Source organism: Pseudomonas sp. Z4-7 (assembly GCF_051131965.1).
Lineage (GTDB): Bacteria > Pseudomonadota > Gammaproteobacteria > Pseudomonadales > Pseudomonadaceae > Aquipseudomonas.
The window spans coordinates 2,594,556-2,650,920 of sequence record NZ_CP071642.1; the positions used below are offsets into that span (position 1 = coordinate 2,594,556).

Genomic DNA, 56,365 nt, shown 5'->3' on the forward strand with positions numbered 1-56,365 from the left:
CGCGTTGCAGATCCTCGGCCACGCTGAACTCGCCGATACGGGCGATGCCAGCGCCTAACCGTGCGAACTGTGCCAGCGCCTCACCACTGCTACATTCGATGTTGCCGCTGACCTTCAGGGAAAACTCTTTGCCGTCGCGGGTGAAGGGCCAGTTGGGTTCGGCGCGACGGAAGTTGAAGCGCAGGCAGTTGTGCCGCAGCAGGTCTTCCGGTACCTCGGGGGTGCCGTGTCGTTGCAGATACTCGGGAGAAGCCACCACCACCTGGCCGGTGTCGCCGATCCTGCGCGCGGTCAGCGGGCTGTCGGGCAGGTGGCCAAACCGCACCGCCACATCGGCCTGGCCGCCGAGAATGTCGACCACTTCGTCGCCAAGGGTGAGGTCGACGACGATGTTCGGGTAGCGGGCGCTGAATGCGGCCACCAGCGGAACGATGGTCTGCCGCCCATGGCCGAGGGCGGCACTGACCCGCAAACGGCCCTTGGGCACGCCCTGGTCAGCGATGGCCTCTTCGACCTCGGCCATATCCGCCAGGATACGCCGGGCTGCGCGCAGGTAAGCCTCGCCTTCGGCGGTGAAGGTGATCGAGCGGGTGGTGCGCAACAGCAGGCGGGTGCCGAGCCGTTGTTCGGTTCGCGCGATGATCCGACTGACTGCCGAGGGCGTCAGCCCCAGTGCACGAGCGGCAGCGGACAAGCTGCCTTCCTGCGCCACCGTGGCGAACATAGCCATTTCACCTGATCTGCCGTTGAAGTCCATTGTGCTCCGTACGCAAAGGTGCTTGCCAGAAATGCTATCTACCGCTTGCAAAGGCCGAATCGTAGCATTTGCGGCATAGATAAGGAGGCTTCCCATGCGTATCAATCCACCGCTTGTCGCACTCGCCATTGGTGCCTTTGGCATCGGCGTTACCGAGTTCGCCCCCATGGGCATGTTGCCGGGCATCGCCGCGGATCTCGGCGTTTCCATTCCCGCCGCGGGTCTGTTGGTCAGTGCCTACGCCCTGGGCGTGCTGCTCGGCGCGCCGTTGATGACCTTGACCACCGGCAGAATTCCCCGACGCTATCTGCTGATCGGACTCATGGCGATTTTCACCCTGGGTAACCTGATGTCAGCCCTGGCGACCGATTATTACAGCCTGATGGTTGCCAGGGTGGTGACCTCACTGAACCACGGTGCGTTTTTTGGCGTCGGCTCCATCGTCGCCGCCAGCGTGGTCGCCCCGGAAAAACGTGCCGGGGCGGTCGCGGCCATGTTCATGGGCCTGACCCTGGCGACCATCGGCGGTGTGCCGTTGGCGGCCTGGTTTGGCGATTTGTTTGGCTGGCGCACCGCGTTCTGGGGAATTACCGGATTGGGCGTAATGGCAATGGCTGCGTTGTGGTTCGCGCTGCCCAACCTGCCGGCGCCGCAAAGCAGCGGGGTGCTGGCGGAAATTCGGGTGCTGGGCCGTGGCCCGGTGCTCGGGGCGTTGGCCCTGACGGTAGTCGGCTCGGGCGCAATGTTCACCGTCTTCACCTACATCGCTCCGATCCTGACCAGCGAGACCCATGCCTCCAGTGCCTTTATCACGGCCATGTTGGTGCTGTTCGGCGTGGGGCTGACGCTGGGCAATATGTGGGGCGGCAAGGCCGCGGATCGTTCGATAGACCGGACCCTGATCGTTTCCCTTAGCGTGCTGATTCTCGTCCTGCTGGCGTTCACGGTACTGATGCGCTGGCCGCTGCCGGCCGCGGTTGCCATCCTCATCTGGGGTGTCGCCAGTTTTGCCTTGGTACCGCCATTGCAGATGCGCGTGATGGAAGCCGCCAAGGACGCGCCCAACCTGGCCTCGGCAGTGAATATCGGCGCCTTCAACTTCGGCAACGCGATTGGTGCGGCGCTGGGCGGCGCGGTGATCAACGCGGGGTTGGGTTACCCGGCGATTTCCCTGGCCGGCGCGGCAATGGCGGGTCTGGGGCTGCTGATGGTGCTGGCTTTTGCCTGGCGTGCCCGAGGGGTTGCGGCTGCGGCGTTGTGAAGGTGGCGCGATTAGCGGGCTCGGCTGGCTGAAATCCTCCGTGGCCGCGCGAAGCAGGCACGTTGGGACTATGCTCATTGCCACTACCGTCGTTGCACGGGTTTCAGTCGCCGCCAAGGAAAGGAGTCTGTACGTGTCTGATACTTCATGCCCGGTTCCATTATTGAAATGGCCCTTGATCCACAGCGTCCTTTGGCGCCTCGCCGGTTGCGTGACCGGGCTGGCGATGCTTGCCGCCCATCCAGCCCAGGCGGCCGACGGCGGTGTCACCGGCGGCTCTACCGCAAGCTATAGCATTGCCTTCAGCAATTCATACGCAGGCAGCGATTTTCGCAAGGTGATGGTGCGCAACTGGCAGGAAATTGCGTCCCAGGCGCAAAAGGACGGCTTGATCCGCGAGGCTCCGGTGGTCAGCGCCAACAACTCGGCGTCGGAACAAGCGGCCCATATCCAGGACATGATCGTCAATGGCGTGAACGCCATCGTCATCCTGGCCGCGTCCGACACGGCGCTGAACGGGGTGATCCGCGATGCGTGCAATGCCGGCATCGTGGTGGTGGTCATGGCCAGCCTGGTCAGCGAAAGTTGCGTCTATACCGTGGACTACAACTGGTCCGCCATGGGCCGCGTGGAGATGGATTACATCGCCGAGCGCCTCAAGGGGAACGGAACGCTGCTGGAGATCCGCGGCATTGCCGGCGATGCCACCGATAAAAGCATCAGCGACGGCATTCGCAAGGCCGCCAGCGACTATCCGGGCCTGAAGTTCGCCAAGACCGTGTATGGGAACTGGACGGCTTCCGTCGCTCGCAAGGAAGTGGCGCTGGCGCTGCCGTCGCTGCCGAGCATTGATGCCGTGGCGACTCAAGGGGGCGACGGTTATGGCGCGGCCATGGCGTTCAAGGCGGCGGGACGGCCTTTGCCGATCATCGTGATGGGCAATCGTCAGGACGAACTCGCCCTGTGGAAACAGGAGCGCGATGCCAACGGCTACGAGACCGTCTCTGTTTCTGCCTCCCCCAGCGTTTCCCAGGTAGGTTTCTGGGTGGCCCAGCAGATTCTGGCGGGCAAGCAGGTGCCGAAGTTCGTCGAAGTGCCGCTGGTGCGTATCGATGCGAAAGACCTGGACGCCTGGCTCGCGACCATGCCGGTGGGCGGCGCCGCCAATCCTTTTTACAGCCAGGCTTCCGTGGCCGCGATGATCGACGCGGCCAACAACAATACGGCGCCGCCGGCGACGCCTTTGCCGGAGGTTACGAAGCAGTAGTGGCGGGGGAGTGGGGAGGCGCAGCGCCATGGTGACATTCAAGCCCGTCACCGACAGGCCCATTGCCGTCAGGATCGGGCTGGCGGTCGCCGCGCTGGTGTTCCTGATGCTGGCGGTGTCGCTGGTGAACCTCTATGGCTTGCGAGGCATGGTCCGCGCGGTGGATTCCGCCAGCCATTCGGCGGAGATCCTGGCCTCGGTCAACGGCGCCACCGGGCGTGTGGAAAACTTCATCGCCACTCGCGATCCTGAGAGCCTGTCCCAGGCCGAAGGCATGGTGGCGACGGCGATCGCCGGCCTCAGCGCCATTCCGGCGGCCGAGGCGCAATCGCTCAAGGGCAGCCTGGAACGGCTCGCCGCGGCGATCACCGCCTTGCGCGCGGCGACCCTGACCATGGATGGCGAAACGGAGAACATGACCGCCCATTACGGGCGGATGCGCGAGGCGACGATTCTCGTCGAACAGGGCATCGCCGATGGCCTGAAGGGGCTCGATGCCCGCACCGCCGGGCACGAGGCGCGGGTGAGCGACATCGAAAGCGCCCACCGCATCCTGGATGTCCTGCGCAACGGCGAACGGATCATCACCGCCCATGTGGCCAAGATGTTGGTGACCGAGGATGCGGCGGCTGCCATCGCGGCGCGCAACGCCTGCGCGGCGCTCCTGCCGGTGATCGAGCAACTGCGCGAGGTGATGGGGGCGCCGCAGGAAACGGAGATCCTTGATCAGTTGGCGGCGGCGGTCGCTGCTGCCAGCGTCGCGGTAGAGCACCTTGGCGAGGCCCCCAGACGCCAGGGAGACGAAGCTTTGCGGCAGCTCGCCGCCGTCGGGGATGCGGCCGCGCGCCTCGAGGCGATGCTGGCTGACGCGGATGGGCTCGTCGGCCACGACGCAAGCGATATTCAGGCAGCGACCGGCTTGCTGCACAACGCCGCCGCGTTATCCAAGCGTTTCGCCGAGCGTGTCGCCACGCTGGAAGCGCAGACCTTGTCGTTTCGCCTGTCACCGTCGGCCGAAACCGCCCGCTCTGTCGGCCTGATTCTCGACGAGCTCTCCCGTCTCGCTCGGGTTCTGCCTTCGTCCGTCGGACTGCAAGCCAAGGCGACGCCCCTGACGGTCAGTGATCAGATTGCCGGCTACCGGGCGGCCTTCGCCAGGTTCCATCAGGCGAGCAATGCCTTGAGCGCGGCGCGCGACGAGGTTCGCAACGAGGCACGGAGCGCCGGCCTGTTGGTTGCGCGCTTTGCGGGTGAAGCGCGCTCCGACGCCTTGGTCCACAACGATCGCGGCATGCTTGCGACGATAGTTGCGGGCACCGTCGCCGTCCTGCTGGCCGGTGCCATCGCCTGGAGCACGTCACGATTTGTCGCGCAGCCCATCGTGGCCCTGGCCTCGGTCATGCGCCGGCTTGCGGCCGGCGACCTGGACGCCGAGATTGCCAGCGCCGCACGCGGGGACGAGATTGGAATCATGACCCGCGCCGTACGGGTGTTCCAGGAGAATGCCCTGCGCATCCGGGTGCTGGAGGCCGAGGCCGAGGCCGAGCGACAGCAGGTCCAGGCCTCTTTGGAGCGAATGGTCGCCGAACGGACCGACACGTTGCACCAACAGACCGACATACTGGAGGCGCAGGCCGTCGAACTCATTCAGGCGCGCAACCAGGCCGAGACGGCCAACCAGGCAAAGAGCGATTTTGTCGCCACGGTCAGCCACGAACTGCGCACTCCCCTGACCCTCATCCTCGCTCCCCTGGAACAGCTCTCGGCGGCGGATACACCGCCAGCGGACTGGCGTGTGCAGGTCGAACGTGCCCAACGCAACGCATTGCGCTTGATGAACCGGGTAAACGACATCCTCGACTTTTCCAAGGCCGAAGCTGGCAAGTTCGAGCTGTGTCCCTCGCCGGTTGATTTGAACACGGCGGTGGGGGTGCTGGCCGAGGACGCCGCCATGGTCGCCGAGGGCAAAGGCTGCACCTTGACTTGCAGCATCGATCCTGCGCTCGGCACGGTGTTTCTGGACCCCCGGCACTTCGAGAAAATCCTCCTTAACCTGGTGAGCAATGCCATCAAGTTCACGCCCGGCGGTGGCACCGTACACCTGGCAGTGAAGCCGATCGAAGGCGAGCGATTTGAGTTAGCGGTGCAAGACTCGGGAATCGGCATAGAGCCGGACAAACTGCCGCTGTTGTTCCAGCGTTTTTCCCAGATCGACAACTCCGCCACGCGCCATTACAGCGGCACCGGCATCGGTCTCGCCCTGGTCAAGGACCTGGCCGAACTGATGGGCGGCGAAGTTGGCGTCAACAGCGAGCCTGGACGGGGTTCGCGCTTCTTTGTCCGGCTTCCGCTGGGGGCTGAGCAGAACACCCTGCCGACCGAAGCCAGCCATATGTTTGAGCGATTATCGGCGGGCACAACCAGTACGATGGAGCAGCGCCACCTGCGTTTTGACGATGGCCGCCAGGGCAGTCGCAACGACCTCGCTTCGACGCAAGGCGCAGACGACGAGCCGCATCCGGAACATGCCCTGCGATCCAGAGTGCTGGTGGTGGACGACAGCCCGGAAATGCTCAGTTATCTCAGCGAGCTTCTGCAGAACGACTACATCGTCGCCACCGCAACGGATGGAGAGCAGGCCTGGGCACTGCTGCAGCTTCGACCCATCGACGTGATCGTCTCGGATGTGATGATGCCCAAGCTCGACGGTTTCGGCCTGACCGCCAGGATCAAAGCCAGCGCCGGTTTTGCCCATCTGCCGGTAATCCTGGTGACCGCCCGCGGCGGTAGCGAGGCCTGCATCTCCGGGCTGGAAAGCGGCGCCGACGACTATATCGCCAAACCCTTCTCGCCGCTGGAACTCAAGGCTCGCGTACGCGCGGCGCTGCGCATGAGCCAGGTGCAAAGCGAACTGCAGGCAAAATCCCGCCAGGCGGGCATGGCCGAAATCGCCACGACTGTGCTGCACAACGTCGGTAACGTCCTCAACAGCGTGAACGTATCGGCAGAACTGGTCAGCAGCCAGATGCGCACCTCCAAGGCCCAGGGGCTGGGCAAAGTGGCGCGGCTGATGAACGAACACGTCCACGACCTGAGCGATTTTCTGACCACGGACAACAAGGGAAGGATGCTGCCCGATTACCTGCTCAAGCTGGCGCAAGTGGTGACGGAAGAGCAGCAGGGCATCATCGAAGAGCTCGGGCAACTCATCAAAGGCATCGACCACATCAAAACCATCGTCGCTGCCCAGCAGTCCTATGCCGTTGCTGTCAGCGTCGTCGAGACAGTACCGGTCTCGGAGCTGATCGATGATGCCTTGCGCATGAGTGCCGGATCACTGGCACGCAAGGAGGTGACGGTGGTCAAGGACATTGCCGACTTGCCTCTGCTGTCGCTGGACCGGCACCGGGTGCTGCTGATTCTGGTGAACCTGATCCGCAACGCCAGGCAGGCGCTGGATGGCGTGAACGATCGCAGCTCCTGTATCACGTTCTGCGCGTCCCTTGTCGACGGATCAGCATTGCGTATCACGGTGGCCGACAACGGCAACGGGATTGCGCCAGAGCACCTGGCGCGGATCTTTTCCCATGGCTTCACCACTCGCAAGGACGGCCACGGTTTCGGCCTGCACAGCTGCGCGCTCGCCGCGCAGGAAATGGGCGGCAGCTTGACCGTGCACAGCGACGGGGCAGGGCAGGGCGCGACCTTTATCCTTGATATTCCCGTTGATGCTGCGCTGAGCAAACGCTAGGCATCCCCCTTGGCCTCCAGCCCACGGTAATAATCAATCTTGGCTTGCGGTGCAAAATCTATTGTCGCCAGAGTGGTTGCGGCCGGAAGTGATCCTGGAGGAAGCGCAGAAATTTGAGCGTTCTTGCGGGCAGCCCTTCGCGTTGATGCGTCAGCGCAACAATATTGGCCTCTGGAAGTTTCCAACCCGGCAGTAGTCGTATCAACGTCCCCTCCGCCAGCGCATCGGCAACATCCCATTCAGAACGCATGATGATGCCGTTCCCTTCGCAAGCCCATTGCCGAATAACACTTCCATCGTTGCAGCTCAACGCTGGGCGGATTCGCACGTTGTGTGTTTTACCCGCGCGCGTGAAATGCCAGAGCGTGACGTCTTCGTTGTTTTCCCGCAGCGCGATGCAGGGCAAGGTAGCGAGCTGGTCGGGATGTTCCGGCAGCCCGTGCTGTTCAATAAAGTCCGGCGAGGCGCATACGTAGCGACGGTTGGGGGCAATGGGATGGCCCACCAGGTTGGAGGTGCGCAGTTCCCCAATATGGATAACCACATCAAATCGGTCAGTCGCTTCGACCATAGGCTGTTCCGACAGACTCAATGCTATCTCTACATCTGGATGCAGGCGCTGGAAAGCTGCCACGACGGGTGCCACGTGCAGTCGCCCAAATCCGAACGGTGCGTTGATTTTCAACTTGCCGACGAAGCCACTGCGCCGCTCTTGCAAATCCGCCAATAGGGAATCGAACTGCTCGACCAGCTCGGCTCCACGCAGGCACAAGAACTCGCCCTCATCGGTAAAGCGCAGCTGCCGGGCTGACCGATCCAGCAATCGAATCGACAGTTTTTTCTCCATTTGCTGAAGTCGCTGGGTCACCGCCGAAGGCGTCAGACCCAGCTTGCGTGACGCGGCCAACAAGCTCTCGCTTTCCCGGACGACCAAGAGAAAGCGGAGATCAACTGTCTCGTTCATTAAAAATCACTGAATATTAGAATTAGAAGGTTTAAATTTTAATCTGAAACTGGAGGCTTAGAATAGCGCTATTCCAGGAGACCAGACATGTCAGCATTCACTCATATCGAAACCCCCGCCTTATTGCTGGAGCGCGATCAACTCGATGCGAACATCCAGCGGATGCGCCAAAAGCTGGCAGCATTCAACGTGGTCTTACGGCCACACGTGAAGACCAATAAATCGTTGGAAGTCACCGAGCGATTGTTTGCAGGCGGGCGCGGCCCGATCACCGTTTCAACCCTGCGGGAGGCCGATTTCTTTTTCGAGGCCGGGTTCACCGACATCTTGTATGGCGTCGGCATTGCGCCTAACAAGTTCGCTCATGCCGCTGCATTGATCGGTAAAGGCGCACAGCTCAAGCTGGTACTCGACAATCTGGACACCGCCAGGTTACTGGCCGAATTCGCCGAAACGTCGGGTCATGTTTTTGATGTTTTGCTGGAAATCGATTGCGACGGTCACCGTTCCGGTCTTGGCCCGCAGTCACCGCTGCTGGTGGAAATCGCGCGGCTGCTGAGCACCAATGGCGTCAGGGTCAGCGGCCTGATGACACATGCCGGCAAGTCTTACGACAGTCAGTCAATCGCTGAAATCGAAGCCAGCGCCCGGCATGAACGCGCGGCGATTATCGATGCCAGCCAAATGCTGACGAATGCAGGCTTCGACCTGTCGATCATCAGTGTCGGCTCGACACCCACGGCACTTTTTACCGAGGATCTATCCGGGGTGACAGAAGTACGCGCGGGTGTATTCGCCTTTTTCGATCTGGTCATGGCGGGCTTGGGCGTTTGTCAGGTGCAGGATATCGCCGTCTCGGTTCTGACGACTGTAATCGGTCATCAAATTGAAAAAGGCTGGATCATTACGGATGCGGGATGGATGGCACTTTCCCGTGATCGTGGTACCGCCAGACAGGCGGTCGATCAGGGCTATGGCATCGTCTGTGACGCCAGCGGCCAGCCCATCGGCGACCTGATCGTCAGCGCCACCAATCAGGAGCACGGGATCATTTCATCGCGGGCCGGGAAGCTTGAAGCCTCAAGCTTGCTGCCCTTGGGCACGCTGCTGCGGATCCTGCCGAACCACGCCTGTGCCACCTCAGCGCAGCACGCGGGTTATCACGTTTTCAGCGAGGGGCGCAGTGTGGGGTACTGGCCACGCATCGCGGGTTGGTAATTCATTCAGCTGAACACAAACTTTGATCAATCAAGGAGAGGCCAATGAAGTTGATTACAGCAGAGAAGCTGCCTGTACCCGGTGGGCATTACTCACATGGGGTCATGGCAGGAAAACTTCTTTTCATTTCTGGCCAGTTGCCGTTTCCGCCTGATGCACAAGAGTTCCCCGATGGCGTAGAAGCCCAGGCTATTCAGGCAATGGCAAATGTAGAAGCGGTGCTTCAGGCAGCGGGTGCTTCGCTTAGTCACTTGGTCAACGTGCAAATATACATCGTTGATGTTGCTGACTGGCCGACCGTGAATCTTGCGTATTCAACGCTGATGGGGCCGCATCGTCCCGCAAGAGCGATCATTCCGTGTGGTCCACTCCATCACGGGGCTTTGGTGGAAATTTCAGCAGTGGCTGAAGTTTAAATACTTTTCAAGAAGGGCAGTTGTTATGAATTCGATTGAAAACAATCTTCAGCAAACTCCGGTGAAACTCGTTCTGTTCGATTTGCTCACCGCTCTGCTGGACTCATGGACGCTATGGAATTGCGTGGCAGGCTCCGATGAAATGGGCCGCACCTGGCGTATGGCTTATTTGAAGGCGACTTACGGCTGTGGTGCTTACCGGCCTTATGAAACGTTAGTCGAAGAGGCTGCGATCAGTGTCGGACTAGGCAAGGAGGCCGCGCAGAATCTGGAGGCACGCTGGACGCAGTTACAACCTTGGCCTGAGGCCAAACGCGTGCTCACCGAGTTGGCGCCTCACTACAAGCTCGGTGTGGTGACCAACTGTTCGGAGCGGTTGGGGCGCATCGCAGCGGATCTTCTGGGAGTGCCATTTGACGTCATTGTCACTTCTGAACAGGCCGGCTTCTACAAACCCGATGCGGAACCCTACAGGCTCGCCCTGCAAATAGCAGGGGTGGAGCCCGCTCACGCCATAGTCGTGGCGGGCTCTGCTTACGATCTGTTTGGCACGCAGAAAGTTGGCTTGCCAACCTTTTGGCATAACAGAATAGGACTCGATGCGCCCGCAGGTGCGCCTGATCCATTAATCATGCGTCCGACATTGGATAGCCTGGTTGAGGATATTAAAAATCTGAGCGGCAAATAAACGTGATGCTGCTCATCGCCGTCATTCTCTGCAGTCCCGATAGAGGGGCCGCTTACAGTGGCGTCTCCACAGGACAGCACGTTGAACCTGCCGCGAACACACGCGACCCATAAGTTCAGTTATTCCTCTTCTTACTTAAAACAAATTCTTCCATCAAAGGAAGGTGTATGTAACGGGTGCTGTGGTCCGAGGACCTCGCACGTGTCCAAAACGAGGTTCCGCCATGTCTGCTGAAACCCAAATCCGCAAACCGTTCTACAAGATTCTGTATCTCCAAGTCCTGTTCGCGATCGCAATCGGTATCCTGATTGGCCACTTCTATCCGGAAACCGGTACCACGTTAAAACCGCTCGGTGATGGTTTTATCAAGCTGATCAAAATGATCATTGCCCCCATCATCTTTTGTACCGTAGTCACCGGCATCGCAGGCATGCAAAACATGAAAGCGGTGGGAAAGACCGGTGGCTATGCGCTTCTATACTTCGAGATTGTTTCGACAATCGCCCTGTTGATCGGGCTGGCTGTGGTGAACTTCGTGCAACCGGGCGCTGGAATGCATATCGATCCGTCCACGCTCGATGCGTCGGGTATTGCTGCGTACGCTGCCGCAGGCAAAGAGCAGAGCACCATTCAGTTCATCCTGCATATTATCCCCAACACGATTGTTGGCGCGTTTGCTGAGGGTGAGATTCTGCAGGTGCTGTTCTTCTCTGTACTGTTTGGCTACGCGCTGCATCGCATCGGTGATTATGGGCGTCGGGTGTTCGAGTTCATCGAGAGCATCTCCCAGGTGTTGTTCAGCATCATGGGTGTGGTCATGAAAGTCGCGCCCATCGGTGCGCTGGGTGCGATGGCTTTCACTATCGGTAAGTACGGTGTCGGTTCTTTAGTCCAGTTGGGCTATCTGATGCTGTGTTTTTACTTCACCTGCGTGGTCTTCGTACTGGGGATATTGGGATCGATAGCGCGCCTGCATGGGTTCAGCATTTTCAGGTTCATCAAGTACATCCGCGAAGAGCTCCTGATCGTCCTGGGCACTTCGTCGTCCGAGACCGCGTTACCACTCATGATCGTCAAGATGCAGAAGCTCGGCGCGCATAAGTCCGTCGTGGGCCTGGTCGTCCCGACCGGTTATTCCTTCAACCTTGATGGCACTTCCATCTACCTCACCATGGCGGCGATTTTCCTCGCCCAAGCCACCGATACGCCCATGGACATTACGCACCAGATTACGTTGTTGCTGGTCTTGCTAGTCACATCAAAGGGGGCGGCGGGTGTAACGGGCAGTGGCTTCATCGTCTTGGCGGCGACGCTGTCGTCAGTAGGGCATGTGCCCGTTGCTGCGTTGGCCTTGATTCTGGGGATAGACCGTTTCATGTCTGAAGCGCGGGCATTGACCAATCTGATCGGTAATGGGGTGGCGACAATCGTGGTTGCCAAGTGGTGTGGGCAGTTGGACGAAAAGGTGCTTCAAAAGAGGCTGGAAGAGGGCCCTGGGGCGGCGGCTGTCGGTTCGTCGGCATCCCATAACGTCAGAATTTGATTCGGAAACAGGTATTCATAGGGTGAGAAATCATGCGGGCAGGAATTGTCCGATGCAGCCATCAGTGAAAACACGTCGATGGCAGAGTGGTGAAACTGCAAAAGCAGGCTTTTTTTGGGCTCCGCAGAGCAAGGCTAGCCAACAACTGCGAAGTAAAAGAGGAAAGATGTTTCCAGCAAATAAATCTGTTCCCTTTTCTGCGTAACAGCATCGTCCTTCAGCCCGGGCGTGATTTCAATGAGTAGGCTATGGTTCAAGCGGGCGCGTGTCTTGACGTGCGTGAATAGCAAATCAAAATAAGGATAGGTTATGCACTCATCCGCTATTTTTGGTGTGGCTGCGGCTGGTCGCCGGGTGCTTCTCTCGCTCGGTCTGCTCGCTGCGGGGGGCACCGCGGGCGCATGGGCTGAGGATTATCCCCACGCCCAGGAACCGATTGGCACCGTGGAGCAGATCTATGACGGCGCCATGCTCCCCGATCTGGCGGTCAGTACCTACCGCAACATCGACCGGCTGTTCCCTACCCACAGGATCAAAGCCGGCGATCACCCGTATGCGCTGCCGAAATCAGACAAACAGTTGCCCAACGTTCGCTTCACTGTCGGGGACAAAAAGTACGACCTGTATGACTTCGTCGCGCTGGACAGCATTACGGCGATGCTTGTGCTCAAGGACGGCAAGATCGTGTTCGAGACCTACCAGCGAGGCAACACCGAGAAAACCCGATGGATGTCGATGTCGATAGCCAAGTCCATCACCTCTACGCTGGCGGCTGCAGCGATCAAGGACGGCCTTATTAAGAGCCTTGATGCGCAAGTGGTGGATTACGTTCCCGAGCTCAAGGGCAGCGCCTACGAAGGCGTGACCGTGCGCAACGTGCTGATGATGTCTTCGGGCGTGAAGTGGAACGAGACCTACACCGATCCGGCGTCCGATCGTCGCGCGCTACTCAAAGCGCAGATCTCGCAGAAACCGCGTTCGGCCATGGCCTTGATGGCAAGTTTGCCGCGAGCAGCCGAGCCCGGCACGGCCAACACTTACAGCACTGGCGAAACGCAGGTACTCGGCGAGATCGTCCGTGGCGCTGTGAAGATGCCGCTGGCCGATTATCTATCGCAGAAGATCTGGCAGCCGTTCGGTATGGAGAGTGATGCCCGGTGGTGGCTCGATTCGCCTGACGGCGTGGAAATCGGTGGCAGTGGTATCAGTGCCACGCTGCGCGATTATGGACGCTTCGGGCTGTTTTTCATGAACGGCGGCAAGATCAATGGCACCTCGATTCTGCCCGAAGGCTGGGTCAAGGAGGCGACGCTGCCGACCACCCTCAAAGGCGGCAAGTCCCTGGACTACGGTTATATGTGGTGGACGGCGTGGACCGAGCCGTCGGTGAAAGACGGCGCCTATTCGGCGGTCGGAATCCAGGGCCAGAACATCTACGTCAACCCTGCCAATAACGTCGTGATTGTCACCTTCGGTGCCCAGCCCAAGCCGGTGGACAAAGAGCCGATCGACCCGATGGTATTCTTCGATGCCGTGGTGGCTGCGTTGAAGTAAATTCGCGCATCGAATGACGTTAAGCTTCGCGGCGCGGAAGAACAACTGCGGGGAGTAACGAAGAGCGGCCTGTTCCGTTGGATGACATCCCCGCGTCGAGTGCTAACTGCCTAAGACAAAACTATCCAGGCCTGCGTTTCACACTAGGGCGTCAGCCACTCCGATCAACTGAAAGAGGTCCTCCTCCAAGGGCTCGGCGAAGATGATGTTCAAGTCACGGTAACCGGAGTGATCCCCTGCCAGGCTCAACTCGAATCTGGCCCCGGACGCGTCGGCTTCGTAGTTCTTCAAGTAAGTCAGGTTCTTGGCCTCATTAAAAACCACGTCCAACGTGCCGTTGTAACCATTTCCCAATCGAGTAAAGCCCAAGGCGGACAAGTCGATCGTGTCTTCACCCGCGGTATAGTCAATCAGGCGATCAGTGTGGTTTTCGGTGGCGGTACGGTAGCTGTCGCTCAATGCGTCGAAGCGGAACACATCGTTGTTGCCGCCACCCGCCAATAGGTCCCGACCATTTCCGCCGGCCAATACATCATTCCCCAGTGCGCCATTAAGGCGATCATCGCCTGCGAATCCTTCGATGATTTCGCCGCGAGCGTTGCCTTGTAAACGATCAGCCCCTTCGGTGCCCACCAGTCTGGCTTGTTGAAACAGGACGTTGGTTTCATTCAGCGTCTGGCCCAGGTTACCGTCGAAGACCACTTCGAAGCGTTCCCCATCCGCGTTGGCTTCGAAACTCTTGAGATAGGTCCGGGTCCCGCTTTCATTGACGCGTATCGCCAGCGTTCCGTCATATCCATTGCCCAGCCCGAGGAAGCCGAGGGAGGAGAGGTCGATCGTATCGGTGCTGGGGTCGAAGTCGGTGATTCGGTCGCTATGGGCCGTGGTTGCGGTTCGGTAGCTGTCTGCGGCTGACTGGTAACGGAACGTATCGGCCCCGGCGTCGCCCGTCAGCAGGTCACGACCTTGCTGGCCATCGAGCAGATCGTCACCGGCCCCGCCAGAGATCGCATCGTCGAACGAGGCGGTACCGAGCAGGAAGTCATCCTCGCGGCCACCGTCAAGGTGGTGATAGCCATCGTCGGGATTGCCAAAGCCGAGGTCCAGGCGACCGTCGGGGTTCAACTGAACCAAGGCGGCCAGATAACCGTCCGCGCTCGTCCCTTGGCTTCCGCCAATCAATAGCTTGCCGTTGGCCAGCAGGATCATGTCGGCGACTGCGAAAGGAGCGCTTTGCGAGCCCCAACTCACCTTACCCTGATCACCGAAACCGGTGTCGAGCGAGCCGTCGGCATTGAGGCGCATGACGCTCGCCACGCCGCCCGAGGCGCCCGCCAGCAGGATTTTGCCGTCATCCTGAATGACAAGGGCGTCTGGGTGAACATCCAGGGCGAGGCTGCCCCCGTTCGCGAAACTGCTATCCAGAGTACCGTCCGGATTGAGGCGGGTCAGGGTATCTTGCCCAGTGACCAATACCTTCCCGTCTCCCTGCAGCGAAACGTCGGTCGCGCTGCCGGGGTGAATGCCCACGGACGCTGGCAGGTGCAGGACCCCAGCCTCGCCGAAAGACGAGACCAAAATCCCCGTCGCGTCGAAGCGAGCGATATGGATCTCCCCAGAGGGATACCCGGCGCTTGCGAAAAAGCTGCCGTCGCGTTGTACGGAGAACGACGCTTGCTGGCCTAGATCTTCATTCCAGTAGAAAGGCACCGTCGCGGTGCCGCCATTCCCGAAACTGGTATCGAGGCTGCCGTCAGCCAAGGTACGGCTCACACCCGAAACCCAGGCATCGCCTACTTTCACGTAGAGCGCCGCCAGGTAGCCCCCTCCCGGCTGCACCGCAGCGTTACCACCGTCCTCGATATCGAGCGACACGGGGAGGAGGGACTTACCGTCTCCACTGAAGTTGCGATCCAGGCTACCGTCGGCATTGAACCGAACCAGGCTTGCGGTGAAGCCTGAATCTTCTTCGCCTCCTAATCCCAGGCGACTATAAGCGCCAAGCCAGATGGCACCGTCCGGATCGACCGTAATACCTGCGACGGTGTCCGAGCCCCATAAAGTCGTGATTACCATGCCGGTGTTCCGCGCAGCTGAAGCGGCGGGCGAAATGCTCTGACTCATGTCCATGCCTCCGGTAGCTATCTGGCGCCGAAAACTATAGACAGGGCTCAACCAGGTTGCCAGGTGAGCTGCGCAATTGGACGTACCCCGAAGCGGATCACCGGATGACGGCCAGCCTGTCCGTCAACCCGTCTTCATGACTGCATCTTCTCCTTGCGATTTTCAGGGGGCGGGCAACTTCTATCATCCCCAGTCTGCCCAACCGCTTTGCTGAGATTCACTACGAGCAGGCCGACAATAGTCAGGCTTGCGCCCAGCAGAAATCCGAAGCTCGTTTGCTCTCCGAGCCACAGATAACCCATCAGTACGCCAAACAGCGGACTCATGAAGGCCAGCACTCCAAGGCGAGCTGCGAAGTAGCGGCGAAGCATCCAGAACCAGATCAAGTAGCTTGCCACTGACACGATTAATGTCTGGAAAACCAGGCTGGCCACTGCGCCGGCAGAGAAAGTCATCGAGCTTTGGCCTGCTACCAGGCTTAAAGGCAGCAGAAAGAGAAAGGCTCCTGCCAGTTGATAAAACAGGGTCTGGGTTGCCGGAGCTTCACTAAGGCGACTGGTACGCACCGCTACTGTCGTAAATCCCCAAATAGCGCCCGCGCACAAGCCCAACAGGTCACCCAGAAGACTGTTTGAGTTGGTGATTTGAAGGGCTGTCCCGTCCCGTGGCATGAGGAAGGTGACGGCAATCCCTGCGAACGCCAGAGACATACCAGACCATTGAATCGCGCTAAGGCGCTCCTCCGGCAAGCGTAGATGCAGACCAATGGCGGCGAATAAGGGCGCTGTATAAAGGAAAACCGCCATATGTGAAGCACTTGTCCAGCGTAACCCTTGCGCGATAAACAGAAATTCGCTGGCGAACAGAACGGCCACGACCAACCCGGAGCGGCACCAGACACGTGGCAACCACATCTCCCGCATGATGCATTTTCCGATCAGCCAGACCAAGGCTGCAGCGACTCCGGAGCGAACGGCGACCTGCATGATAGGGGCCATGTCACCAGCAACCGCCTTCATTGCCACTTGCTGGGCACCCCAAATGAGGCACAGCACCACCATCACTGCCGTGGCAGCCCCGTCTACAGACTTCCTCACTTATTGGCACCTTTTATCGCTGATGATCTGGACAGCCATTTATTCCTCACTCGGTTGGGGCACGGCCGGCCATCTGCCGGACGATCGGCATTGGTTTTTCCTACGGAAATCGGAATTCGTTCTGCGCTGTGGCGAAATTCGATTGTGGGAAAGTACGCAAGCCGCTACAAATCATGTGTTTTCGATCTATAGAAGAGAAAAACTACGTCATGAGAGCTGACACGCCCCTCAGGGCTATCGCTTGCTTCGACGCGGTCATGCGCACTGGCAGCGTCAGCGTCGCTGCAAGCCAGTTGTTCGTGACGCCGGGAGCAGTCGGGCAACAGATTCGAAAACTGGAAGGTTGGCTAGGAACGCCACTGTTCGTACGCAGTGTGCGCAGGCTGCAACCAACGGCGGAAGCTCTGAGCTACTGGGAGCAGGTGAAGCCGGCTCTTCGCCAGCTGGAGACAGCCAACCTGGCTGTCCGGGGCCTTAGAGACAGGCAGGTACGGTTGAGTCTGCCGCCGGCGTTCGCCAAGTCCTGGTTCGCAAAACGGATGCCGTTGTTCACCGAGCGCTATCCAGAAGTGCAACTGCACCTGAGTGCATCTACCGATACCGTGGATTTTAACGACGCCGCCTGCGACCTGGCAGTGCGCCATTTCGATGGATATGCCAGTGACGTGCACGCAGAACTGCTCTTGCCGGACGAGGTAAGGGTCTACTGCAGCCCGGCCTACCGCGAACGGCTCCAGTTGCATGACCTTGATTGTTTGCCGGGAGCCACCTTGCTTTATACGACTTCTCATGCCCACTGGTCTCAATGGCTATCATCGGTCGGCATGTCCCCCGATAGCTTCTCCAGCAGCCTCAAATTCGATCAGTCCGAGTTGGCAATCGACGCGGCGCGGCGCGATCAAGGTTTGGTGCTCACCAGCCCTTGGCTGGTTGAGGACGACATGGAGCAAGGCCTTCTAGTACCTGTCGTTGACGCTGTACTGAAGACTGGCAAGGCCTATTATTTAGTGCAGGCCAAAGATGTGGTGCTGGGCGAGGCAGCCCAACTGTTGCGCCAGTGGCTATGTGAAGTAGCGCGACGAGTTCAACAACATTGATAACTTGAGGGGCCATTACAGGGTTTTTCTTCAAGCGTTCTCTTCAATCCTGCGCACATCACCCAAGGAATCGCGCTGCATCGACTGCAGGTTCTTTTCGATGGTTTCGCACAGCGCATCCATCTGGATCTGATGTTCGCTGTGGCGGAACGGGCTTTGCAGATCGGTGCCGATGCGCTCGATGGCCAGCAGCATGAACCCAACCACGGTCGAAGCCAGCGGCGTGAACCAGCCCAGGGATTCCACCAGTCCAACCGGCACAATCAGGCAGAACAGCGAAATAAACAACCGTGGAAAATACACATAAGGGTAGGGCAGCGGCGTATTCGCGATCCGCTCCATGCCGCCCTGACTGTTGGACAGGTCCACCAGCGTCGACTCAAGACGCGCCAGGCGAATACTGTCCAAGTGTCCGGCTTTGTATTCCCGCGCCAGCAACGTCGCCGAGCCGGTGAGGATATCGTTGGCAAAGTTATTGGTCGTGCCACTGCGGGCAAACTCTTCGTCCGGAATAAACGCCCGCACCTCCTCGGGACAAGGCTGGCCTTGCAGATGCGCGGCGAGGCAATTCACATAAGCGACGTGGCGACGCAACAAAGTCGACTTGACCGGATTCACCTCGCTGCCGGGGTCGTCCAGCAGCGTCAGCACCTGACGGGCGAAGCTGCGTGAATTGTTGATCATCGTTCCCCACAGCGTCCGTGCTTCCCACCAGCGGTTGTAAGCACTGCTGTTGCGGAAACTGATCAACACCACCAACGCCGAGCCGAGCAAGGTCAGCGGCATCAGCGGCAGGTTCAACTTGGCGTTGAGAAACAGCATGAAGTCCACCGTGACGGCGATGTCCCAGAGCAACAACCAGAACAAAGCCCAGCCCACGTAGCCCATGGTCTTGACGATCAGACGGTAATTTTTGACGATGGCAGCTTTCAAACGGAAACCTCGTGGCGAGCAGTTAGCTTAAACGCTTAAGCTCGGACGATGCTTGGGGGCAAAGGTTCGGTTGGCGCAGGAAGCATGACATTTTGGTCGATGAGATCTGCAAGGGTGCCACCCGAAAAGATGCATGAGCCTTGGGCCACCATGGTGCCCTGATATCTCACCGGATGGAGCAAGCGAAGAGACACGGCAGTTTTGTGATCGCCGCGTCTGCGCTGGGAGTTGGTAAGGGTCAATGGCATATCTGACATGGCAAGAAATCACTGGTCAGTCCTTGGAAGGGGTCAGGCCAACATTTTACACTCCAACGGTGCAACGCGGAGCGGACCGCTTTTTGCCAATGCTGTCGAAAAAATTCGGCGTTCGGATTCGCCATTAGCATCTATGAGTCGATCCATGACGGCCGTTACTATCAGGCGGTTGGGCACCATAACGACGTTTAAAAACAGAACCTCAAATATGAATCATGAACTTTGGCAGGAACCTGATGGCTGTCAGACCTTTTGTCTGGCTGGTGCTCAGGGTGATGGTGCCCGTGCGCTTATGCATTCGGAAGCGAAGCTTGTTTGGGAGGTCGAGGCTGAAAGTCATTTCGAAGCAATGACTAAATATTATGCGCATATGCAGTGGGGCGAATACCTGACGGACTTTCCCGAACAAGACAAAACTTGCTACAAAAAACTGGGCTGGGAATGACCAGTTAAGCGTCGGACAAAACTGCGGAACCCTCTCTAGCTGATCACTCTTACAAAAGGGGGCAGATTTATTTCCAGCCAACAAATCTGTCCCCCTTTTCAGCGCTTTTCACCGCTTTTCACCGCTTTCGCTGCAGAACAGTGGTCGGTAATCGGTGTCGTTGCCCGGGGAGGGCGCTATCCGCCCGTAATGGTATCCAACTCGCAACGGATGCCGTGCGGTGTCCCTATTCTTTAACGAATTTCAGGCATGCGAACCCAGTCTTGATTTGCAGCTGTTGAATGGGTTCGACGCTTTCCTGGTCGCCGACTTTCTTGACGACGCCTACGCCGCAAAAATATTCGTCGCGATTGAAGATAGGAAGAATGCCTGTCCTGGGCTTGCTCCAAGAGCCTTGGACCAAGGTGTACGTGGCGCCGCTCTGTGGAGTGAAAGAGAACGGTATCTGGCAAACGCTGCCTCCTGCCACCCGCCCATAGGTCAGGATCAGCTCCTTATTCACGGCGACCCGAGATTCGATATGGTCGCCGTTAGAGGGCAGGATGGTGTAGCCCGCATAGCATCCATTGTCGCTGAACGTCATGGCATCCAGTCTCGCACCATTTCCAGCCTTGAGGCGAACCGTTGCGGAGGGTTCACCGGGGGCGGGAACGACATACTGCTTGCCCTGCAAAAACGAAGTGCAACCGCTAATGACCAACACGCCGGCCAGCAAGATACATTGGCTGGGCTTTTGATTGAGGTGCATCCATCTCTCCTTGATTCTATTGGGTGCCCTAGCCATCCCGGGGCCTGGGACTGCCGAATAGCGGGCTGATATTTCGGTCCTTAAGCTTTGCTTAAAGAGCAGCAATACGTCTGCTTCTGGCCGAAAGTCACCGGTTGCGAAGGGCACCAACCGGCCAAAAGCGGCGTTCGATCCACTACCTTCAGCCGAAGAGCTGAAAACCTCTCGATCAGTGAAAGCTAGTCTCTAAGGGTACGCATTATTTCCTCGACCACCGGCTTCGTGTATTTCTCACCGGGGTCAGTTTCCGGTGGGTCGTTACTGCGGAACCATTCACCCTGATCGAATGCTTGGTAAAGCGAGAAAGCGGGCTGAGGCATGTCGTTAGTCATGCCTACTTCAACCACAGCATTTATGATCCCGTTCATAACGCCGTTGCAAAAATCATAGAGCAGAGATCCTTGTAGATAGCCTTCCGCAACCGCGACGGACAGCTCGTTCAGCACATCATGCGGTGCAACGGCGAACCTTTCGCAAATGGGGACAAGATCACTCAGCGTTAAACCGTCTGCTTCCGCTTTCACCGACAGTTCCTTGAGTTCGATCTTCGGTAACACCATGATCATGAGCTTCTTCCGGTTAGGTGATCGCGACACCAGGCGTCGCCGACGCCGGGTTATCTGAAGGTGGTTGCGCTTCACTTGTCCCCGCACTGTAAGACAGGGCTCCTGTCCATTGTATCCAGGCAGCTGCGTTTGGAGTCGGCGGTAGTCCGTAATTGCCGCACCGCGCAATTGCGCAATGGGGTGTGCTTCGCGGCACGAGATATTGATCCAGGCGAATGAGCTTGCGGTCACTCCCGATGCTATATCTCCAGCCTCGATCACCACCACATCCGCGCCTTTCCTCGCCAACTGATACGCCACTGACGTACCCACGATGCCCGCGCCAATGACCACTACGCGTTTAGCCCTGCATATCAACTTCCTTAATGCCGACGCGAAGAATCAACTACGTCGCCCTATCCGCCTATCAAGGCTGGAGAGCCGACTGCCTCGACTGCCGACTCAACCCAGGCGTCTTGCCCGTAACGCGCTTGAACGCGCGGCTGAAAGCGGCCTGGGAGGTGTAGCCCAGGCGCTGCGCCACTTCTTCGATCGGCAGCCTTTCGAGCGTCAGCCACTGGCTCGCGAGCCGCATCCGCAGTTCGGTGACGTAGCGCAGCGGGGCCATGCCGATAGTCGCCTGGAAACGGTCGGCGAAGACCGAGCGCGAGCTATTGCACTGCTCCGCCAGCTGCGCAACGGTCCAGTCGCGGCCCGGTTGTTGATGGAGCGCGAGAAGGGCATTGGCCAAGCGCGGATCGCGCAATGCGGCGACCAGGCCAGAGGCATTGCCGCACGCGCACTCCACCCAACCGCGAACGACCATGGCCGCCACCACGTCGGCCAGCCGCGCGAGGATGCCGGCGAAGCCGACACGTGCGGCGCTGACCTCGCGCTCCATGGTGGTCAGGATAGGCATCAGTCCGGGGTAACGCTGGCCGCCGGCATCAATCAGCATCAGGCCCGGCATCAGCCTGCCCAGGCCATGGAGGCTGCCCAGTTCGAACTCCATGCAGCCGCTGAACAGAATGGTCGTCGGCGTGGGGCTGGCATCGTTTCCAGTATCCACCGCGCTGACGGCATCGCCGAGGGGAGCGCGGTCCAGGCGATCAATGTCCTGGACCGGCGCGTCCACATGGGACAGCAGTTGGTGCGCCGCCCCATGGGAAATGAACACGGCATTGCCGGCCGACAGCGCATAGGTGGTTCCGTCTTCCATCCGCAGCAGTGCATTGCCGACCGCCAGGAAATGGAACCAGGCGTGTCCGGGTTTGGCAGCGAAGCCCAGGCCGAAGGCTGGACCGGCCTGGATACGCCGGTACTCGACACCGCGCAGGCGCATACCGCGCAACAGCTCGTTGATGAGATCCGAGGAAAGGGCAAACTGATCGGTAGGCATCGTTCAGGTGTTTCGGTCAAAAAGTCGGGGTTTTCGATCATAGATCATCCGGTTTCGCGCGCCTAGACTGCGGGTCGCAATGAAATTCGGAGATTCGTGTAATGACTGACTGTGTATGTAATGCCGTAGCCGGCAGCCGTTCCGGCGTCGGGCCGGATGTAGAGCCGACTACCCCCGCGTGGATGGCCGTGTTCTCGTTGGCAATGGGCGTGTTCGGATTGCTGACCGCCGAGTACCTTCCGGCCAGCCTGTTGACGCCGATGGCGACGGATCTGGGGGTGTCCGAAGCGCTGGCTGGCCAGGCGGTAACGGTGACCGCCGTGGTCGCGTTGTTCGCTGGCCTGTTGGTGCCAGGCCTGACCCGCGGCATCGATCGCCGCTGGGTGCTGCTGGGTTTTTCCACGTTGATGATCGCATCCAATCTACTGGTCGCCGTTTCTTCCAGCCTCGCGGTGCTGTTGCTGATGCGAATCTTGCTGGGCATCGCCCTTGGCGGATTCTGGAGCATGGCGGCAGCGGTGGCGATGCGCCTGGTACCGGCGGCTTTGTTGCCCCGAGCGCTCTCGATCATTTTCAGCGGCATCGCCATCGGGACGGTGGTTGCGGTCCCGCTGGGCAGCTACCTGGGCGGGCTGTATGGCTGGCGCAGCGCGTTCGTTGCAGCGGCGGCGGTAGGTGTGGTGACGCTGGCTTTCCAGTCGTTCACGCTGCCGCGCCTTGCGCCACGCAGGCCGGCACGCCTGCGCACCGTACTGGAGGTGTTGCGGCGCCCGGGCATCGCCATGGGCATGTTCGGTTGTGTGCTCGTGCACAGCGGCCATTTCGCGATGTTCACCTATGTCCGGCCATTTCTCGAAGGGACTACCGGCATCGGCCCGCAAGGGCTGTCGCTGATGCTGCTGGGTTTCGGTGTGGCGAACTTCGCCGGCACGCTCCTGGCCGGGTGGCTGCTTGAGCGTCATCCGCTCGCCACCCTGGTATTGATGCCGGCGCTGGTAGGCGTTGCCGCACTGGCGCTGGTGCTGTTGCCGGCCTCGGTGCCGGGCCAGGCGGTGTTGCTGGCCATCTGGGGCCTGGCCTTTGGCGGTGTGCCGGTGGCGTGGTCGAACTGGGTCGCCAGCGCAGTGCCTGATCAGGCGGAAAGCGCCGGGGGCATGGTGGTGGCCTCCGTGCAGTCGGCCATCGCAACGGGCGCTGCCGCTGGCGGTGCGATGTTCAGCCTCGGTGGCAGCGCCGGCGTATTCGTCGCGGCGGCTGTGCTGATGCTGCTGGCTGCGTTGCTGATTGCGTTGCGGGTGCGGGTTCCTTCTATTCATGAAAATGCGAACCGTGGTCTGCCAATCTAGACCGATTATTTCTTACAGTTATTTATATAGGTCTGGTTCGCATATCCGCGACCATCAAAGCGGCGCTATGGCCCACGTTATTTCCGCTATGAAAGCGCAATCGACGTAACAGCCGCCAAGCTGACGCTTTTCGCCCCGTCAGCTCTGTTCGAGCATGCATTCCCGCTGTTGGATAGTCATCTTGCCGGGTTCGGCTCAAGGCTTAGAATCCGCCCCATCAGCTTCGTCCAACTCTCGATACTTGAAAGGAACACACCATGATGAATGCCATGCAGATGCAAATGCCGATGAACGCCAACATGCCGATGATGCCGATGATGGGCATGCCGATGATGATGGCGACCATGACCTGCGAAATGATGGATGACGGCATGATGTGCAAAATGATGCCCGCCGCCGGCATGGACATGGCCATGTTCAAGAACAGTGCCGATATGATGCAGATGATGATGAACTGCGCCATGCCGACGATGATGCATTGCGGCAACATGAGCATGATGTGCATGTCCCAGGCGAGCATGGCCATGCCGATGGCAAGCATGATGATGCCTGTGCCGATGATGGGCATGCCGATGCCATCGATGAAGTGCGTGATGGAATGTACGGTGATGGCTGATTGCATGATGTGCAAAATCATGCCGATGGCCGGCATGAACATGGACATGATGAAAAACTGCTGCGCGTTGATGATGAAGATGATGAACGACTGCGGCATGCCGATGATGATGAGCTGCAATGGCATGCCAATGATGTGCTGCACCTGCTGATTCATGTGGTGAGGGGACTTGCTCCCTTGCCACGATGGATCGTGCCAGCTTCAAGTGAGACGCGGCCGGGCTTTTGTTCGGCTGTTTTTTTTTCAGTCCAGGCGTTCCGGGTAGGTAACCACCAGGTAGGCCACCGCTTCGCTGTCGGCCGGGTTGCGATAACGGTGTGGCTGGTCGGCATAAAACAGGATCGAGTCGCCGGTGGAGAGCAGGTAGCGCTCCTCGTTGACGCTGATCTCCAGTACGCCTTGGGACACCACCAGGTTTTCCTGGACACCGGGGCCGTGACCTTCGGATTGTTCTTCTCCCAGCGGGCTCAGGCGCAGCTCGTAGAATTCCGACTGACGTGCGACATCGAAAGGGAACAGGGAACGGCTGACGAAGGCGCCATTGGCGCTGACCAGGCGTTTGCTCTGGCTGGCCGACAGCACTGCGACCCCTTCGAAAGCCCGGTGTTCGAGGAACGCCGCCACCGAGACTTTCAGACCCTTGGCAATTTTGCACAGCACCTTGATCGAGGGCACGCTGCGCCCGGATTCGATCTGCGCTAGCATGGCCCGGCTCACCCCGCATTGGCGAGCGAGGGCATCCAGGGACAGGTGCCGCTTGCTGCGCAGGCGTTGCAGGTTCTGCGCAACCCGCTCGCTGATCGGATCTTCGTCCAGCGCCTCCAACTGATTCAAATCCACTTCTGGTTCTTCGGCGCTCGCCAGAAAACGCGAGGGTTCCTGGGCGCTCACGCGTGATAGGTCCTGGTCGGCTGGGAGGCTTGGACCCACTGGAACGCCTGATAACCGGCGTTACGTGCGTACATTTCCCACATGGCCCGCGCCAGTGCCTGGGCCTGCTTGCGTTTGCGGAACTGGACGAAGTCGATAACGTTGCAAGTCGGTTTCATAGGGCCTTCGCTGTCATGACCAATGGCGGGATGAACTGAGAGTACGTGGTTATTTTTATAACCATAAATACTGATTGTTCATTTATTAATTCTTTTGAGTTATTAATAAAGCCGCTGTCAAATCACATGCGCACGCTGCAATTCAGTCAGGGCCAGCGCCTTGAGCTGCGCCAGCAACGGGTCGCGTCGATCCCGCGGATGGTCCAGTTGCACCGTCAGTTCCTGGCGAATGCTGCTGGGGCGGTTGTCCATCACCAAGACCCGGTCACTCAGGTACAACGCCTCGTCGACATCGTGGGTCACCAACAACAGGGCGATGGCGTGCCGCTCGGCCAGTTGCAGCAAGAGGTCCTGCAGTTTCATCCGGGTGAACGCGTCCACGGCACTGAAGGGTTCGTCCAGCAATAGCACTTGCGGTCGCGAGTACAGGCCGCGGGCAATCGCCACGCGTTGCGCCATGCCGCCGGACAACGCCTTGGGCAAGGCGTCGGCAAAACCGTTGAGGCCAACTTCGTCGATCAACTGCGCGACCCAGGCCTTGTCGTAATCACCATCATCACTGAAGCCGATGTTCTGTTGCACCGTCAGCCACGGCATCAGCCGTGCTTCCTGAAACACAAAGGCGAGCTGTTCGGTGTGGCTGAGCAGTTGCCCTTCGAAGTCTTTTTCCAGGCCTGCGACGATGCGCAGCAAAGTGCTTTTGCCACAGCCGCTGGGGCCCAGCAGGCTCACGGTTTCCCGGGGCTGCAGTTGCAGGTGGATATTATCGAGCACAGTGGTGGCGGCAAAGGTCTTGAGCTCGACGTGGATATCCAGCAGGGCTTGGGTCATGGCTCAATCCTCGCTGCCGTTGAAGGTGTCGCGCCAGGCCAGGAAGCGTTTTTCCAGGCCGGCAAGGATGCCGTCGCTGAGCTTGCCGAGCACGGCGAGCGCGATAATGGCCGCCAGGACGATGTCCGGCCGCGAGGTTTCGCGGCCATCGCTGAGTAGATAGCCCAGGCCTTTGGTGGCGGCGATCAGTTCGGCGGCCACCAGAAACATCCAGGCCAGGCTCATGCCGCTGCGCAAACCGGTGAACAGGCCGGGCAGGGCGGCGGGCAGGAGAATCCGCCGCACCAGACGGCGACGGTTGAACCCGTACATATGGCCGACTTCCACCAGCTTGCGGTCGATGTTGCGAATCGCTGCGACGCCATTGAGGTAAACGGGAAAGAACGCGCCGATGGCGATCAGTACCACTTTCGAGGTTTCGTCGATGCCCAGCCACAGCAGGAGCAACGGTACCCAGGCCAGGCTGGGAATCGAGCGCAGGCCGGCGAAGGTCGGTTCCAGATAGGCTTCGGCTTCCCGGCTCAAGCCAACCCAGGCGGCGAATACCAAGGCCAGGCCGGCGCCGATGGCGAAGCCCAGCAATACCCGCAACAGGCTGGCGCTGATGTGTTTCCACAGCGCCCCTTCGGCGAGGTCGCCGAGGGTCAGGGCGATCTCGCTGGGGGCTGGCATCTGGTAGGAGGGCAGCCAACCGATGCGCACGATGATCTCCAGGAATACGATGATCAGCACCGGCAGCGCCAGCCCCTTGAGACGCAGTCGCCAGTCGGCATTGAACAGGGGCGCCTTGCTTGTTGCGGGCAGGGCCAGGCGCAGGCTGGAAAGGTCTTTGCTGTTACTGCTCATGGCGGTTCTCCGGCAACGTCGAATCCGCGCCAGGCGCGGATCGGTTGTCGCCTGGGCAATCGGTTATTGACGGGCCACGGCCTGTTGGTGACCGGTGTCGAGCAGTTGCTCGATGACCTGGTCAACATTCACCCCGCGACGCACCAGCTCCTCGGAAACCAGGATCGGCGCGGCGGCCTTCGAGGCCAGCACGTCCCTGGCGCTCAGTTGTGGGTTGCCCAGATCAGTACGCGACAGTTGCAACCTGGCCACTTCCAGCGGCAGGCCCGATTCGTCGGCCAGAAGTTTGGCCAGCTCCTGCGGATGACCTACCGCCCATTCACGGGCCTGTTCATAAGCGGCGAGTACGGTGTTGATGGTCTGCGGATGCTCCTTTGCATACTTTTCGGTGACGCTGACCACCCCGTAGCTGTTGAAGTCGGGGTTGCGATAGAGCAGGCGCGATCCGGCCTGGACTTCGCTGGCGGCCATGTGCGGGTCGAGGCCGGCCCAGGCGTCGACGTCACCTTTTTCCAGGGCGGTGCGCCCGTCCGGGTGCTGCAGGTGGACGAGTTCTACGTCGTCCTTGTCCAGCCCGGCCTGTTGCAGGCTGCGCAAGGTGAAAAGGTAGGGATCGGTGCCCTTGGTGGCGGCGATTTTTTTGCCCTTGAGGTCGGCGACCGTCTGGTACGGCGAATCCTTGCGCACCACCAGGGCGGTCCATTCGGCACGGCTGTAGACGTACACCGACTTGATCGGGCTACCGTTGGCCCGACTCAGCACGGCGGCGAGGCTGGCGGACGATGCGAAGTCGACGCCGCCGCTGTTGAGGTATTCCAGGGAACGGTTGCTGCCCTGGCTCAAAACCCAGCTCACCTTGGTCTGGGGCAGGGCCTTTTCCAGATAACCGAAGTGCTTGAGCGCCAGGCTGACCGGCGAGTAATAGGCGTAGTCCAGATGCACTTCAGCCGGTGGACTTTCTGCGGCCAGGGTCAGCGACGGCAGGCCCAGCACCAGAGCGCAGGCGCTGAGCAGGTATCTGGCGCGGGCCAGGGAAAAACGGAAGGCGGGTTTCATCGAGCGGCTCCAGGCAAGGCGGCAGGAAGGCAATGTTCTTATTTCCGAAAGATCGGCAAGCAGGAGGAAATCCCGCTGGAATGGAATATTGCAGGCTCTGTGCCACAGCCGGAGAAAGGGCGGCTGGCGGGGGCGCGAGGGGGTGGAAGTCTGGAGGGCGATGTTGCCCAGTCAACAGTCTGCTGCGGCACTGTTGGACTGCAGACAGCGGTCGAAAGTGACTTATGAGCTTATGCTTTAAAAGAATTTCTGGGTTGAATTACAAGAGCGTTAAGTTCTAAGAAATTCATTCAGGAGTCTTTTCATGAAGCCCGGCCAATTCTTGCAACGTCTACTGCTTAGTACAGTGTTTGCCGCACCGTTGGCCCAGGCCGCCGAGCCATTGGTACTGCATGTCGGCGACCAGAACTATTACAACGTACGGGCTTCGGTGGAGGCTTCGGGTGTGCTTGAGGGCGCCCCCTATCGCGTCGACTGGAAGCACTTCCAAGCGGCCGCGCCACTGGCCGAGGCGCTGAGTACCGGTGACCTGGACCTGGGTTTCCTCGGCGATTCGGGCTTCCTGTTCCTGGCCGCCAAACAGGCACCGGTGAAGTTGATCGGCGTCTCGCGGCAGAACCCTGACACCATCGCGCTGCTCGTGCCCAAGGACTCGCCGGTCAAGACTATCGCCGACCTCAAGGGCAAGAAGGTCGCCTATTGGCCCGGGGCGTGGAGTCAGCAACTGACACTGCGCGCCCTGGAACGGGCCGGCTTGCCGGAAGACCACGTCGACTTCATCAAGCTGATGCCCATTGATGCAGCCGCGGCCTTGCCCCAGGGCAGCATCGATGCCTTTCCGGTGTGGGAGCCCTACATCTCGCAACAGATCCTCTTCTCCGGCGCCCGGCCGATCCTGACGGCGAAGGACCTCATGCCCGGCCTCAGCGCCATAGCCGCCTCGACGCCGGCCATCGACAGCAAGCGTGAAGCCATCGCCGACTTCCTCGGCCGCGTAAAACAAGCCCGCGCCTGGGTCGACAACCATACCGACCAATACGCCGACCTCTGGGCAAAGAAGGCCAATCTTGACCAGGACGTCTCGCGCCATTGGTTGCGCCAGGCCCACATGAGCGTTGGTCCGGTGGACCAGCAGTCCGCCGCCGATCTGCAGAGCACGGCGGACTTCTTGTTCAAGGTCAAGGCGCTATCGGCTCCGCTGGCCACTGCTGGCGTTATCGACACGTCCTTCAACCAAGCCTTCAGCCATTGAACATTGATGAGCGATGGCCGGTTCCGGACCAGGCCGTCGGCTGGGTGTTGGCAAACGGTCCCGAGCGAACGTCCGTACTGTTTGTTATCGAACAATTGATCAACACCGGTGTTGGGAGGCAGTCACCCTGATTGCCCGGTTCCGTGAGTAACCCACTGTAAATAAAGGAATTTACGAACTGGCATGAATCATGTTGAGACAGCAACGAGAAAGCGCCCGGATGGGGTGCTGAACCCATCGAGCAGGAGTTCCCATGCCACGTGAAATTCGTTTCAATGCCTTCGAGATGAACTGCGTCGGCCACCAGTCTCCAGGGCTCTGGCGACATCCCCTGGATCGTGCCTGGCAGTATAAAGACCTGGATTACTGGACCGACCTGGCCAAACTGCTGGAGCGCGGCAAGTTCGACGGCATCTTCATTGCCGATGTGATCGGTATCTACGATGTGCTCGGCGGCAATGGTGACGCCGCGATCCGCCAGGCGACCCAGGTCCCGGTCAATGATCCGCTGGCGCTGATCACGCCGATGGCGCTGGTGACCGAGCACCTGGGTTTCGGCCTGACCGCCTCGTTGACCTTCGAGCATCCCTATCCCTTTGCCCGCCGCCTGTCGACATTGGATCACCTGACCAAGGGGCGCATCGGTTGGAACATCGTCACGTCTTACCTCGACAGCGGCGCGCGTAACCTCGGCCAGAAGGCGCTGAGTGATCACGATGCACGCTACGACTACGCCGACGAATACCTCGAGGTGCTCTACAAACTGTTCGAAGGCAGTTGGGAGGAGGGCGCGGTGGTGCGCGACCGTGAGCGCGGCATCTTCAGCGACCCGGGCAAAGTCCATGAGATCCGTCACCAGGGCAAGCACTTCCAGGTGCCGGGTATCCACCTTTGCGAGCCGTCGCCGCAGCGCACGCCGGTGCTCTACCAGGCAGGGGCATCGAGCCGTGGCAAGGATTTCGCCGCCGGCCATGCGGAATGTGTATTCGTCGCGGCGCCGTCGAAGGTCATCCTGAAAAAGACCGTGGCCGATATCCGCCGACGTGCCGCCGAGGCCGGGCGTGATCCGCGCAAGGTGCTGATCTTCAACCTGCAAACGGTGATCGTCGACGAGACCGATGCCAAGGCACAGGCCAAGTGGCGGGAGCTGAAATCGTACAGCAGCTATGAGGGCGCGCTGGCGTTGGTTTCCGGCTGGACTGGCATCGATTTCAGCCAGTACCGACCCGACCAGGTGCTCAAGCACATCCATACCAACGCCATTCAATCGGCCGTGGAGACCTTCTCGACCGCGGACCCCGACAAACAATGGACAGTCCAGGAACTGGCCGATTGGGTCGGCATCGGCGGCTTTGGTCCGTTGATCGTCGGCGGCGCGCAAACCGTCGCCGACGAATTGCAGGCCTGGGTCGAGGACACCGATGTGGACGGCTTCAACCTGGCCTACGCCCTGGCCCATGAGACCTTTCGCGACGTGGTCGAGCTGCTGGTGCCCGAACTCCAACAACGCGGCGTGTACAAGACCGACTATCGCCCTGGCACCCTGCGCGAGAAGCTGTTCGGCGACGGCCCGCGCCTGCCCGCCAGCCACCCGGGCGCTGGTTATCGGGACTTGAATCGCCTGGCCCAGCGCGCTCGTGTCGCTGAGCCGGCCCTGGTTGAGGAGTAAGCGCATGAGTATTTTCGAAGTCAGTGCTCCATTGCCCGAAAGCGTGACGGACAGCGCCCTCGTGGCGTTGCAGCGCTGGGCCAGGGAGCGTCCGACGCAGATCGCCATGCGTCATCGACGCCTCGGCGCCTGGAAGGCCTGGCGATGGATCGATGTGCAACGCGAGGTCGAGCGGGTTTGCGATGGCCTGCGCCAACAAGGCTTCGCCCCTGGCGCGCGGTTGGCATTGAGCGGTGCCTTCGAGCCGAGCCTGCTGATCCTGACATTGGCGGCGCGCCAGCTGGGTGGACACAGCGTGGTCGTCGACCGCGACAGTCAGGGCGAGGATCTGCAACGCCAGTTACGTTTGATCCGCCCGGCGTTCGCCTTTGTCCAGCGCCGCGAAAGTGTCTCGCACTGGCTGCAGTGCGGCCTGGATGAAGAGTGGCCGCTGCGGCTGTATTCGGCCCAGGCCAGTGCGGCGCGTCGTGGCCTGTGGCAGGTGCAGTCACTGTCGGTGCTGTTCGTCACCGAGGCGCCGGCAGCGCAGCGCCAGGGCTGGGCCCAGGTCGCCAAGGACGCGGTGGTATGGATCGATGAGGGCACTGAATGGCGTGATGGGCTGACTCATCTGTTCCGTCGCTGGCTGGAGGGCGGCGAAGGCCTGGCCTTTCCGGAAGCGCGCGAGTCAGCCAGCCGCGATCGCCGCGAGATTGCCCCGACGGCCTTGCTGTTGTCCGCTGCGCGAGTCGAATCGCTGGCGGCGGAAATCGAAGCCCGGCTGCCGATTGCGGGCAGTTGGCGGCGACGCCTCTGCGAATGGACCCTGGATGATCCGCGACGTGGCCTGCGCCGCTGGCTCAAGTCGCGGGTGCGGCGTCTGCTCGGGTTCCAGCGGCTGCGCCGGATCGAGGTGCCAAGCGCGCCCGCAGACGCCTTGTTGCAAGGCTCGGCGCGCCAGGCCTGGTTGCAGGAATATCTGGAGCGAGCCGCATGAATGCGCTGTTGGAGGTGCGTAATGTGTCGCTGTCGTTCAGGGGCGTGAAAGCGATTTCCGACCTCTCGTTCAGCGTCAGGCTTGGCGAGATCTGCGCGTTGATCGGGCCGAACGGTGCGGGCAAGAGTTCGCTGCTGAACATCCTCAACGGGGTCTACCGGGCCGATGCCGGCCAGGTGTTCTTCGCTGCCGAACCGTTGCGCCGTCCGCATCCATTGAAGGCGGCGCGGCTTGGTATCGGCCGGACGTTCCAGAACAACGCGCTGTTCAAGAAAATGAGCGTGGTGGACAACCTGCTTACTGGCCTGTCGCGCTTGCAGCGTACGTTTTTTCTCGAGCAGGCCTTGGGCTTGCCGCGAGCCCGGCGCGAGGCGCGGGCGTTCGCCGAGCGGGCCGAGCAGGTGCTGGAGTTCCTCGAACTGCAGGCCTGGCGTGACGTCGCGGTGGGCAGCCTCGCCTACGGTTTGCAGAAACGCGTGGAGCTGGGCCGGGCACTGATCGCGCAGCCGACCCTGCTGTTGCTCGACGAACCGATGGCTGGCATGAACGCTGAAGAAAAACAGGAGATGAGCCGCTTCATCGTCGATATCAATCGCGACCTTGGCACCACGGTGATTCTCATTGAACACGACATTCCGGTGGTCATGGGGCTGTCCACCCATGTGGTGGTGCTGGACTACGGACGCAAGGTCGGTGACGGCACGCCCGCGCAGGTGCAGGCCAACCCCGATGTGATCGCCGCTTACCTGGGGGCCTCGCACTCATGAATTTCTTTCTGGAAACCCTGGTTGGCGGGCTGCTGGCCGGCACTCTGTATTCACTGGTGGCCATCGGTTTCGTGCTGATCTACAAGGCCAGCGGCGTGTTCAATTTTGCTCAGGGCGCGATGCTGCTGTTCGCCGCGCTGACCTTCGTCAGCTTGCGTGAGCAGGGCCTGTCATTTGCCCTCGCGTTGGTCCTGACGGTGCTGGTGATGATCGTCGGCGCATTGTTGATCGAGCGCCTGGTGCTGCGGCCGTTGGTCAACCGATCGCAGATCACCCTGTTCATGGCCACCCTCGGCCTGTCGTTCATCATCGAGGGCCTGGCCCAAGGACTGATGGGTGCCCAGGTGCGTGCGCTGGACCTGGGCATCGAGGACGTCCCGCTGTTCATGGGGGAGATCATGGTCAGCCAGTTCGACTTGATCGCTGCCGCAGTGTCGGGGCTGACGGTGGCGGTGCTGGCCTTGCTGTTCAACCAGACCCGCATCGGGATCGCCCTGCGCGCCGTGGCCGATGATACCCGTGCGGCGTTGTCGCTGGGCATCAACCTCAATCGCATCTGGCAGATTGTCTGGGCCGTGGCCGGAGTGGTCGGCCTGGTCGCCGGGTTGCTCTGGGGCGCGCGGCAGGGCGTGCAGTTCTCGCTTTCGCTGGTGGTGCTCAAGGCATTGCCGGTGCTGATCATCGGCGGCTTCACCTCGATTGGCGGGGCCATCGTCGGCGGGCTGATCGTCGGTGCGGCGGAGAATCTTGCCGAGGCTTACATCGGTCCGCTGATCGGCGGAGGCATCACGCCCTGGTTCGCCTATTTCCTCGCCTTGATCTTTCTCTACATCCGTCCGTCCGGCCTGTTCGGCGACCGGATCATTGAACGGGTATGACGCCATGACCGCTACTGTTGCGCGCCTCACTGCCAGCTTCGACGACTCACCCCTGACCCTGGTGCGCCGGCGTTGGCGGCCGGGCCTGTTGTTGCTGCTACTGGTGGCTTTTATCGGGTTGCCGTGGCTCGGCATTGACTATTGGCTCAACGCGATCCTGATTCCCTTCCTGGTGCTGTCGCTGGCAGGCGTGGGGCTGAACCTGTTGACCGGCTACACCGGCCAGACCTCGGTCGGTGCCGCCGGCTTCATGGCCGTGGGCGCGTTCGCCACATACGGCTTGCTGCTGCGCGTGCCCGGGCTGCCGTTGCCACTGGCGCTGCTTGGCGGTGGAGTGATTGCCGGGTTGGTCGGGCTGCTGTTCGGCATTCCAAGTTCTCGGATCAAGGGTTTTTACCTGATGGTCACCACGCTGGCCTCGCAGTTTTTCCTGGAATGGGTATTTGCCAAATTCCCCTGGTTCTACAACTACGCCTCGTCCGGCACCATCAGCGCGCCACGCCTGGAGCTGTTTGGCCATAACCTCGGCACCCCGGTCGGTCGCTACCTGTTGACCCTCAGTTGCGTGGTGCTGTTGACCTGGGTGGCGGTCAACCTGGTGCGCAGCCAGATTGGCCGCAACTGGATGGCCATCCGGGACATGGACACCGCTGCCGCTGTCATCGGGATCGCCGTGGAGCGCGACAAGCGCATGGCTTTCGCCGTCAGTTCGTTCTACCTCGCAATCGCCGGGGCGCTCTGGGCGTTCGCGTACCTGGGGACGGCCAGTGCAGGCAGCTTCGACATCAATCGTTCGTTCCAGATTCTGTTCATCATCATTATCGGTGGCATGGGCAGCATTGCCGGCAGCTTCATCGGCGCGGCCTTCATCAGCCTCGTGCCGATCCTGCTCAGCCATGCCGGCCTATGGCTGTTCAACGGCAACGTCGACGCCGGGCAACTGCAGAACCTGCAGAAGGTGCTCTTCGGTGGCCTGATCATCTGGTTCCTGGTCAAGGAGCCGGAAGGGCTGGCACGCCTGCTCGGCGACCTGCGTGAACGCATCAAGGTCTGGCCGCTGCGGTTCTGAGCGCCTCCCCACAACCCAACGAACCTTGACCCTACCGAGGGAAAGGAGGTTTCCAACACTGCACAAGACCCAATCGAGAAGACCAACATGCATGCAACTTTAAAACGCAGCCTCGCTGCCATCGGCCTGGCACTGGGTGCCTGCGCAACGCTGGTACCGGTTGCCCAGGCGGCCAACGAACAGTTCTTCCCCCTGGCCACCTACCGGGTCGGCGCCTATGCCTCCAGCGGCATTCCGGTGTGGGCCGGAATGATCGACTATCTGCGCTACATCAACGAGGTGGAAGGCGGGATCAACGGCGTCAAGCTGGTCTGGCAGGAGTGCGAGACCGAATGGACGGCGGAAAAAGGCATCGAGTGCTACGAGCGCTTCAAGAACGGCCTCAACGGCGCGCCGGTGGCGGTCTACCAGCCCAACGGTGCACCGGCGGCCTATGCCCTCGCGGACAAGGCCGAAGCCGACCGGATTCCGCTGATCACCCTCGGCTATGGCCGTACCGAGGCCACCGATGGCAGGGTGTTTCCCTACAATTTCCCGGCCATGCTGACGTTCTACAGCGAGGCCTCGGCATTCATCAATTACGTGGCTGAGCGCGAGGGCGGGCTGGACAGGCTCAAGGGCAAGAAGATCGCCACCGTCTACCATGACTCGGCCTATGGTCGGGAAACCCAGGGGCCGCTGGCCCTGCTGGCGCAGAAGTATGGCTTCGAGAACATCCAGATCGCGGTGGCGGATCCGGGCAACGAACAGGCCGGGCAGTGGCGCCAGGTGCGGCAGCTCAAGCCGGACTGGGTGTTCCTGCGTACCTGGGGTGTATCCACGCCGGTGGCGATCAAGACCGCGGCGCGTTTCGGCTACCCGGTGGAGCGCATCGTCGGTGACATCTGGGCCAGTTCCAACGAGGACGTGTTGCCGGCCGGCGAGGCCGGCAAGGGCTACCTGGCGTTGACACCCTATCCAGGCGGTGCCGATTTCGACATCCACCAACGCATTCGCCAGTACATCCTCGATACCGGCAAGAGCGATCTCAAGGATCCGAAGAGTTTCGGCAGCGTCTATTACAACTCCGGCCTGGTGAATGCCGCCATTGCCGTCGAGGCGATCCGCACCGGGCAGAAGAAGTTCGGCCATCGTCCGCTCAACGGTGAGGAAGGTCGCTGGGGCCTGGAGCATCTCGACCTCGATGACGCGCGTCTCAAGGAGATCGGTTTCCTTGGACTGATGCAGCCGCTGAAGCTGTCTTGCAGCGACCATGAAGGTGGCGGGGCAGCCAAGGTACAACAATGGGACGGCCAGCAATGGAAACTGATCACCGACTGGGTCCAGGCCGACCGCGCGACGTTGCGCCCATTGATCGACGCCAAGGCCGCCGAGTATGCGAAAGAAAAGGGCGTGACGGCCCGCGATTGCGCGGCGCAGTAGCCGTGCGCACGAGGAGGAAGAATCCATGACCATTGCGGCCCTTGCGGGCACCGCAAGCAGCGAGTTGCTGGCGGTGCACGACATCGAAGTCATCTACGACGGCGCGATCCTCGCCGTGGCCGGGGTTTCCCTGCGGGTCGGTCAGGGCGACATTGTTGCGCTGCTGGGCGCCAACGGGGCTGGCAAGAGCACCACGCTCAAGGCCATTTCCGGGTTGGTCCAGGCTGACCGTGCGCAAGTCAGCCGCGGCCGGATCACTTTCCAGGGGCAGGATACCGCCGGCGTCGCCGCCAACCTGCTGGCCCGCCAAGGCATTGTCCATGTGCTGGAGGGGCGCCACGTGTTCGCCCACCTGACCGTCGAGGACAACCTGCGTACCGGCGGTTTCCTGCGTAACCCGACGCGCCGGGAACTGGAACAGGGTCTGGAGCGCATCTACGCCTGGTTCCCTCGTCTCAAGACCAAGCGCAAGACCCAGGCCGGGCTGACATCCGGCGGCGAGCAGCAAATGCTTGCCATCGGTCGGGCGCTGATGACCCGACCTCGGCTGGTATTGCTGGATGAACCTTCGATGGGGCTGGCGCCGATCCTCGTCGAGGAGATTTTTGCCATCGTCGCCCAGCTCAATGCCCAGGAAGGCATGAGCTTCCTGGTGGCCGAACAGAACATCAACGTTGCGCTGCGCCATGCCACCTACGCCTACGTCCTGGAAAACGGTCGGGTCGTGGGTGAGGGCAGCGGTGCGGAGTTGGCGGCGCGGGAAGACATCCAGCATTTCTATCTGGGCGGCAAGACCGGTTGAGTGCCGGTTTCCCGCTGTCTTGTGGGCAACAGTGAATCCGCAGTTTGCTGTTGCAGGGGCTTTGTCCAACCCGCTGCTGGTTCACAACTCTTTGAAAAAAAAGGGTTTAGAGGGTTGGTACGGACTGTGCTCTGGCTGTTGATGAACCCGTTACGAAAGGAGCAACACATGAGCCATTCAGCGACTATTGATCCACCCGAGCAGGTTCGTCCGGTGCCTCGGCGCCCGGCCCATCTCATTCGCAGCGACGCCGAGGCGATCGAGGTGGCGCACCGTGTGGCCGGGGATTTCGCTCGCGAGGCGGCAACCCGCGACCGCGACCGACGTCTGCCCTGGGAAGAACTCGAACGCTTTTCCGAAAGCGGGTTGTGGGCGATCAGCGTGCCGAAGGCCTACGGTGGCGCCGGGGTGTCCTATGTCGCCCTCAGCGAAGTGATCGCCATCATTTCCGCGGCCGATTCATCCCTCGGCCAGTTACCGCAAAACCATTTCGGCGTGCTCAGCAATCTCGGCTTGACCGGCAGCGAAGAGCAGAAGCAGCGCTACTACGCCAAGGTGCTCCAGGGCTATCGCTTTGGTAACGCCTTTTCCGAAGCGCGAAGCCAATACGTCACGACCTTCCAGACGCAGATCCGCTTCGATGGCGACACGGCGGTACTCGACGGCGAAAAGGCCTACTGCACCGGCGCATTGTTCGCCCATATCGTGCCGGTTGCCGGGGTGGACGAGGCGGGGCATGTACATATCGCGCTGGTTCCGCGCGATGCCGCCGGATTGACGGTAATCGACAGTTGGGACGGTTTCGGCCAACGCATCACCGCCAGCGGCCAAGTGCGCATCGAAGGCGTACGCGTGCCTGCCCGCGACGTGGTACCTGCCTGGAAAGCCTATGACCAGCCCACTGCCGATGGCCCGATTTCGCAGATCATCCAGGCCGCGGTGGACACCGGCATTGCCCGGGGTGCCTTCGCCGAGACCCTGCGTGTCGCCCGCCAGGCGCGTCCTTGGGTCGACAGCGGCCTGCAACACGGTTGGCAGGATCCGCTAGGCCAAGCGCTGATCGGCGAGCTGGCCTGGCGGCTGCAAGCGGCCGAGGCGATTTTGCAGCGCGCGGCCCAAGCGGTCGATCTTGCGGTTGCCGAGCCCAGTGAGGAACGGGTCGCCGAAGCCTCTGTGGTCGTAGGCCAGGCCAAGGTGCTGTCCACCGAGATTGCCCTTGAGGCTTCCAGCCGCCTGTTGGAGCTGGGCGGCACGCGCAGCGTCTCGGCCAGCCAGGGCCTGGACCGGTTCTGGCGCAATGCGCGGACCCATACCCTGCATGACCCGGTGCGCTGGAAATACCACCTGGTCGGCAACCAGCTTCTCAACGACATCAAGCCGCAACGTCACTCATGGAACTGAGGTATCGAGCATGTCCCATTCACACTCCCAGGGTCGCAGCGACCTCGCCCATGCCCGCCACGTCGAGGCGGCTCTGCTTGACTACCTGCGCGGGCAGAGCGCGCGACATGAAGCCCTGGTGGTCGCCGCGGTCGGCAACCTGCGTATCCGCATCGACGCCGCCGATGCGTTGCTCGAACGCGCCAACGCTTCCCAATCGTCCGCCATTGCCTTTCGTCTGGCTGCTGCCGAGGCGGCGCGTGTCGGTGCGCATCTATTCTTCGAGCTGGCCGGGCGCAGCTTGCCGCGGCCGTTGCCGGATGCAGCCGAGCCGGCGTTGCTGACCCAGCGTCGGCTGCTGGGCGACCATTACCTCAATGGCGCGGCGCTGGCTGATGGACAGGGAGGGCAGGCATGACTGCTGCTCAAAAGTCCTTTCAACGCCCGGACGATATCAAGGGTCAATTGATCCGCGATGCGTCCTGGCACTTGGTCGAACATATGCGGGGCGCCAGGATACACGTGGAGTTCCATGGCAACTCCGGCGCGAGACAGCCGCATTGCAAAATCGACGTCCTCCTCAAGGAACAGGTCTTGAGAGCCGACGGCAATGAACGTCGGCGGCAGGTTGCGCAGGTCGGGTTGCAGGGCCGGGGAAAACAGACCGACACGTTCATCGTCCAGGGCGTAGCCACCGCGCAGGCATGTCCAGCAGAACTGATTGGGCTCCGGCAACCAACTGAACGTGCCTGTCTGCCCGCTGGGATAGGGTGATTGCGCTGAGCCTGTGCGGTGATCGAGCATGGGATAGATGAGGACCTGGCCGGCGAGCGGAAACCGGGCTCTGTCGCGGGCCATGATGGCCAATGCGGCGGCCAGCGCGCCGCCTGCGCTATGGCCCATCACGGCAATGCGCCGGGGATCCAGGCTCAGGTCCTGACTGTTTTCGAACAGCCAGGCGAGGGCGCTGTAGCAGTCGTCAAGGGGCGCTGGAAAGGAATGTTCCGGCGCCAGTCGATAATCCACCGCAACGATGAATGCACTCAGTTCGTCGGCCAGGTCGGCCAGGAAGTCATCGGCCATCTCGGGTCTTCCGAGTACGAAGCCACCGCCATGGATGGACAGGATCGCCGGAAGGCTTGCGTCTGGCCCGAGGCCTTTCGGCCGATAGAGGCACAGACGCAGGCGTGCGGTATCGGGGCCGGGGATCCAGCGTACTTCGCATCGTGCGCGATGCTCGGGTTTGAAGCCCGAATGGACTCGGGTGCGGATGGCCGGCAGCGTGTTCAGCGACCATTGTTCAGCACCCGAGGCGACAAGGCCGCGAAATGCGGGATCGAGCCATTGATCAGGCATCAGGTTTCGCTCCCCTTTGTTTGAAACCGCCGGGTACCTGTTGCCGGTACCCGGCGCTTTGCCGTTAAAGCCAGGCTTTGATTTGCGCGCAAACGGCCTGGGTGGAAATGCCGTAGCGATCATGCAGTGTCGGCAGCGCGCCCGCGTCGAGGAAGGCGTCTGGCAAGGCTATTTGCCTGAACGTCGGCGTCACGCCGTTGCGCAGCAGGACCCCGGCAACCGCTTCGCCGAGCCCGCCGATGATAGAGCTGTTTTCCGCGGTCACCACCAGTCGTCCCGGCTTTCTGGCCTCGGCAAGGAGGGTGTGTTCATCCAGCGGCTTGATGGTCGGCATGTGCAGTACCGCGACGTCGACGCCGTCTGCCTGCAATTGCTTGGCGGCTTCCAGAGCACGCATCGTCATCAACCCGGTGGAAACGATCAGCACATCGTTGCCGGTGCGCAGGGTCTTGGCTTTGCCGATTTCGAACGTGTAGCCGTACTCGTCCAGCACCAGGGGCACGTTACCGCGCAGCAAACGCATGTAGACCGGGCCTTGGTGCGCGGCGATGGCGGGCACGGCCTGTTCGATTTCCAGCGCGTCGCAGGGGTCGACGATCATCAGGTTGGGCATGGCGCGGAAGATCGCCAGGTCGTCCGTGGCCTGGTGGCTGGGGCCGTAACCCGTGGTAAGGCCCGGCAAGCCGCAGACGATCTTGACGTTGAGGTTTTCCTCGGCGATCGCCATGCAGATGAAGTCGTAGGCACGACGGGAAGCGAACACCGCGTAGGTCGTGGCAAACGGCACGAAACCTTCCCGGGCCATGCCAGCTGCTGCGCTCATCAGCAACTGCTCGGCCATGCCCATCTGATAGAAGCGATCCGGATGGGCCTTGGCGAAGATGTGCAGGTCGGTGTATTTGGACAGATCGGCGGACAGCCCGACGATGTCCGGGCGCTGGTCGGCCAATGCAGCCAGCGCATGTCCGAATGGTGCAGGTTTCGTGGCTTGGCCCTCGGCTGCAATCGAGGCGATCATCGCCGAGGTGGTGAGGCGTTTTTTGCCCGGTTCACCCATCGCGTTCGGTGTGTTGGCGGCGTTGTTCATGACTTTTTTTCCTTCTTCAAGGTTGTTCAGCGCCAGGTCCCACTCGTGTTCTTCGACGCGGATGAAATGGGTCTTTTCGCGGTTTTCCAGGAATGGCACACCCTTGCCCATGCGGGTGTCGCAGATGATCACCCGGGGCTGTCCGGCGGGATGGTTGCGCGCGGCATCGAATGCCGCGACCAGCGCATCCAGATCGTTGCCGTCGACGCGCTGGGTAAACCAGCCAAAGGCTTGCCAGCGATCGACGATCGGCTCGAACGAGAGAATTTCGCTGGAGTATCCATCGGCCTGCTGGTTGTTGACGTCGACGATGGCGATCAGGTTGTCGAGTTTCCAGTGCGACGCCGACATCACCGCTTCCCAGGTAGAACCTTCGTTCAGTTCACCGTCCGAGAGCAGGTTGTAGACGAAGGCGGGCGAGCCTTTGCGCTTCAGCCCCAGGCAGGCGCCTACCGCGATGCCCAGGCCTTGGCCGAGGGAGCCGCCAGTGATTTCCATGCCTGGCGTGTACGCCGCCATTCCCGACATGGGGAGGCGGCTGTCGTCCGCTCCGTAGGTTTCCAGTTCATCGAGCGGAACGATCCGGGCCTCGATCAGTGCCGCGTACAGCGCAATCGCATAGTGGCCGATGGACAGATAGAAGCGATCACGTTGTTCCCATTCAGGGTCTTCGGGCCGATAGTTCATGGCGTGGAAGTACGCGACCGCCAGCAGGTCGGCGGCGCCCAGGGCCTGGCCAACGTAGCCTTGGCCCTGGACCTGACCCATGCGCAGCGCGTGATGACGGATGTTGTGGGCGCGTTCGGTCAGGGACATGGATGAAGCAGATGAAAGCGAGCGAGTCATGGTGAAACTCCGGTGAACTTAACGATTGACCAGGGCGGCGGGAATGCGCAGCACCAGCGAGGCGCCGCCCAGCAGTACGCCGGTGATCAGGTACATGCCGATGGCGCTGGAGCCGGTTTGCGTGGTGATCCAGCCAATCAGATAGGGAGAGCAGAAGCCGGCGAGGTTGGCGAAGCTGTTCACCGCCGCGATGCCTGCGGCGGCGGACACCCCGCCGAGGAGGGTCGTGGGCAGCATCCAGAACATCGAGGACGCGGAAAGGATGCCGGATGCCGCCAGGCACAGGCTCAGGATGGACAGCAGGATGTTGCCCCCCAGCAGCGCGGCGAGCGTCAGCCCGATGGCACCGGCGATCATCGGTACGATCAGGTGCCAGCGCCGCTCGCGATATCTGTCGCCGCTGCGGCCGATGAGCAGCATGGCCGCAATCGCGCAGAGGTAGGGCAGGCTGGTCAGGAAACCGATGTGCAGCGGATCGGAAACCCCGGCGTTGCGCACCAGCGTCGGCAGCCAGAAGGTGATGGCGTACTGGCCCATGACGACGCAGAAGTAGATACCTGCCAACAACCACAGGCGGCGGTCGCGGACGAACTCGCCCACCGAGGCATGGGTGACCTTCTGCTGGTTGTCCTCGGCCAGTTCACGGCTGACCAACGCCTTTTCTTCATCGTCCAGCCAGTGGGCCTGATGGACGCCGTCCTTGAGGTAACTCAGCACCAGCAAACCGACAATGACGGTGGGAATGGCTTCGAGCACGAACATCCACTGCCATCCGGCCCAGCCGTGCACGCCGGCGAAATGGTTCATGATCCAGCCCGAGAGCGGACCGCCCACCATGCCTGACAAAGGGATGGCGATGAACCAGAGCACAGTCATGCGCGCACGGCGATAGGATGGGAACCAGTAGGTGAGATAGAGCAGCAATCCCGGCGCCAGCCCTGCTTCGGCAACCCCGAGCAGAAACCGAAGGGCGTAGAATTGCCAGGCCGTTTCGACGAAGGCGAACAGCGCCGAAATGATGCCCCATGTGATCATGATTCGCGCGATCCACACGCGAGCGCCGACCTTGTGCAGGATAACGTTGCTGGGGACTTCGCAGAGGAAGTAGCCAATGAAGAACATCCCCGCACCCAGCCCGTAGACGGTTTCGCTGAGCGCCAGGTCGTTCATCATTTGCAGCTTGGCGAAGCCGACGTTGACCCGGTCAAGATAGGCGCACAAATAGCACAGCATCAGGAATGGCATCAGCCGCCAGGCCGTTTTCCGGTAGGCATTGGAGCGCACGGTCGAAACCGCTTCGAGCGACAAAGTAGTCATGATGGCCTGATCTCTTGTTTTTATTTACCGCCAGGCAAACAGCCCGGCTGGGGTCTTCGATCCAGAACCGCACGGGCCGGGTGGGCCCGTCCAGATACATCAATGAATCAGCATTCCACCATTTACATCCAACGTGGTGCCCGTCAGGTACGAAGATAAATCGCTGGCGAGGAAGAGGGCGGCATTGGCGACGTCCTGGGCCGCACCCAGGCGACCCAACGGAATACCTTCGATGATTGCGTGACGACGCTCGTCCTGCATGAGACCGCCGGTGATGTCGGTGTGGATCAGGCCCGGGGCGATGGAGTTGACCCGCACCTTGTCCGGGCCCAGTTCGCGCGCCATTGCCTTGGCCAGGCCCAGAACACCGGCCTTGGCGGCGCTGTAGTGTGGCCCACCGAATATGCCGCCGCCACGTTGGGCAGACACCGAAGACATGCAGACGATGCTGCCGCCTTGCTGCTCGCGCATCAGCGGGATCACGGCTTGTGACATGAGCAGGGTGCCGCGCAGGCTGACGTCCAATACCTTGTCGTAGTCCGACGCACGGATGTCGAGGGTCTTGAGGGGTTGGGTGATGCCCGCGTTGTTGATGAGAACGTCGATTCGGCCGAAATGTTCGATGGCGCGGGCGACGGCCCGTTGGACCTGCGCTTCATCGGCGACGTTGGCGGCAAGGCCGAGATGATTGTCGCCCAGGGCGCTGGCGGCATCGCGTGCGGCAGATTCATCCAGGTCGAGAATCACGACGCGGGCGCCGTGTCGGGCGAACGTCGTAGCGGTGGCGCGGCCAATGCCACGGGCAGATGCGGCGCCGGTAATGATTGCGACTTTGCCTTGAAGAAGCATGGGAGAGATACCTCGGATTGTTTTTATTGGGTCGATTCGGGAAAAACCGATGACTCAGCTTCGTCCTGGTTCCCTGGCTGAGCAATGGCCTGAAAGTCATTCAGTGCTGAAAAAAATTCAGCACTCGCTGGCTTGCGGCTGAAACCTTTCACGGCGAAGCTCAACAATCATTAGAACTGTTATGCAGGGACCTGCCATGCGTACCGATGCCGATGCCCCTTTGATTCTTCCACCGCTGAAAGCAATTCAGGCTTTTGAGCAAACGGCCAGGTTCAGCAATGTCGCCAGGGCGGCGGAAGTGCTGGACCTGACACCCTCCGCGGTCAGTCATCAATTGGCGAAACTTGAAGCGATGATTGGCCGGCAACTGTTTGTGCGTGCCGCGCGGGGCGTCACGCTCACGCCTGTGGGGGAGCAATACCTCAAGGAGGTGTCCGGGTTGCTCCATAGCCTGGCCGTCGCCACCGAACGTGCGGCCAGCGACGTGAGCCTGGACTGCTTGCGCCTGCATTCGGCGCCCAGCTTCGGGTTGTTGTGGTTGATGCCGAGGCTGGAAGCTTTTCGGGCGTCCAACCCCGATATCCAGATCAATCTTTCCTGCTCTTACGAATCGCTGCATTTCAGTCGGGACAAGATTGACGTGGACATCCGCCACGGCACTGCAAACTGGCCCAGTTATGAAGTCCGCACCGTCCAGAACGAGACGTTCGCGGTGCTCGCTTCGCCGAAACTGCTCGCGCAATGCCCGATCCGCAACGCGTCCGATTTGTTGAATTGCGACCTGGTACTTTCGGAAGCCACGTTGCTCAAATGGCCGCAATGGTTTGCGCAACATGGCCTGGCGCGCCCGGAGAAGCCTTACGCCTTGAGCTTCGACCGGTCGTACATGTCGCTGGAGGCTGCCAGTCATGGCTTGGGGTTTGCCTTGGAAAGCACATTGCTGGCCAAGAAATATCTTGCCACCGGCAGCCTGGTCGAGGTGGCACCCGAGGCGCTCAGCGCACCGGTGGCTGCCCATCACCTGGTGTTTCCGAAGGCCCACTCGAGCTTCCCCCGCGTCCGGCGTTTTCTGGAGTGGATGGAAAGTGAGCTGGGGCAGGGTTTCGCCTATTGATCGAGCGGGTCTTCCTGGGCAGCGATCACTCAATGCCCCTGATTGTTCCTGATCAGCTCATAAGCCCGGCGCACCAGTGCGTTGACGGTATTCGGCCGGATCCACAGGTGATAGGTCACATCCGGCAGTCGCGGCAGCCCATCGTTCTCGCCGAGCACACGCATGTCCGGGCCGAGCATTTCCATGCTGCGGGGCGTGACGCCCAGGCCGGCGCGGGTCGCGGCCTTGATGCCGATCAGGTTCGAGGCCAGGTAGGCCTGGCGCCAGGGGATATTGGCGCGCTCCAGGGCTTCGAGGGCATAGCGCCGATAGATGCTCGGCTCGTCCACGAGGATCAGCGGCAGCGGTTCGGCGGGGTTGTGGAGGTACTGCGCCGAGCAGATCCACCACACCGGTGAGGTACGCAAGGCGAAGCCTTCGAGGTTCGGATCCTGGCGGGTGGAAATGACCATGTCGACCTTGCCGCGATGCAGGTCGTCCATCAGGAACGGGCTGCGGCCGACATCGATTTCCAGGCGCAGGCGCGGGGCCGAGCGGGCGATGTGGCTGAGGATCGGCGGCAGGATCGTGTCAGCAATATCGTGGGGCGAGCCGATACGCAACACACCGCTAAGGCTGCTTTCGCGCAGGGAATTGAGCGCATCGTCGTTGAGCGACAGCATCTGCCGCGCGTGCCGCAGCAACTGCTGGCCCGCTTCGGTGAGCTGCTTTTGCCGGCCACGTTTTTCGAACAACGTGACCCCGACCTGCTGTTCCAGGCGCTGCATATGCTGGGTGACTGAAGATTGCGTGCGGGCCAGTCGGGCACCGGCTTCGGCAAAGCTGTGGTGATCGACCACGGCGATGAAGGTGCGCAGCAATTCGAGATCCAGGGTCGCCATGGCTATCGCTTCATATCAAGACTGAAAACCTAAACATTACAGTTTTTTATGTATAGATTGCATTTCCTTTACGTGAACTTCGCTGTGGGCTAATAAAATAACGGTTATATGTTTTTCGCCTGTAAACCAAACCGGGCGAGTTATAACGATATGAGATATCTGCATTTCCGTTGGCTCCAAGCGGTACCTAGGATGCCCACTCATCAGGTCGGGGTACGCCGATCATCCATGAGGGGAAATCCATGTTGTTCGAGCGCTCACCTGTCAAACATCTCCTGCCTGTGTTGCTGGGCGCCTTGGTCTCGTTGGCAGCCGTCGACATTGCCCAGGCCGACGCCACCCTGGAGAAGATCGAGCAGCGCCACGAGTTGGTGGTTGGCGTGCTGCTGTCCGGCGGCCCGTTCGGCGGCATTGACCCCGCTACCCAGAAACCTCGCGGCCTCAACGTTGACCTCGCCCAGGAACTGGGCCGGCAACTCGGCGCCGAGGTGCAACTGGTGCCGGTATTGCCCGCCAACCGCGTGCAGTTTCTGCAGCAGGGCAAAGTCGATCTGTTGATCGCCAACATGGAATGGACCACCGAGCGCGGTGAAATCCTCGGGTTCGTGCCTACGCCGTTCTACCGTGTCGGCGGCACCGCGGCGGTGCTCAAGGACAGCCGGATCAGCCGCTGGGAAGATCTGAAGAATCAACCGGTATGCACCTCCCAGGGCAGCAGCTACATCAAGCCGCTCACCGAGTTGGGCGTGCAGATCAAGGCCTTCAAGAGCTCCTCGGAGTCGCTGCTGGCGTTACGGGGCAACAACTGCGTTGCCGCCGTGCATGACGCCACGTTGATCAATCCACTACTTGCCGACAACGCCGAATGGCAGGGCTACCGCGCCCTGAGCCCGGAGCTGAACCCGGCCCCCTCGGTGATCTGGACGCGCAAGGGCGAAAGCGATACCCAGGCCAGGCTCGATCCGATCATCAAGCAGTTGCACCGCAGCGGCTGGTTGATCGACGCCCAGACTCGTAACCGCATCACCCCGGCGTCACCCGCCCTGGTCGAGTTGCAGAAGCAGTTCCAGGCCAACGGCGCCTGAGCAGCGTCGCTTGCAGCTTCCTCAACGACCCTCGACCGACGCGCAAGGTAATCGCCCATGTCTTCATTTTTCTTCCCTCGAACGCTGGCCGCCCTGTGCCTGGCCTTGACTGCCGGCTGCGCTGCCAGCCTGGCCCAGGCGGACGCCACGCTGGACAAGATCGAGCAGCGCCACGCCATCAGCGTCGGGGTGATGCTCAGCGGCGCGCCGTTCGGCACCATCGACCCCAAGACCGGCGAGCACCGGGGCTACAACGTCGAGTTGGCCCAGGGCATCGGCAAGGCGCTGGGGGTGGAGACGCAGACCGTTTCCGTGCTTGCGCCGAACCGCGTGCAATTCTTGCAGCAGGGCAAAGTCGACATCCTGATCGCCAACATGCAGTTCACCGAAGAACGCGGCGAGATTCTCGACTACGTGCCGACACCTTATGAAGAGGTCGGTGGCGCGGCGCTGATACGCAAGGGGGCCGGCATAGCGCAATGGGCCGACCTCAAGGGCAAACCGGTGTGCGTGTCCCAGGGCAGCAATTTCATCAAGCCGCTGCAAGAAACCTATGGCGCACAGATCAAGGCTTTTCGCAGCCAGTCCGAGTCGCTGTTGTCGCTTCGCGGCAATGGCTGCGTGGCTGCGGTGCACGTGAGCCCGACCATGCACGCACTGTTGAGCGAAGCCGAGTGGTCAGGCTTTGAGATCCCGCTGCCGGGGGACCTGATTCCTTCGAATTCGGTGATCTGGCTGCGCAAGGGCGAGCACGACACCCAGGCCAGACTCGATGCTGTCGTGCGCGACTGGCATCGCAGCGGTTGGCTGATCGAACTCGGCGAGCGCACCGGCATGGCACCGTCCCAAGCCCTGCGTGATCTGCACGCCAGGTATCAAAATGCGGCTCCCTTGGCCTCGCAGCCATGAGCCATTCACTCTTTGCGACCTTGCAGGCCCTGCTGGGCGCCAGGCATCTGCAACGCGGCGAGGAAGCCGCGCCGTACCTGACCGACAAGCAGGGGCGTTACGTCGGGCGAGTGATCGCCGCGGTCCATCCGGGCAGTACCGAAGAAGTCGCGGCGGTGGTCCGGGCTTGCGCCGCGACAGCTACGCCGGTGGTTGTGCAGGGCGGCAACACCGGACTGATGGGCGGCGCCACCCCGGACGACAGCGGCCGCTCGGTGTTGCTGTTGCTCGATCGGATGAACCGGATCCGCGCCGTGGACACCGACAATGACACCCTCACCGCCGAGGCGGGCTGCATCCTGCAAACCGTCCAGGACGTTGCCCGCCAGGCCGGACGCCTGTTCCCCTTGAGCCTTGGCGCCGAAGGCAGTTGCACCCTCGGCGGCAACCTGGGGACCAACGCCGGCGGCACCGCGGTGCTGCGCTACGGCAATGCCCGCGAACTGACCCTGGGCCTGGAAGTCGTGACCGCCGAAGGTGAAATCTGGAACGGTTTGCGCGGCTTGCGCAAGGACAATACCGGCTACGACCTGCGGGACCTGTTCATCGGCAGCGAAGGCACGCTTGGCATTATCACCACCGCGACGCTGAAATTGTTTCCGCTGCCCAAGGCTCAGGCCACCGCGCTGCTGGCGTTCGACTCGCTGGAGCAGGCGGTGGCGTTGTTGTCCCATGCCCGTGCCGGTTTTGGTGCCAGCCTGACGGCGTTCGAGTTGCTGAGCGCCGAGTGTCTTGCGCTGTTGCGCGAGCAGTTTCCCGATGGTCCGCGGCCCTTCGCCAATGCTCGCCAGCCATGGTTCGCGCTGTTGGAGCTGTCGGATAACCACAGCGAAAACCATGCCCGGGAAATCTTCGAACAGGTGCTGGGCGAAGCTTTCGAACAGCAGCTGCTGGCCGATGCGCTGATCGCCGAGAACCTCGTCCAGAGCCAGGCATTCTGGCAGCTGCGGGAGAACATCAGCGATGCGCAAAAGCGTGCCGGTCGCAACATGAAACATGACATCTCGGTGCCGATTTCTCAGGTCGTCGCGTTCGTTGCCCATACCGATGCGTTGCTCCAGCAGCATTTTCCCGGCGTGCGGCATTACACCTTCGGGCATCTGGGCGATGGCAACCTGCATTACAACGTTGCCCACCCGCTGGACTCCACGATTGATGCACACATGGCCCATTACGCCGCGCTCAGTCAGCGGGTGCACGACAGCGCCCATGCTCATGGTGGCTCGATCAGTGCCGAACACGGCATCGGCCAGCGCAAGGTGAACGAGTTGGGGCGCTACAAAAGTGCCGTAGAACTGGACCTGATGCGCCGGATCAAGCAAGCGCTGGACCCACGCAATCTGCTCAATCCGGGCAAGGTACTGGAGGAGGCGCGGCCATGACGCTTCATCTGTCCCAGCGCGTGCAGCGTGTCTCGCTGTCCGCCAATGCCGCCGCCAAGTCCCGTGCCACGGCCCTGCGTGAAGCCGGTCGGGACATTCTCGACCTGACCACCGGCGAGCCGGATTTCGACACGCCGGCGCACATCAAACAGGCGGCCTGTGCCGCCATTGCAGCCGGGGCCACCAAGTACACCCCGACGCCGGGCGTGAAAGCCTTGCGTGTGGCGGTGCAACACAAGCTGCGCAGGGAGAACCAACTGGACTATCCGCTGGCCTCCATCGTGATTGCCAACGGTGCGAAGCAGATCATTTTCAACGCCTTCGCTGCGACCCTCGATGATGGCGACGAAGTGCTGGTGCCGACGCCGTACTGGCCGTCCTTTCCGGACAGCGTGCGTTTTAATGGCGGCGTGCCGGTGTTCATCGAGTGCGGGTTGGAGCAGGGCTGCAAGCTCACGCCACGACAGCTTGAGCAGCATATCGGCGAGCGCACTCGCTGGCTGATCCTCAACAGCCCTGGCAACCCCAGCGGTGCGCTGTACAGCGAAGCCGAACTGCAAGGCCTGGCCCAGGTGCTGCGCCGATATCCCGACGTGCTGATTGTGCTGGATGAACTCTACGAACATATTCGTTTCGACGGGTTTGCCGTCCAGAGCCTCCTCAATGTCGCGCCGGATTTGCAATCACGGTGCCTAGTGGTGGGCGGGGTGTCGAAAACCTATGCCATGACCGGCTGGCGCATCGGTTTCGGCGCCGGACCGCAGGCGCTGACCGACGCCATGAGCGTGGTGCAATCGCAATCCACCTCGGGGGCTTCCTCGGTCGGCCAGGCGGCGGCGCTGGCGGCGTTCGAGGGCGGCCTGGATTTCCTGCCGGAACAGGTCGCGGCCTATCGTCAGCGCCGCGATGTGCTGGTGAGCCGCTTGCGTGATGTCGCAGGCCTGGAAGTACTTGAGCCGCAAGGTGGCTTTTTCGTTTTTGTCTGCTGCGCCGGGCTGCTGGGGCGCTATCGCCCGGACGGCCAGCGCCTGCAGCACGACGCCGATGTGGTTGCGTATCTGCTGGAAGAGGGCGTCGCCGGCGTCGCGGGCAGTGCTTATGGCTTGTCGCCGTGGTTCCGCCTGTCAATCGCCACGGCGACCGATACCGTCGCCGAAGCGGGTCGGCGTATCGCCCATGCCTGCGGCCAATTGAGGAGCGAACCATGAGCCATTGGCTGGAGCAACTCGTCCAGTGGAGCGCCGGGCTCGGCCTCAACTACAACTTCCTCCTCGACGCCTATCAGCGCGGCACGCTGGAGCAGGGCGCGCTGACCACCCTGTGGCTGTGCCTGCTGACGATTGCCGGCAGCTTGCTGGCGGGTGTCGGATTGGCCGCCCTGTTGACCTCCGGCAAGCCTTGGCTGGCCAGACCTGCGCGAGTGTTTGTCGAAGTCACCCGCAACACGCCGACGCTGGTGCAGCTGTATTGCGCCTTCCTGGTATTGAACATGCTGTTGACCCAGGCCGTCGGCGCGGCCAACCCGCTGACGCCCTTCGCGTGGGTGGTGATCGTGATTTCGCTGCACAAAGGCGCCTTCCACGCCGAGGCCCTGCGTGCGGGTATCGAAGCGGTGCCGACGGTGACCCTGGAGGCGGCCAGTTCACTGGCTTTCAACCACCGCCAATTGTTGTGGAACGTGCAACTGCCGCTGGCCCTGCGTTTTGCCTTGCCGTCGCTGATCAACAACCTGATCGACCTGGTGAAAATGACCGCCGTGGCCTCGGCTATCGCGGTGGGCGACATCACCTACGCGGCGATCATGATCTGGACCCAGAGCGACAACGTGCTGGAGTTGATGATTTTGATCCTGGCGTTTTTCGGCCTGCTGAGTTTTACCGTCAATTGCGTCGGGCGCTGGCTCGAAGCCCGCCTGAGGATGCCCGGTTATGGCCATTGATCCCTCCGCTGTCCTGCCCGTGGCCTGGCCGCGTCGCCATCTCGGCAAATTGCTGCTGGGGCTGGGAGCGCTGTGCTGGCTGGCTTATCTCGCGCCGAACAGCCCGGTGCTCAAGGCGCTGTGGCAATGGTCGCCGGCGTTGGTCGCAGGGTTTGGCCAGAACATCCTCATCAGCCTGCTGGCCATCGGTCTCGGCTCGGTGATGGGGCTGCTGGTAGGCGCCATGGTGCTGTCGCCGCTGCGGCTGTTGCAGTGGCCGGCGCGGATCTGGGTGCAGGTCTTTCGTAATGCGCCCTGGCTGGTGCTGATCTATTTCACCACCTATGTGTTCCCGTTCGAGATTCGCATTGGCACGGCCTATGTCGCGTTTCCCGACTGGGTCAAGGTGACCCTCGGCCTGGCCCTGCCGGCCAGTGCGAATGTCGCGGAAATCTTCCGTGGCGCCATCGCCTCGATCCCCAGCACCCAATGGGAGGCCGCGCGATCCCTGGCGTTCAACCGTGGGCAGATTTTTCGCTCGATCATCCTGCCCCAGTGCTTCAAGCGCATGTTGCCGCCGTGGATGAACCTCTATGCGGTGATCACCATGGGCACCGCGCTGGCCTCGCTGGTGGGCGTGCATGACGTGATCGATACCGCGCAGATCGCCAGCAACACCGTGAACCTGACGGGCTTCACCGTGCTGATCTACCTGAGCCTGCTGGTGCTGTTCTTTGCCTACTGCTACCCGATTTCCCGTATTACCCAATACCTGGAGCGACGTTATGCCTTCTACTGAAACCGTCGCCGAGCCCCTCGTCAGCCTGCGCGACCTGCACCTGTCGTTCGGCAGCAACCCGGTGCTCAAGGGCATCGACCTGGACGTACGCCGTGGTCAGGCCGTGTCGATCATCGGGCCGTCCGGCTCGGGCAAGTCGACAATCCTGCGTTGCATCACCGGGCTGCTGCAGCCCCAGCGTGGCAGCATCCGTGTCGGTGCCACCGAGGTCCATACGCTGGCCCAGGAGGCCCAGCGCATCGAGCTGCGCAAGCGCGTCGGGTTCGTGTTCCAGCAGTACAACCTGTTCCCGCACCTGTCGGTATTGGAGAACCTGGTGATCGCGCCGCGCAAGGTGCTCGGCCGCAACCGCAGCGATGCCGAAAAGGACGCGCGGGCCTTGCTCGCCAAGGTGCGCATGGAGCACAAGGCCGACGCCTATCCGGGGCAACTCTCGGGCGGCCAGCAGCAACGCGTGGCGATCGCCCGCGCGCTGGCGATGCGCCCGGAGCTGATTCTGTTCGATGAAGTGACCTCGGCCCTCGATCCGGAAACCGTCGGCGAAGTGTTGACGGTGATTCGCGAGCTGACCGAGGAGGGCATGACCTGCGTGCTGGTGACCCATGAAATGCGCTTCGCCGAAGAGATCAGCGACGTCGTCTATTTCACCGAGAACGGCGTGATCGTCGAGCACGGTAGCGCCGCCCAAGTCTTCCAGCATCCCGCCAGCGAGCGCACCCGGGAATTCCTGCGCCACGCCCTGGGCGACCCGGGGCGCCGGCCGCCTCTCGTCCAGGACGACCCGTATCTGTTGACCAACCTGAGCCGCTATAGCCTGTCCGTCTGAAAAGGAACCTGCCATGAATACCCGTAACCGTGCCGATGTGATCGAGGGCTTCCTCAAGCAAGTGCGCGTCATCCATCAGCGTGGCGTCGACCGCGCCGCGCTCAAGCAGATCGTCGTGCTGCTGGAAGGCCTGGCCGAACGCCGCGACCTGTTCAATTTCGAGGCGTTCCCGGCGCCGCAGCCGGGGCAGGGCAGCACCGCGTTTCGCTATCGCCTCAACGATGACGGCGACACCCCGACGCTGTACCTGAACTCGCTGCTGCCGGGCAAGAGCACCATCCCCCATAACCATGAGACCTGGGCCATCATCAGCGCCATCGAAGGTCAGGAAATCAACTACGTCTACCAGCGTGATGACGAAGGACGCGAGCCTGGATTCACCACGCTGCACTTGGAAAAGGAAGTGATCGTGCAGCCTGGAACCTCCATCGCTTTCCTTGGCGAGGACCTGCATGGCATTCGGGTCGCAGGCGAGCAACCGACCCTGCATTTCCATCTTTATGGCCTGCCGCTGGAGTCGCTCAACGGCCGTTACGGCGTCGAAGCCGATGGGCGAATCCTCAACTACAACGCCTCGCAGATGGCGCCGTCGATCAAGGCCTACGCCTGACGGCCTCTTGCCTTCCAGTCTTTCACTTTTTCCAGCGGGACTACCATGAGCCAGACCTTGACTCCCCAGCAACTGCAGCAGTGGTTGTTCGACGGGCAGGAAATCGCCCTGTTTGACGTGCGTGAGCACGGCCAGTACGGCGAAGCCCATCTGTTTTTCGGGGTGAATCTGCCCTATAGCCGCCTGGAGCTGGAGGCTCGACGGCTGGCGCCGAACCTTCAGGTCCGGTTGGTGCTGCATGACCAGGATGGCGGCGACCTGGCGGAGCGCGCGGCGCAGCGCCTGCACGTGCTGGGCTACGCCAACGTGCACATCCTGGAAGGTGGCGCCGACGGTTGGCAGGCCGCCGGCTATCAACTGTTCGCTGGCGTGCATGTGCCGTCCAAGGCTTTCGGCGAGCAGGTGGAGGCGGTCCGTCACACGCCTCACGTCAGCGCTCGCCAACTGGCGCAATGGCAGGCTCGGGGCAAGCCGCTGGTGATCCTCGACGGCCGGCCGCTGGAGGAGTATCGCAAGATGACCATTCCCGGTTCGATCTGCTGCCCGAATGGCGAACTCGGGTACCGCGTGCATGATCTGGTGCCGGACGAGCAGACCCCCATCGTGATCAATTGCGCCGGCCGGACCCGCAGCATCATCGGCGCCCAGACGCTGATCGACCTCGGTCTGAAAAACCCGATTTATGCGCTGGAGAACGGCACGCAGGGTTGGCATCTGGAAGATTTTCACCTGGAGCACGGCAGCCAACGGCGTTATGCCGACCAGGTGTCGAGCGCCACATTGCCGACCCAGCGCCTGGCGGCGACACGCCTGGCCGAGCGGGCCGGGGTGCCGACCGTCGAGGCTGCCCAGGTCGAGCGGTGGGCGGCGGAGGCCGGGCGCAGCCTGTTTCTCTGCGACGTGCGCACCGCCGAGGAGTTTGCCGCCGGCACATTGCCGGGCGCGCAGCACGCGCCGGGCGGACAGTTGATTCAATCCACCGATCTGTATGTGGGCGTTCGTCAGGCGCGGGTGGTGCTGTTTGACAACGACGGCGTGCGTGCACCGATCATCGCCAGTTGGCTGCGGCAGCTCGGGCATGAAGCTTTTGTATTGTCGGGCGGATTGAGCAGTGGCCTGGCGTTGCCGCTTCCAGCCGTCTTCGCGCCTGCGGAACTGCCCGGGATCAGCGCGCAGGCCGTGGCGGATGCCCTGAGGGATGACGCGGTGGCGCTGATCGACCTGCGTTCGAGCAACGCCTATCGCAAAGGTCACATTGCCGGGGCGCGCTGGTCAATCCGACCCTTGCTGGCCGGTGCGCTGGCGGGCGAGCGGCGGCCGCTGGTGCTGGTCGCCGATGATCCTCGGCTGGCGGCCGTGGCGGCGCTGGAGCTATCGCGAACCGATGTTCATTGGCTCGATGGCGGGGTCGATGCGTGGCGCTCGGCCGGCCTGGCGCTACGAGAAGGCGCCGACACGTTGCCGGATGAACAGTGCATTGATTTCCTGTTTTTCACTCACGACCGGCATTCCGGAAACAAGGACGCGGCGCGCCAGTACCTGGCGTGGGAAATCGGCCTGCTGGCGCAAATGAACGAAGCGGAGATCGCCAGCCTCAACCCGTTGCAGGGCCCGCCTCAAAGCGCTGCCGATGCGCGGCTTCGCACCCGCCTGATTCATGGCGCGCGCAGCGAGAAGGGCACCGGCGCCCGGTCCGTCAATGTGCCGGTCAGTCGTTTGAGCACGGTGCTGTTCGACAACCTCGCACAGATGCGCGACGCCCGTTCCCGGCGCGACAGCGAGCGAGTGCTGACTTATGGCGCTCGCGGCAACCCGACGGCCTTCGCCCTCGAAGACCTCGTTACCGAACTGGAGGGCGGCTACCGCACCCGGCTGTTCGGTACCGGGTTGGCTGCCGTGGCGCAAACCTTCCTGGCCTACCTGCGGCCCGGCGATCATGTCCTGATCACCGATGCGGTGTATGCGCCGGTACGCCGCGTGGCCCGGGATTTCCTCGAAGCCTTCGGCGTAGAAGTCGGCTATTTTGCCCCCGACGGCAGCGACCTGCCCGGACGGCTGCAAGCCAACACCCGGATGGTCTACACCGAAGTGCCCGGCTCACTGCTGTACGAACTCTGTGACTTGCCGGCCATCGCCGCGCTCTGCAAGCCGCGCGGCATCCTGCTTGCCGTGGACAATACCTGGGGTTCGGGCGTGCTGTACCGGCCGCTGGCGTTGGGCGCAGACATCTCGATCATGGCCCTGACCAAATACCTGAGCGGCCACAGCGACGTGGTCATGGGCAGCGTGTGCACGCGCCAGGAGGCTTGGCCAGCACTGGCGGCCATGAGCGACACCTTTGGCAACACCGTCAGCCCCGACGACGCCTATCTGGTCCTGCGTGGCGCACGCACCCTGGCGCCACGCCTCGACACGCATGAGCGCCAGGCACTGGCGATCGCCCATTGGTTGCAGGCGCAGCGGCAGGTGAAACGGGTCTTCCACCCAGCACTGCCCGATCATCCCGGTCACGGTCTGTGGTTGCGGGACTTCAAGGGCAGCAATGGACTGCTGTCTTTTGAGCTTCGCGAAAATGACGACGCGTACCTGGAGCGTTTTATCGATGCGTTGCAGGTGTTCGGGTTGGGGGCGTCCTGGGGTGGGTTCGAGAGTCTGGTGACCGTTGCCGATACCCAGGATCGGCAAAGCGCCGAGGATCGGGCGTTGAACCCGGTGGTGCGCTTGCATGTGGGGTTGGAGGATGTCGAGGTGTTGATCCGGGACCTGCAGCGGGGCTTTGTGGCTGCCGGATGATTTACCAGACTTCTGGTTTCTCCAATGAGGCAGGCATGAGGTCTACCGCCGAAAAACGCTTGGCCCAGAGATGCGCCTGACGAAATTGCTGAACGGTGGCATGGTCGCTCTGACTGGCGAGCGCTGCAACGACGGTGTTGCGCAGGTCAGTCCCTTGATCCACGATCCAGACGCCCGGCTCCCGGTCGCGCAGGGCCATTTCACCGAAGCGGGTCGAGATGACAGGCAGGCCGAGGGCGCGGTACTCGTAGTATTTGATCGGGTCGACCGAGGCGGTGAGGCGGTTGAGCTTGAACGGAATCAGGCCTACCGAAAACGTTGCCATGGCCGTCATTGCATCGGCATGGGAACACTCGGGTAGCAGCTCGATGTTGGCGGGCAATACGCAGGGCGCCGGTGTGAAGACGGGGCCGATCAGCCGGATGCGGTTTCCAGGGTTGGCCTGGGCCAGCGCGGTGACCAGGTCCCAGTCGAACCAACGACCCAGGGTGC

The 56,365-nt window shown here is 61.4% G+C and carries 50 protein-coding genes and 5 pseudogenes (2 of these 55 only partly in view); 34 read left to right on the forward strand and 21 right to left on the reverse strand.

The annotated features are described in order from the left end of the window. A protein-coding gene (locus tag J3P91_RS11990) for a LysR family transcriptional regulator (protein ID WP_434604358.1) crosses the window boundary here: on the reverse strand, window positions 1-757 show its 5' portion. It extends 137 nt beyond the left edge of the window; 757 of the gene's 894 nt are visible here — the first part of the coding sequence; its start codon is at window positions 755-757; its stop codon lies beyond the left edge, outside the window. Window positions 758-851: 94 nt separating this feature from the next. Here J3P91_RS11990 and J3P91_RS11995 point away from each other — a divergent pair, with 94 nt between their 5' ends. The 5 genes and pseudogenes from J3P91_RS11995 to J3P91_RS12015 form a co-directional block, all read left to right on the forward strand. After that, window positions 852-2,018, forward strand: coding sequence for an MFS transporter (locus J3P91_RS11995; RefSeq protein WP_434604360.1), 1,167 nt, complete (start codon window positions 852-854; stop codon window positions 2,016-2,018). Between the two features lie 226 nt (window positions 2,019-2,244). Then, window positions 2,245-3,285: an ABC transporter substrate-binding protein gene (locus J3P91_RS12000; RefSeq protein ID WP_434605101.1), complete on the forward strand. Its 1,041-nt coding sequence runs from the start codon at window positions 2,245-2,247 to the stop codon at window positions 3,283-3,285. Window positions 3,286-4,684: 1,399 nt separating this feature from the next. Beyond that, a pseudogene (locus J3P91_RS12005) lies at window positions 4,685-5,578 on the forward strand (sensor histidine kinase); the annotation flags it as partial. A 309-nt stretch (window positions 5,579-5,887) separates the two neighbouring features. Next, window positions 5,888-6,175: pseudogene (locus J3P91_RS12010) on the forward strand (response regulator transcription factor); the annotation flags it as partial. Between the two features lie 567 nt (window positions 6,176-6,742). Continuing rightward, window positions 6,743-7,036, forward strand: a pseudogene (locus J3P91_RS12015) (ATP-binding protein); the annotation flags it as partial. 58 nt (window positions 7,037-7,094) lie between these two features. Here J3P91_RS12015 and J3P91_RS12020 read toward each other — a convergent pair. Then, window positions 7,095-8,000, reverse strand: a complete 906-nt coding sequence (locus J3P91_RS12020) for a LysR family transcriptional regulator (protein ID WP_434604362.1) — start codon at window positions 7,998-8,000, stop codon at window positions 7,095-7,097. An 87-nt stretch (window positions 8,001-8,087) separates the two neighbouring features. Here J3P91_RS12020 and J3P91_RS12025 point away from each other — a divergent pair, with 87 nt between their 5' ends. The 5 genes from J3P91_RS12025 to J3P91_RS12045 all read left to right on the forward strand — a co-directional run bounded on the left by J3P91_RS12025 (window position 8,088) and on the right by J3P91_RS12045 (window position 13,419). Beyond that, complete coding sequence (locus J3P91_RS12025) at window positions 8,088-9,218, forward strand: alanine racemase (RefSeq protein ID WP_434604364.1); 1,131 nt, start codon at window positions 8,088-8,090, stop codon at window positions 9,216-9,218. A gap of 44 nt (window positions 9,219-9,262) precedes the next feature. Then, window positions 9,263-9,634, forward strand: a complete 372-nt coding sequence (locus J3P91_RS12030; protein ID WP_434604366.1) for a RidA family protein — start codon at window positions 9,263-9,265, stop codon at window positions 9,632-9,634. A 25-nt stretch (window positions 9,635-9,659) separates the two neighbouring features. Further along, window positions 9,660-10,322, forward strand: a complete 663-nt coding sequence (locus J3P91_RS12035) for an HAD family hydrolase (protein ID WP_434604368.1) — start codon at window positions 9,660-9,662, stop codon at window positions 10,320-10,322. Between the two features lie 223 nt (window positions 10,323-10,545). Next, complete coding sequence (locus J3P91_RS12040; RefSeq protein WP_434604370.1) at window positions 10,546-11,865, forward strand: dicarboxylate/amino acid:cation symporter; 1,320 nt, start codon at window positions 10,546-10,548, stop codon at window positions 11,863-11,865. A 309-nt stretch (window positions 11,866-12,174) separates the two neighbouring features. Continuing rightward, a complete protein-coding gene (locus J3P91_RS12045) occupies window positions 12,175-13,419 on the forward strand; it encodes a serine hydrolase domain-containing protein (protein WP_434604372.1) in 1,245 nt (414 codons plus the stop codon). A gap of 138 nt (window positions 13,420-13,557) precedes the next feature. Here the strand turns inward: J3P91_RS12045 and J3P91_RS12050 are convergent, their stop codons facing one another. Both J3P91_RS12050 and J3P91_RS12055 read right to left on the reverse strand, forming a co-directional pair. After that, window positions 13,558-15,543 (reverse strand): M10 family metallopeptidase C-terminal domain-containing protein, encoded by a 1,986-nt coding sequence (locus tag J3P91_RS12050; protein ID WP_434604374.1) that lies wholly within the window; start codon window positions 15,541-15,543, stop codon window positions 13,558-13,560. Between the two features lie 134 nt (window positions 15,544-15,677). Then, a complete protein-coding gene (locus tag J3P91_RS12055) occupies window positions 15,678-16,604 on the reverse strand; it encodes a DMT family transporter (protein WP_434605104.1) in 927 nt (308 codons plus the stop codon). A gap of 293 nt (window positions 16,605-16,897) precedes the next feature. On the opposite strand from J3P91_RS12055, the gene J3P91_RS12060 reads away from it, so the two are divergent. After that, window positions 16,898-17,737 carry a LysR substrate-binding domain-containing protein gene (locus J3P91_RS12060; protein WP_434604376.1) on the forward strand — a complete coding sequence of 280 codons (840 nt, stop codon included), beginning with the start codon at window positions 16,898-16,900 and terminating at the stop codon, window positions 17,735-17,737. A 30-nt stretch (window positions 17,738-17,767) separates the two neighbouring features. Here the strand turns inward: J3P91_RS12060 and J3P91_RS12065 are convergent, their stop codons facing one another. Further along, the gene (locus J3P91_RS12065) at window positions 17,768-18,670 is read right to left on the reverse strand and encodes a bestrophin family protein (RefSeq protein ID WP_305495189.1); all 903 of its coding nucleotides are present in this window, start codon (window positions 18,668-18,670) and stop codon (window positions 17,768-17,770) included. 402 nt (window positions 18,671-19,072) lie between these two features. On the opposite strand from J3P91_RS12065, the gene J3P91_RS12070 reads away from it, so the two are divergent. Beyond that, on the forward strand, window positions 19,073-19,372 hold the full coding sequence (locus J3P91_RS12070) for a hypothetical protein (protein ID WP_434604378.1): 300 nt from the start codon (window positions 19,073-19,075) through the stop codon (window positions 19,370-19,372). A gap of 226 nt (window positions 19,373-19,598) precedes the next feature. Here the strand turns inward: J3P91_RS12070 and J3P91_RS12075 are convergent, their stop codons facing one another. The 4 genes and pseudogenes from J3P91_RS12075 to J3P91_RS12090 form a co-directional block, all read right to left on the reverse strand. Next, a complete protein-coding gene (locus J3P91_RS12075; RefSeq protein ID WP_434604380.1) occupies window positions 19,599-20,120 on the reverse strand; it encodes a hypothetical protein in 522 nt (173 codons plus the stop codon). A 218-nt stretch (window positions 20,121-20,338) separates the two neighbouring features. Then, on the reverse strand, window positions 20,339-20,725 hold the full coding sequence (locus tag J3P91_RS12080) for a hypothetical protein (protein WP_434604382.1): 387 nt from the start codon (window positions 20,723-20,725) through the stop codon (window positions 20,339-20,341). A gap of 34 nt (window positions 20,726-20,759) precedes the next feature. Beyond that, window positions 20,760-21,082: pseudogene (locus J3P91_RS12085) on the reverse strand (FAD-dependent oxidoreductase); the annotation flags it as partial. Window positions 21,083-21,131: 49 nt separating this feature from the next. Further along, the gene (locus tag J3P91_RS12090; RefSeq protein ID WP_434604384.1) at window positions 21,132-22,103 is read right to left on the reverse strand and encodes an AraC family transcriptional regulator; all 972 of its coding nucleotides are present in this window, start codon (window positions 22,101-22,103) and stop codon (window positions 21,132-21,134) included. Between the two features lie 101 nt (window positions 22,104-22,204). Here J3P91_RS12090 and J3P91_RS12095 point away from each other — a divergent pair, with 101 nt between their 5' ends. Continuing rightward, window positions 22,205-23,449 carry an MFS transporter gene (locus tag J3P91_RS12095; protein WP_434604386.1) on the forward strand — a complete coding sequence of 415 codons (1,245 nt, stop codon included), beginning with the start codon at window positions 22,205-22,207 and terminating at the stop codon, window positions 23,447-23,449. 257 nt (window positions 23,450-23,706) lie between these two features. Next, window positions 23,707-24,216, forward strand: coding sequence for a hypothetical protein (locus J3P91_RS12100; protein ID WP_434604388.1), 510 nt, complete (start codon window positions 23,707-23,709; stop codon window positions 24,214-24,216). A 92-nt stretch (window positions 24,217-24,308) separates the two neighbouring features. Here J3P91_RS12100 and J3P91_RS12105 read toward each other — a convergent pair whose 3' ends face one another. The 5 genes from J3P91_RS12105 to J3P91_RS12125 form a co-directional block, all read right to left on the reverse strand. Then, a complete protein-coding gene (locus tag J3P91_RS12105; RefSeq protein WP_434605107.1) occupies window positions 24,309-24,899 on the reverse strand; it encodes a helix-turn-helix domain-containing protein in 591 nt (196 codons plus the stop codon). Between the two features lie 53 nt (window positions 24,900-24,952). Next, the gene (locus J3P91_RS12110; RefSeq protein WP_434604390.1) at window positions 24,953-25,114 is read right to left on the reverse strand and encodes a hypothetical protein; all 162 of its coding nucleotides are present in this window, start codon (window positions 25,112-25,114) and stop codon (window positions 24,953-24,955) included. Window positions 25,115-25,231: 117 nt separating this feature from the next. After that, window positions 25,232-25,945 (reverse strand): ABC transporter ATP-binding protein, encoded by a 714-nt coding sequence (locus J3P91_RS12115; protein WP_434604391.1) that lies wholly within the window; start codon window positions 25,943-25,945, stop codon window positions 25,232-25,234. Between the two features lie 3 nt (window positions 25,946-25,948). Further along, window positions 25,949-26,791: an ABC transporter permease gene (locus J3P91_RS12120; RefSeq protein WP_434604393.1), complete on the reverse strand. Its 843-nt coding sequence runs from the start codon at window positions 26,789-26,791 to the stop codon at window positions 25,949-25,951. A gap of 63 nt (window positions 26,792-26,854) precedes the next feature. Next, window positions 26,855-27,847: an aliphatic sulfonate ABC transporter substrate-binding protein gene (locus tag J3P91_RS12125; RefSeq protein ID WP_434604395.1), complete on the reverse strand. Its 993-nt coding sequence runs from the start codon at window positions 27,845-27,847 to the stop codon at window positions 26,855-26,857. 304 nt (window positions 27,848-28,151) lie between these two features. Between J3P91_RS12125 and J3P91_RS12130 the strand changes: the two genes are divergently transcribed. The 10 genes from J3P91_RS12130 (at window position 28,152) to J3P91_RS12175 (ending at window position 38,480) form a co-directional block, all read left to right on the forward strand. After that, window positions 28,152-29,099 carry an ABC transporter substrate-binding protein gene (locus tag J3P91_RS12130; protein ID WP_434604397.1) on the forward strand — a complete coding sequence of 316 codons (948 nt, stop codon included), beginning with the start codon at window positions 28,152-28,154 and terminating at the stop codon, window positions 29,097-29,099. 253 nt (window positions 29,100-29,352) lie between these two features. Next, window positions 29,353-30,768 (forward strand): LLM class flavin-dependent oxidoreductase, encoded by a 1,416-nt coding sequence (locus J3P91_RS12135; RefSeq protein WP_434604399.1) that lies wholly within the window; start codon window positions 29,353-29,355, stop codon window positions 30,766-30,768. Window positions 30,769-30,772: 4 nt separating this feature from the next. Next, on the forward strand, window positions 30,773-31,744 hold the full coding sequence (locus J3P91_RS12140; RefSeq protein ID WP_434604401.1) for an AMP-binding protein: 972 nt from the start codon (window positions 30,773-30,775) through the stop codon (window positions 31,742-31,744). Next, entirely contained in the window at window positions 31,741-32,511 is a 771-nt protein-coding gene (locus J3P91_RS12145) for an ABC transporter ATP-binding protein (protein WP_434568807.1), read from the forward strand. The genes J3P91_RS12140 and J3P91_RS12145 overlap by 4 nt, the downstream gene beginning before the upstream one ends. Then, window positions 32,508-33,389, forward strand: coding sequence for a branched-chain amino acid ABC transporter permease (locus J3P91_RS12150; RefSeq protein ID WP_434604403.1), 882 nt, complete (start codon window positions 32,508-32,510; stop codon window positions 33,387-33,389). Before J3P91_RS12145 ends, J3P91_RS12150 begins: the two co-directional genes overlap by 4 nt. Before the next feature lie 4 nt (window positions 33,390-33,393). Next, window positions 33,394-34,458, forward strand: a complete 1,065-nt coding sequence (locus J3P91_RS12155) for a branched-chain amino acid ABC transporter permease (RefSeq protein ID WP_434604405.1) — start codon at window positions 33,394-33,396, stop codon at window positions 34,456-34,458. Between the two features lie 87 nt (window positions 34,459-34,545). After that, window positions 34,546-35,880 carry an ABC transporter substrate-binding protein gene (locus tag J3P91_RS12160; protein ID WP_434604407.1) on the forward strand — a complete coding sequence of 445 codons (1,335 nt, stop codon included), beginning with the start codon at window positions 34,546-34,548 and terminating at the stop codon, window positions 35,878-35,880. A gap of 25 nt (window positions 35,881-35,905) precedes the next feature. After that, complete coding sequence (locus J3P91_RS12165) at window positions 35,906-36,682, forward strand: ABC transporter ATP-binding protein (RefSeq protein WP_434604409.1); 777 nt, start codon at window positions 35,906-35,908, stop codon at window positions 36,680-36,682. A gap of 168 nt (window positions 36,683-36,850) precedes the next feature. Beyond that, window positions 36,851-38,083 carry an SfnB family sulfur acquisition oxidoreductase gene (locus tag J3P91_RS12170; RefSeq protein WP_434604411.1) on the forward strand — a complete coding sequence of 411 codons (1,233 nt, stop codon included), beginning with the start codon at window positions 36,851-36,853 and terminating at the stop codon, window positions 38,081-38,083. 10 nt (window positions 38,084-38,093) lie between these two features. Beyond that, window positions 38,094-38,480 carry a hypothetical protein gene (locus J3P91_RS12175; protein WP_434604413.1) on the forward strand — a complete coding sequence of 129 codons (387 nt, stop codon included), beginning with the start codon at window positions 38,094-38,096 and terminating at the stop codon, window positions 38,478-38,480. Here J3P91_RS12175 and J3P91_RS12180 read toward each other — a convergent pair. The 5 genes and pseudogenes from J3P91_RS12180 to J3P91_RS12200 all read right to left on the reverse strand — a co-directional run bounded on the left by J3P91_RS12180 (window position 38,432) and on the right by J3P91_RS12200 (window position 43,517). Then, window positions 38,432-39,418 (reverse strand): alpha/beta hydrolase, encoded by a 987-nt coding sequence (locus tag J3P91_RS12180; protein ID WP_434604415.1) that lies wholly within the window; start codon window positions 39,416-39,418, stop codon window positions 38,432-38,434. The two genes, J3P91_RS12175 and J3P91_RS12180, sit on opposite strands and share 49 nt — an antisense overlap. Window positions 39,419-39,482: 64 nt before the next feature. Beyond that, on the reverse strand, window positions 39,483-40,505 hold the full coding sequence (locus J3P91_RS12185; RefSeq protein ID WP_434605109.1) for a transketolase family protein: 1,023 nt from the start codon (window positions 40,503-40,505) through the stop codon (window positions 39,483-39,485). 6 nt (window positions 40,506-40,511) lie between these two features. Further along, window positions 40,512-41,351: pseudogene (locus tag J3P91_RS12190) on the reverse strand (transketolase); the annotation flags it as partial. Window positions 41,352-41,369: 18 nt separating this feature from the next. Continuing rightward, window positions 41,370-42,668, reverse strand: coding sequence for an MFS transporter (locus J3P91_RS12195; protein WP_434604417.1), 1,299 nt, complete (start codon window positions 42,666-42,668; stop codon window positions 41,370-41,372). 99 nt (window positions 42,669-42,767) lie between these two features. Then, entirely contained in the window at window positions 42,768-43,517 is a 750-nt protein-coding gene (locus J3P91_RS12200; protein ID WP_434604419.1) for an SDR family NAD(P)-dependent oxidoreductase, read from the reverse strand. Window positions 43,518-43,713: 196 nt separating this feature from the next. On the opposite strand from J3P91_RS12200, the gene J3P91_RS12205 reads away from it, so the two are divergent. Continuing rightward, entirely contained in the window at window positions 43,714-44,631 is a 918-nt protein-coding gene (locus J3P91_RS12205) for a LysR substrate-binding domain-containing protein (protein ID WP_434604421.1), read from the forward strand. A 29-nt stretch (window positions 44,632-44,660) separates the two neighbouring features. Here J3P91_RS12205 and J3P91_RS12210 read toward each other — a convergent pair whose 3' ends face one another. Further along, on the reverse strand, window positions 44,661-45,512 hold the full coding sequence (locus J3P91_RS12210) for a LysR substrate-binding domain-containing protein (protein WP_434568800.1): 852 nt from the start codon (window positions 45,510-45,512) through the stop codon (window positions 44,661-44,663). A 242-nt stretch (window positions 45,513-45,754) separates the two neighbouring features. On the opposite strand from J3P91_RS12210, the gene J3P91_RS12215 reads away from it, so the two are divergent. The 9 genes from J3P91_RS12215 to metC are packed head-to-tail and all read left to right on the forward strand — an operon-like array spanning window position 45,755 to window position 55,873. Continuing rightward, entirely contained in the window at window positions 45,755-46,597 is an 843-nt protein-coding gene (locus tag J3P91_RS12215) for a transporter substrate-binding domain-containing protein (RefSeq protein WP_434604423.1), read from the forward strand. A gap of 57 nt (window positions 46,598-46,654) precedes the next feature. Continuing rightward, entirely contained in the window at window positions 46,655-47,506 is an 852-nt protein-coding gene (locus J3P91_RS12220) for a transporter substrate-binding domain-containing protein (RefSeq protein WP_434604425.1), read from the forward strand. Further along, window positions 47,503-48,927 carry an FAD-binding oxidoreductase gene (locus J3P91_RS12225; RefSeq protein ID WP_434604426.1) on the forward strand — a complete coding sequence of 475 codons (1,425 nt, stop codon included), beginning with the start codon at window positions 47,503-47,505 and terminating at the stop codon, window positions 48,925-48,927. The genes J3P91_RS12220 and J3P91_RS12225 overlap by 4 nt, the downstream gene beginning before the upstream one ends. Beyond that, window positions 48,924-50,135, forward strand: coding sequence for an aminotransferase class I/II-fold pyridoxal phosphate-dependent enzyme (locus J3P91_RS12230; RefSeq protein WP_434604428.1), 1,212 nt, complete (start codon window positions 48,924-48,926; stop codon window positions 50,133-50,135). Before J3P91_RS12225 ends, J3P91_RS12230 begins: the two co-directional genes overlap by 4 nt. Continuing rightward, window positions 50,132-50,866, forward strand: a complete 735-nt coding sequence (locus J3P91_RS12235; protein ID WP_434604430.1) for an amino acid ABC transporter permease — start codon at window positions 50,132-50,134, stop codon at window positions 50,864-50,866. The genes J3P91_RS12230 and J3P91_RS12235 overlap by 4 nt, the downstream gene beginning before the upstream one ends. After that, on the forward strand, window positions 50,856-51,644 hold the full coding sequence (locus tag J3P91_RS12240; protein ID WP_434604432.1) for an amino acid ABC transporter permease: 789 nt from the start codon (window positions 50,856-50,858) through the stop codon (window positions 51,642-51,644). The genes J3P91_RS12235 and J3P91_RS12240 overlap by 11 nt, the downstream gene beginning before the upstream one ends. Then, on the forward strand, window positions 51,631-52,470 hold the full coding sequence (locus J3P91_RS12245; RefSeq protein WP_434568793.1) for an amino acid ABC transporter ATP-binding protein: 840 nt from the start codon (window positions 51,631-51,633) through the stop codon (window positions 52,468-52,470). Before J3P91_RS12240 ends, J3P91_RS12245 begins: the two co-directional genes overlap by 14 nt. Window positions 52,471-52,483: 13 nt before the next feature. Continuing rightward, window positions 52,484-53,080: a cysteine dioxygenase gene (locus J3P91_RS12250; RefSeq protein WP_434568792.1), complete on the forward strand. Its 597-nt coding sequence runs from the start codon at window positions 52,484-52,486 to the stop codon at window positions 53,078-53,080. A gap of 45 nt (window positions 53,081-53,125) precedes the next feature. Further along, window positions 53,126-55,873 carry a cystathionine beta-lyase gene (metC, locus tag J3P91_RS12255; protein WP_434604434.1) on the forward strand — a complete coding sequence of 916 codons (2,748 nt, stop codon included), beginning with the start codon at window positions 53,126-53,128 and terminating at the stop codon, window positions 55,871-55,873. A gap of 1 nt (window position 55,874) precedes the next feature. Here the strand turns inward: metC and J3P91_RS12260 are convergent, their stop codons facing one another. Further along, window positions 55,875-56,365, reverse strand: partial view of a glycosyl transferase gene (locus J3P91_RS12260; protein WP_434604436.1) — the final stretch only. It continues 637 nt past the right edge of the window; 491 of the gene's 1,128 nt are visible here — the last part of the coding sequence; its start codon lies off the right edge, out of view; its stop codon occupies window positions 55,875-55,877.

Excerpts from the sequence above, each read along its gene's own strand:
- metC (WP_434604434.1), top strand. The coding sequence starts at position 53,126 with ATGAGCCAGACCTTGACTCCCCAGCAACTGCAGCAGTGGTTGTTCGAC.
- J3P91_RS12225 (WP_434604426.1), top strand. The coding sequence starts at position 47,503 with ATGAGCCATTCACTCTTTGCGACCTTGCAGGCCCTGCTGGGCGCCAGG.
- J3P91_RS12110 (WP_434604390.1), bottom strand. The coding sequence starts at position 25,114 with ATGAAACCGACTTGCAACGTTATCGACTTCGTCCAGTTCCGCAAACGC.
- J3P91_RS12030 (WP_434604366.1), top strand. The coding sequence starts at position 9,263 with ATGAAGTTGATTACAGCAGAGAAGCTGCCTGTACCCGGTGGGCATTAC.
- J3P91_RS12245 (WP_434568793.1), top strand. The coding sequence starts at position 51,631 with ATGCCTTCTACTGAAACCGTCGCCGAGCCCCTCGTCAGCCTGCGCGAC.
- J3P91_RS12135 (WP_434604399.1), top strand. The coding sequence starts at position 29,353 with ATGCCACGTGAAATTCGTTTCAATGCCTTCGAGATGAACTGCGTCGGC.
- J3P91_RS12040 (WP_434604370.1), top strand. The coding sequence starts at position 10,546 with ATGTCTGCTGAAACCCAAATCCGCAAACCGTTCTACAAGATTCTGTAT.
- J3P91_RS12160 (WP_434604407.1), top strand. The coding sequence starts at position 34,546 with ATGCATGCAACTTTAAAACGCAGCCTCGCTGCCATCGGCCTGGCACTG.
- J3P91_RS12205 (WP_434604421.1), top strand. The coding sequence starts at position 43,714 with ATGCGTACCGATGCCGATGCCCCTTTGATTCTTCCACCGCTGAAAGCA.
- J3P91_RS12250 (WP_434568792.1), top strand. The coding sequence starts at position 52,484 with ATGAATACCCGTAACCGTGCCGATGTGATCGAGGGCTTCCTCAAGCAA.
- J3P91_RS12060 (WP_434604376.1), top strand. The coding sequence starts at position 16,898 with ATGCGCACTGGCAGCGTCAGCGTCGCTGCAAGCCAGTTGTTCGTGACG.
- J3P91_RS12170 (WP_434604411.1), top strand. The coding sequence starts at position 36,851 with ATGAGCCATTCAGCGACTATTGATCCACCCGAGCAGGTTCGTCCGGTG.
- J3P91_RS12230 (WP_434604428.1), top strand. The coding sequence starts at position 48,924 with ATGACGCTTCATCTGTCCCAGCGCGTGCAGCGTGTCTCGCTGTCCGCC.
- J3P91_RS12210 (WP_434568800.1), bottom strand. The coding sequence starts at position 45,512 with ATGGCGACCCTGGATCTCGAATTGCTGCGCACCTTCATCGCCGTGGTC.
- J3P91_RS12025 (WP_434604364.1), top strand. The coding sequence starts at position 8,088 with ATGTCAGCATTCACTCATATCGAAACCCCCGCCTTATTGCTGGAGCGC.
- J3P91_RS12215 (WP_434604423.1), top strand. The coding sequence starts at position 45,755 with ATGTTGTTCGAGCGCTCACCTGTCAAACATCTCCTGCCTGTGTTGCTG.
- J3P91_RS12220 (WP_434604425.1), top strand. The coding sequence starts at position 46,655 with ATGTCTTCATTTTTCTTCCCTCGAACGCTGGCCGCCCTGTGCCTGGCC.
- J3P91_RS12125 (WP_434604395.1), bottom strand. The coding sequence starts at position 27,847 with ATGAAACCCGCCTTCCGTTTTTCCCTGGCCCGCGCCAGATACCTGCTC.
- J3P91_RS12035 (WP_434604368.1), top strand. The coding sequence starts at position 9,660 with ATGAATTCGATTGAAAACAATCTTCAGCAAACTCCGGTGAAACTCGTT.
- J3P91_RS12130 (WP_434604397.1), top strand. The coding sequence starts at position 28,152 with ATGAAGCCCGGCCAATTCTTGCAACGTCTACTGCTTAGTACAGTGTTT.
- J3P91_RS12240 (WP_434604432.1), top strand. The coding sequence starts at position 50,856 with ATGGCCATTGATCCCTCCGCTGTCCTGCCCGTGGCCTGGCCGCGTCGC.
- J3P91_RS12180 (WP_434604415.1), bottom strand. The coding sequence starts at position 39,418 with ATGCCTGATCAATGGCTCGATCCCGCATTTCGCGGCCTTGTCGCCTCG.
- J3P91_RS12080 (WP_434604382.1), bottom strand. The coding sequence starts at position 20,725 with ATGATCATGGTGTTACCGAAGATCGAACTCAAGGAACTGTCGGTGAAA.
- J3P91_RS12195 (WP_434604417.1), bottom strand. The coding sequence starts at position 42,668 with ATGACTACTTTGTCGCTCGAAGCGGTTTCGACCGTGCGCTCCAATGCC.
- J3P91_RS12075 (WP_434604380.1), bottom strand. The coding sequence starts at position 20,120 with ATGCACCTCAATCAAAAGCCCAGCCAATGTATCTTGCTGGCCGGCGTG.
- J3P91_RS11995 (WP_434604360.1), top strand. The coding sequence starts at position 852 with ATGCGTATCAATCCACCGCTTGTCGCACTCGCCATTGGTGCCTTTGGC.
- J3P91_RS12175 (WP_434604413.1), top strand. The coding sequence starts at position 38,094 with ATGTCCCATTCACACTCCCAGGGTCGCAGCGACCTCGCCCATGCCCGC.
- J3P91_RS12090 (WP_434604384.1), bottom strand. The coding sequence starts at position 22,103 with ATGCCTACCGATCAGTTTGCCCTTTCCTCGGATCTCATCAACGAGCTG.
- J3P91_RS12140 (WP_434604401.1), top strand. The coding sequence starts at position 30,773 with ATGAGTATTTTCGAAGTCAGTGCTCCATTGCCCGAAAGCGTGACGGAC.
- J3P91_RS12050 (WP_434604374.1), bottom strand. The coding sequence starts at position 15,543 with ATGAGTCAGAGCATTTCGCCCGCCGCTTCAGCTGCGCGGAACACCGGC.
- J3P91_RS12145 (WP_434568807.1), top strand. The coding sequence starts at position 31,741 with ATGAATGCGCTGTTGGAGGTGCGTAATGTGTCGCTGTCGTTCAGGGGC.
- J3P91_RS12155 (WP_434604405.1), top strand. The coding sequence starts at position 33,394 with ATGACCGCTACTGTTGCGCGCCTCACTGCCAGCTTCGACGACTCACCC.
- J3P91_RS12120 (WP_434604393.1), bottom strand. The coding sequence starts at position 26,791 with ATGAGCAGTAACAGCAAAGACCTTTCCAGCCTGCGCCTGGCCCTGCCC.
- J3P91_RS12200 (WP_434604419.1), bottom strand. The coding sequence starts at position 43,517 with ATGCTTCTTCAAGGCAAAGTCGCAATCATTACCGGCGCCGCATCTGCC.
- J3P91_RS12185 (WP_434605109.1), bottom strand. The coding sequence starts at position 40,505 with ATGAACAACGCCGCCAACACACCGAACGCGATGGGTGAACCGGGCAAA.
- J3P91_RS12165 (WP_434604409.1), top strand. The coding sequence starts at position 35,906 with ATGACCATTGCGGCCCTTGCGGGCACCGCAAGCAGCGAGTTGCTGGCG.
- J3P91_RS12100 (WP_434604388.1), top strand. The coding sequence starts at position 23,707 with ATGATGAATGCCATGCAGATGCAAATGCCGATGAACGCCAACATGCCG.
- J3P91_RS12000 (WP_434605101.1), top strand. The coding sequence starts at position 2,245 with ATGCTTGCCGCCCATCCAGCCCAGGCGGCCGACGGCGGTGTCACCGGC.
- J3P91_RS12070 (WP_434604378.1), top strand. The coding sequence starts at position 19,073 with ATGACGGCCGTTACTATCAGGCGGTTGGGCACCATAACGACGTTTAAA.
- J3P91_RS12055 (WP_434605104.1), bottom strand. The coding sequence starts at position 16,604 with ATGGTGGTGCTGTGCCTCATTTGGGGTGCCCAGCAAGTGGCAATGAAG.
- J3P91_RS12045 (WP_434604372.1), top strand. The coding sequence starts at position 12,175 with ATGCACTCATCCGCTATTTTTGGTGTGGCTGCGGCTGGTCGCCGGGTG.
- J3P91_RS12095 (WP_434604386.1), top strand. The coding sequence starts at position 22,205 with ATGACTGACTGTGTATGTAATGCCGTAGCCGGCAGCCGTTCCGGCGTC.
- J3P91_RS12115 (WP_434604391.1), bottom strand. The coding sequence starts at position 25,945 with ATGACCCAAGCCCTGCTGGATATCCACGTCGAGCTCAAGACCTTTGCC.
- J3P91_RS12150 (WP_434604403.1), top strand. The coding sequence starts at position 32,508 with ATGAATTTCTTTCTGGAAACCCTGGTTGGCGGGCTGCTGGCCGGCACT.
- J3P91_RS12235 (WP_434604430.1), top strand. The coding sequence starts at position 50,132 with ATGAGCCATTGGCTGGAGCAACTCGTCCAGTGGAGCGCCGGGCTCGGC.
- J3P91_RS12020 (WP_434604362.1), bottom strand. The coding sequence starts at position 8,000 with ATGAACGAGACAGTTGATCTCCGCTTTCTCTTGGTCGTCCGGGAAAGC.